The organism is Barnesiella sp. WM24 (assembly GCF_004570975.1).
In the GTDB taxonomy this organism is placed as follows: Bacteria; Bacteroidota; Bacteroidia; order Bacteroidales; family Muribaculaceae; genus Muribaculum.
The window spans coordinates 56,535-110,482 of record NZ_SPPC01000011.1; the positions used below are offsets into that span (position 1 = coordinate 56,535).

Annotated in this window: 75 protein-coding genes (2 of these 75 cut by a window edge); 2 read left to right on the forward strand and 73 right to left on the reverse strand. The window is 45.9% G+C overall.

Going from position 1 to position 53,948, the window contains the following annotated elements; translation table 11 throughout:
* From E4T81_RS12120 to E4T81_RS12450, 66 genes are all read right to left on the reverse strand, one after another.
* A protein-coding gene (locus E4T81_RS12120; protein WP_135044921.1) for a phage holin family protein crosses the window boundary here: on the reverse strand, positions 1 to 230 show its beginning. Its footprint begins 313 nt before the window's first position; only the first 230 of its 543 coding nucleotides appear in the window; the start codon lies at positions 228 to 230; the stop codon falls past the left edge of the window.
* Positions 231 to 242: 12 nt separating this feature from the next.
* Positions 243 to 1,505, reverse strand: a complete 1,263-nt coding sequence (metK, locus tag E4T81_RS12125; RefSeq protein WP_135044923.1) for a methionine adenosyltransferase — start codon at positions 1,503 to 1,505, stop codon at positions 243 to 245.
* A 154-nt stretch (positions 1,506 to 1,659) separates the two neighbouring features.
* On the reverse strand, positions 1,660 to 2,151 hold the full coding sequence (locus tag E4T81_RS12130; RefSeq protein ID WP_167761885.1) for a hypothetical protein: 492 nt from the start codon (positions 2,149 to 2,151) through the stop codon (positions 1,660 to 1,662).
* Positions 2,152 to 2,199: 48 nt separating this feature from the next.
* The gene (locus E4T81_RS12135) at positions 2,200 to 2,841 is read right to left on the reverse strand and encodes a dUTP diphosphatase (RefSeq protein WP_135044927.1); all 642 of its coding nucleotides are present in this window, start codon (positions 2,839 to 2,841) and stop codon (positions 2,200 to 2,202) included.
* Positions 2,842 to 2,893: 52 nt separating this feature from the next.
* Positions 2,894 to 3,382, reverse strand: coding sequence for a hypothetical protein (locus E4T81_RS12140; protein WP_135044930.1), 489 nt, complete (start codon positions 3,380 to 3,382; stop codon positions 2,894 to 2,896).
* Between the two features lie 7 nt (positions 3,383 to 3,389).
* On the reverse strand, positions 3,390 to 3,623 hold the full coding sequence (locus tag E4T81_RS12145) for a hypothetical protein (protein ID WP_135044932.1): 234 nt from the start codon (positions 3,621 to 3,623) through the stop codon (positions 3,390 to 3,392).
* Positions 3,624 to 3,670: 47 nt separating this feature from the next.
* Entirely contained in the window at positions 3,671 to 4,033 is a 363-nt protein-coding gene (locus E4T81_RS12150; RefSeq protein ID WP_135044934.1) for a hypothetical protein, read from the reverse strand.
* An 18-nt stretch (positions 4,034 to 4,051) separates the two neighbouring features.
* Positions 4,052 to 4,390 (reverse strand): hypothetical protein, encoded by a 339-nt coding sequence (locus E4T81_RS12155; protein ID WP_135044936.1) that lies wholly within the window; start codon positions 4,388 to 4,390, stop codon positions 4,052 to 4,054.
* Between the two features lie 254 nt (positions 4,391 to 4,644).
* Positions 4,645 to 5,010 (reverse strand): type II toxin-antitoxin system HigA family antitoxin, encoded by a 366-nt coding sequence (locus E4T81_RS12160; protein ID WP_135044938.1) that lies wholly within the window; start codon positions 5,008 to 5,010, stop codon positions 4,645 to 4,647.
* 10 nt (positions 5,011 to 5,020) lie between these two features.
* On the reverse strand, positions 5,021 to 5,314 hold the full coding sequence (locus E4T81_RS12165; RefSeq protein ID WP_135044940.1) for a type II toxin-antitoxin system HigB family toxin: 294 nt from the start codon (positions 5,312 to 5,314) through the stop codon (positions 5,021 to 5,023).
* Positions 5,315 to 5,464: 150 nt separating this feature from the next.
* On the reverse strand, positions 5,465 to 5,956 hold the full coding sequence (locus tag E4T81_RS12170; protein ID WP_135044943.1) for a hypothetical protein: 492 nt from the start codon (positions 5,954 to 5,956) through the stop codon (positions 5,465 to 5,467).
* Between the two features lie 38 nt (positions 5,957 to 5,994).
* Positions 5,995 to 6,312, reverse strand: a complete 318-nt coding sequence (locus E4T81_RS12175) for a DUF2279 domain-containing protein (RefSeq protein ID WP_135044945.1) — start codon at positions 6,310 to 6,312, stop codon at positions 5,995 to 5,997.
* Positions 6,313 to 6,329: 17 nt separating this feature from the next.
* Positions 6,330 to 6,827, reverse strand: coding sequence for a hypothetical protein (locus E4T81_RS12180; protein ID WP_135044947.1), 498 nt, complete (start codon positions 6,825 to 6,827; stop codon positions 6,330 to 6,332).
* A gap of 10 nt (positions 6,828 to 6,837) precedes the next feature.
* Positions 6,838 to 8,316: a hypothetical protein gene (locus E4T81_RS12185; RefSeq protein WP_135044949.1), complete on the reverse strand. Its 1,479-nt coding sequence runs from the start codon at positions 8,314 to 8,316 to the stop codon at positions 6,838 to 6,840.
* A gap of 396 nt (positions 8,317 to 8,712) precedes the next feature.
* Positions 8,713 to 16,902, reverse strand: coding sequence for a hypothetical protein (locus E4T81_RS12190; protein ID WP_135044950.1), 8,190 nt, complete (start codon positions 16,900 to 16,902; stop codon positions 8,713 to 8,715).
* A gap of 14 nt (positions 16,903 to 16,916) precedes the next feature.
* Entirely contained in the window at positions 16,917 to 17,432 is a 516-nt protein-coding gene (locus tag E4T81_RS12195) for a hypothetical protein (RefSeq protein WP_135044952.1), read from the reverse strand.
* Positions 17,410 to 18,609, reverse strand: a complete 1,200-nt coding sequence (locus E4T81_RS12200) for a hypothetical protein (protein ID WP_135044954.1) — start codon at positions 18,607 to 18,609, stop codon at positions 17,410 to 17,412. Before E4T81_RS12200 ends, E4T81_RS12195 begins: the two co-directional genes overlap by 23 nt.
* Positions 18,610 to 18,615: 6 nt before the next feature.
* On the reverse strand, positions 18,616 to 19,428 hold the full coding sequence (locus tag E4T81_RS12205) for a hypothetical protein (protein WP_135044956.1): 813 nt from the start codon (positions 19,426 to 19,428) through the stop codon (positions 18,616 to 18,618).
* 8 nt (positions 19,429 to 19,436) lie between these two features.
* Positions 19,437 to 20,033 (reverse strand): hypothetical protein, encoded by a 597-nt coding sequence (locus E4T81_RS12210; protein WP_245207076.1) that lies wholly within the window; start codon positions 20,031 to 20,033, stop codon positions 19,437 to 19,439.
* An 11-nt stretch (positions 20,034 to 20,044) separates the two neighbouring features.
* Entirely contained in the window at positions 20,045 to 21,109 is a 1,065-nt protein-coding gene (locus E4T81_RS12215) for a hypothetical protein (protein ID WP_135044958.1), read from the reverse strand.
* 30 nt (positions 21,110 to 21,139) lie between these two features.
* Positions 21,140 to 22,495: an ATP-dependent Clp protease proteolytic subunit gene (locus tag E4T81_RS12220; RefSeq protein ID WP_135044960.1), complete on the reverse strand. Its 1,356-nt coding sequence runs from the start codon at positions 22,493 to 22,495 to the stop codon at positions 21,140 to 21,142.
* 302 nt (positions 22,496 to 22,797) lie between these two features.
* Entirely contained in the window at positions 22,798 to 23,094 is a 297-nt protein-coding gene (locus E4T81_RS12225; RefSeq protein WP_135044962.1) for a hypothetical protein, read from the reverse strand.
* Entirely contained in the window at positions 23,094 to 23,546 is a 453-nt protein-coding gene (locus tag E4T81_RS12230; protein ID WP_135044964.1) for a hypothetical protein, read from the reverse strand. Before E4T81_RS12230 ends, E4T81_RS12225 begins: the two co-directional genes overlap by 1 nt.
* 10 nt (positions 23,547 to 23,556) lie before the next feature.
* Positions 23,557 to 23,994: a hypothetical protein gene (locus E4T81_RS16120; RefSeq protein WP_371683050.1), complete on the reverse strand. Its 438-nt coding sequence runs from the start codon at positions 23,992 to 23,994 to the stop codon at positions 23,557 to 23,559.
* A gap of 1 nt (position 23,995) precedes the next feature.
* Complete coding sequence (locus E4T81_RS12240) at positions 23,996 to 24,454, reverse strand: hypothetical protein (RefSeq protein WP_135044966.1); 459 nt, start codon at positions 24,452 to 24,454, stop codon at positions 23,996 to 23,998.
* Positions 24,451 to 24,735: a DUF6527 family protein gene (locus E4T81_RS12245; RefSeq protein ID WP_135044968.1), complete on the reverse strand. Its 285-nt coding sequence runs from the start codon at positions 24,733 to 24,735 to the stop codon at positions 24,451 to 24,453. The genes E4T81_RS12240 and E4T81_RS12245 overlap by 4 nt, the downstream gene beginning before the upstream one ends.
* Positions 24,722 to 24,910: a hypothetical protein gene (locus E4T81_RS12250; RefSeq protein ID WP_135044970.1), complete on the reverse strand. Its 189-nt coding sequence runs from the start codon at positions 24,908 to 24,910 to the stop codon at positions 24,722 to 24,724. Before E4T81_RS12250 ends, E4T81_RS12245 begins: the two co-directional genes overlap by 14 nt.
* A gap of 3 nt (positions 24,911 to 24,913) precedes the next feature.
* Positions 24,914 to 25,222 (reverse strand): hypothetical protein, encoded by a 309-nt coding sequence (locus E4T81_RS12255; protein ID WP_135044972.1) that lies wholly within the window; start codon positions 25,220 to 25,222, stop codon positions 24,914 to 24,916.
* Entirely contained in the window at positions 25,219 to 25,494 is a 276-nt protein-coding gene (locus E4T81_RS12260) for a hypothetical protein (RefSeq protein ID WP_135044974.1), read from the reverse strand. Before E4T81_RS12260 ends, E4T81_RS12255 begins: the two co-directional genes overlap by 4 nt.
* A 1-nt stretch (position 25,495) precedes the next feature.
* Positions 25,496 to 25,714, reverse strand: coding sequence for a hypothetical protein (locus E4T81_RS12265; protein WP_135044976.1), 219 nt, complete (start codon positions 25,712 to 25,714; stop codon positions 25,496 to 25,498).
* The gene (locus E4T81_RS12270) at positions 25,711 to 26,313 is read right to left on the reverse strand and encodes a hypothetical protein (RefSeq protein ID WP_135044978.1); all 603 of its coding nucleotides are present in this window, start codon (positions 26,311 to 26,313) and stop codon (positions 25,711 to 25,713) included. The genes E4T81_RS12265 and E4T81_RS12270 overlap by 4 nt, the downstream gene beginning before the upstream one ends.
* Positions 26,314 to 26,328: 15 nt before the next feature.
* A complete protein-coding gene (locus E4T81_RS12275; RefSeq protein WP_135044979.1) occupies positions 26,329 to 26,607 on the reverse strand; it encodes a hypothetical protein in 279 nt (92 codons plus the stop codon).
* Entirely contained in the window at positions 26,604 to 26,990 is a 387-nt protein-coding gene (locus E4T81_RS12280; RefSeq protein ID WP_135044980.1) for a hypothetical protein, read from the reverse strand. The genes E4T81_RS12275 and E4T81_RS12280 overlap by 4 nt, the downstream gene beginning before the upstream one ends.
* A 218-nt stretch (positions 26,991 to 27,208) precedes the next feature.
* Positions 27,209 to 27,412 (reverse strand): hypothetical protein, encoded by a 204-nt coding sequence (locus E4T81_RS12285; protein WP_135044982.1) that lies wholly within the window; start codon positions 27,410 to 27,412, stop codon positions 27,209 to 27,211.
* Positions 27,409 to 27,672: a hypothetical protein gene (locus E4T81_RS12290; protein WP_135044984.1), complete on the reverse strand. Its 264-nt coding sequence runs from the start codon at positions 27,670 to 27,672 to the stop codon at positions 27,409 to 27,411. Before E4T81_RS12290 ends, E4T81_RS12285 begins: the two co-directional genes overlap by 4 nt.
* Positions 27,673 to 27,674: 2 nt before the next feature.
* Positions 27,675 to 28,148 carry a hypothetical protein gene (locus E4T81_RS12295; protein ID WP_135044986.1) on the reverse strand — a complete coding sequence of 158 codons (474 nt, stop codon included), beginning with the start codon at positions 28,146 to 28,148 and terminating at the stop codon, positions 27,675 to 27,677.
* A complete protein-coding gene (locus E4T81_RS12300) occupies positions 28,145 to 28,396 on the reverse strand; it encodes a hypothetical protein (RefSeq protein ID WP_135044988.1) in 252 nt (83 codons plus the stop codon). The genes E4T81_RS12295 and E4T81_RS12300 overlap by 4 nt, the downstream gene beginning before the upstream one ends.
* A 2-nt stretch (positions 28,397 to 28,398) precedes the next feature.
* Entirely contained in the window at positions 28,399 to 28,608 is a 210-nt protein-coding gene (locus E4T81_RS12305) for a hypothetical protein (RefSeq protein ID WP_135044990.1), read from the reverse strand.
* 3 nt (positions 28,609 to 28,611) lie between these two features.
* Positions 28,612 to 28,914, reverse strand: a complete 303-nt coding sequence (locus E4T81_RS12310; protein WP_135044992.1) for a hypothetical protein — start codon at positions 28,912 to 28,914, stop codon at positions 28,612 to 28,614.
* Positions 28,907 to 29,242 (reverse strand): hypothetical protein, encoded by a 336-nt coding sequence (locus tag E4T81_RS12315; protein WP_135044994.1) that lies wholly within the window; start codon positions 29,240 to 29,242, stop codon positions 28,907 to 28,909. The genes E4T81_RS12310 and E4T81_RS12315 overlap by 8 nt, the downstream gene beginning before the upstream one ends.
* A 5-nt stretch (positions 29,243 to 29,247) precedes the next feature.
* Positions 29,248 to 29,673, reverse strand: coding sequence for a hypothetical protein (locus E4T81_RS12320; RefSeq protein ID WP_135044997.1), 426 nt, complete (start codon positions 29,671 to 29,673; stop codon positions 29,248 to 29,250).
* A gap of 4 nt (positions 29,674 to 29,677) precedes the next feature.
* Positions 29,678 to 30,022 carry a hypothetical protein gene (locus E4T81_RS12325; protein ID WP_135044999.1) on the reverse strand — a complete coding sequence of 115 codons (345 nt, stop codon included), beginning with the start codon at positions 30,020 to 30,022 and terminating at the stop codon, positions 29,678 to 29,680.
* Positions 30,023 to 30,194: 172 nt separating this feature from the next.
* Entirely contained in the window at positions 30,195 to 30,458 is a 264-nt protein-coding gene (locus tag E4T81_RS12330; protein WP_135045001.1) for a hypothetical protein, read from the reverse strand.
* Positions 30,440 to 30,967, reverse strand: coding sequence for a hypothetical protein (locus tag E4T81_RS12335; RefSeq protein ID WP_135045003.1), 528 nt, complete (start codon positions 30,965 to 30,967; stop codon positions 30,440 to 30,442). Before E4T81_RS12335 ends, E4T81_RS12330 begins: the two co-directional genes overlap by 19 nt.
* Positions 30,968 to 31,102: 135 nt before the next feature.
* Positions 31,103 to 32,947 (reverse strand): ParB/RepB/Spo0J family partition protein, encoded by a 1,845-nt coding sequence (locus E4T81_RS12340; RefSeq protein WP_135045005.1) that lies wholly within the window; start codon positions 32,945 to 32,947, stop codon positions 31,103 to 31,105.
* Between the two features lie 34 nt (positions 32,948 to 32,981).
* Positions 32,982 to 33,611 carry a hypothetical protein gene (locus E4T81_RS12345; RefSeq protein WP_135045007.1) on the reverse strand — a complete coding sequence of 210 codons (630 nt, stop codon included), beginning with the start codon at positions 33,609 to 33,611 and terminating at the stop codon, positions 32,982 to 32,984.
* Positions 33,612 to 33,629: 18 nt separating this feature from the next.
* Positions 33,630 to 33,872, reverse strand: a complete 243-nt coding sequence (locus E4T81_RS12350) for a hypothetical protein (protein ID WP_135045009.1) — start codon at positions 33,870 to 33,872, stop codon at positions 33,630 to 33,632.
* A gap of 73 nt (positions 33,873 to 33,945) precedes the next feature.
* Positions 33,946 to 34,164, reverse strand: coding sequence for a hypothetical protein (locus tag E4T81_RS12355; RefSeq protein ID WP_135045011.1), 219 nt, complete (start codon positions 34,162 to 34,164; stop codon positions 33,946 to 33,948).
* Positions 34,165 to 34,342: 178 nt separating this feature from the next.
* On the reverse strand, positions 34,343 to 34,615 hold the full coding sequence (locus E4T81_RS12360; RefSeq protein ID WP_135045013.1) for a hypothetical protein: 273 nt from the start codon (positions 34,613 to 34,615) through the stop codon (positions 34,343 to 34,345).
* Positions 34,612 to 35,058, reverse strand: coding sequence for a YopX family protein (locus tag E4T81_RS12365; protein WP_135045015.1), 447 nt, complete (start codon positions 35,056 to 35,058; stop codon positions 34,612 to 34,614). The genes E4T81_RS12360 and E4T81_RS12365 overlap by 4 nt, the downstream gene beginning before the upstream one ends.
* Positions 35,045 to 35,521 (reverse strand): hypothetical protein, encoded by a 477-nt coding sequence (locus tag E4T81_RS12370; protein ID WP_135045017.1) that lies wholly within the window; start codon positions 35,519 to 35,521, stop codon positions 35,045 to 35,047. Before E4T81_RS12370 ends, E4T81_RS12365 begins: the two co-directional genes overlap by 14 nt.
* 14 nt (positions 35,522 to 35,535) lie before the next feature.
* Positions 35,536 to 35,895: a hypothetical protein gene (locus E4T81_RS12375; RefSeq protein ID WP_135045019.1), complete on the reverse strand. Its 360-nt coding sequence runs from the start codon at positions 35,893 to 35,895 to the stop codon at positions 35,536 to 35,538.
* Positions 35,892 to 36,293 carry a hypothetical protein gene (locus E4T81_RS12380; protein WP_135045021.1) on the reverse strand — a complete coding sequence of 134 codons (402 nt, stop codon included), beginning with the start codon at positions 36,291 to 36,293 and terminating at the stop codon, positions 35,892 to 35,894. The genes E4T81_RS12375 and E4T81_RS12380 overlap by 4 nt, the downstream gene beginning before the upstream one ends.
* A complete protein-coding gene (locus E4T81_RS12385) occupies positions 36,286 to 36,870 on the reverse strand; it encodes a hypothetical protein (protein ID WP_135045023.1) in 585 nt (194 codons plus the stop codon). The genes E4T81_RS12380 and E4T81_RS12385 overlap by 8 nt, the downstream gene beginning before the upstream one ends.
* Positions 36,871 to 36,872: 2 nt before the next feature.
* Entirely contained in the window at positions 36,873 to 37,388 is a 516-nt protein-coding gene (locus E4T81_RS12390) for a 3'-5' exonuclease (RefSeq protein ID WP_135045025.1), read from the reverse strand.
* Positions 37,385 to 37,600, reverse strand: a complete 216-nt coding sequence (locus E4T81_RS12395; RefSeq protein ID WP_135045027.1) for a hypothetical protein — start codon at positions 37,598 to 37,600, stop codon at positions 37,385 to 37,387. The genes E4T81_RS12390 and E4T81_RS12395 overlap by 4 nt, the downstream gene beginning before the upstream one ends.
* 7 nt (positions 37,601 to 37,607) lie before the next feature.
* Positions 37,608 to 37,907 (reverse strand): hypothetical protein, encoded by a 300-nt coding sequence (locus E4T81_RS12400; protein ID WP_135045029.1) that lies wholly within the window; start codon positions 37,905 to 37,907, stop codon positions 37,608 to 37,610.
* 3 nt (positions 37,908 to 37,910) lie between these two features.
* Positions 37,911 to 38,123, reverse strand: coding sequence for a hypothetical protein (locus tag E4T81_RS12405; protein ID WP_135045031.1), 213 nt, complete (start codon positions 38,121 to 38,123; stop codon positions 37,911 to 37,913).
* A 400-nt stretch (positions 38,124 to 38,523) separates the two neighbouring features.
* Entirely contained in the window at positions 38,524 to 39,315 is a 792-nt protein-coding gene (locus tag E4T81_RS12410) for a hypothetical protein (protein ID WP_135045033.1), read from the reverse strand.
* Between the two features lie 22 nt (positions 39,316 to 39,337).
* Positions 39,338 to 39,784 (reverse strand): hypothetical protein, encoded by a 447-nt coding sequence (locus tag E4T81_RS12415; RefSeq protein WP_135045035.1) that lies wholly within the window; start codon positions 39,782 to 39,784, stop codon positions 39,338 to 39,340.
* 184 nt (positions 39,785 to 39,968) lie between these two features.
* Entirely contained in the window at positions 39,969 to 40,328 is a 360-nt protein-coding gene (locus tag E4T81_RS12425; RefSeq protein ID WP_135045039.1) for a hypothetical protein, read from the reverse strand.
* On the reverse strand, positions 40,325 to 40,720 hold the full coding sequence (locus E4T81_RS12430) for a hypothetical protein (RefSeq protein ID WP_135045041.1): 396 nt from the start codon (positions 40,718 to 40,720) through the stop codon (positions 40,325 to 40,327). Before E4T81_RS12430 ends, E4T81_RS12425 begins: the two co-directional genes overlap by 4 nt.
* A 320-nt stretch (positions 40,721 to 41,040) precedes the next feature.
* Positions 41,041 to 41,334, reverse strand: a complete 294-nt coding sequence (locus tag E4T81_RS12435; protein ID WP_135045043.1) for a hypothetical protein — start codon at positions 41,332 to 41,334, stop codon at positions 41,041 to 41,043.
* Positions 41,335 to 41,436: 102 nt separating this feature from the next.
* Positions 41,437 to 41,703 (reverse strand): hypothetical protein, encoded by a 267-nt coding sequence (locus E4T81_RS12440; protein WP_135045045.1) that lies wholly within the window; start codon positions 41,701 to 41,703, stop codon positions 41,437 to 41,439.
* An 86-nt stretch (positions 41,704 to 41,789) separates the two neighbouring features.
* Positions 41,790 to 42,203: a hypothetical protein gene (locus E4T81_RS12445; protein ID WP_167761889.1), complete on the reverse strand. Its 414-nt coding sequence runs from the start codon at positions 42,201 to 42,203 to the stop codon at positions 41,790 to 41,792.
* Complete coding sequence (locus E4T81_RS12450; protein ID WP_135045049.1) at positions 42,181 to 42,465, reverse strand: hypothetical protein; 285 nt, start codon at positions 42,463 to 42,465, stop codon at positions 42,181 to 42,183. Before E4T81_RS12450 ends, E4T81_RS12445 begins: the two co-directional genes overlap by 23 nt.
* Before the next feature lie 403 nt (positions 42,466 to 42,868).
* Between E4T81_RS12450 and E4T81_RS12455 the strand changes: the two genes are divergently transcribed.
* Complete coding sequence (locus E4T81_RS12455; protein ID WP_135045051.1) at positions 42,869 to 43,354, forward strand: hypothetical protein; 486 nt, start codon at positions 42,869 to 42,871, stop codon at positions 43,352 to 43,354.
* A complete protein-coding gene (locus E4T81_RS12460; protein WP_135045052.1) occupies positions 43,351 to 43,911 on the forward strand; it encodes a hypothetical protein in 561 nt (186 codons plus the stop codon). The genes E4T81_RS12455 and E4T81_RS12460 overlap by 4 nt, the downstream gene beginning before the upstream one ends.
* 277 nt (positions 43,912 to 44,188) lie before the next feature.
* On the opposite strand, the gene E4T81_RS12465 is transcribed toward E4T81_RS12460, so the two are convergent.
* The 7 genes from E4T81_RS12465 to E4T81_RS12495 form a co-directional block, all read right to left on the reverse strand.
* Positions 44,189 to 47,734: a phage tail tape measure protein gene (locus tag E4T81_RS12465; protein WP_135045054.1), complete on the reverse strand. Its 3,546-nt coding sequence runs from the start codon at positions 47,732 to 47,734 to the stop codon at positions 44,189 to 44,191.
* A 1-nt stretch (position 47,735) separates the two neighbouring features.
* A complete protein-coding gene (locus E4T81_RS12470; protein ID WP_135045056.1) occupies positions 47,736 to 49,811 on the reverse strand; it encodes a hypothetical protein in 2,076 nt (691 codons plus the stop codon).
* A gap of 3 nt (positions 49,812 to 49,814) precedes the next feature.
* Positions 49,815 to 51,254: a hypothetical protein gene (locus E4T81_RS12475; RefSeq protein ID WP_135045058.1), complete on the reverse strand. Its 1,440-nt coding sequence runs from the start codon at positions 51,252 to 51,254 to the stop codon at positions 49,815 to 49,817.
* Positions 51,251 to 51,730 (reverse strand): hypothetical protein, encoded by a 480-nt coding sequence (locus E4T81_RS12480; protein WP_135045060.1) that lies wholly within the window; start codon positions 51,728 to 51,730, stop codon positions 51,251 to 51,253. Before E4T81_RS12480 ends, E4T81_RS12475 begins: the two co-directional genes overlap by 4 nt.
* Positions 51,731 to 51,732: 2 nt before the next feature.
* Positions 51,733 to 52,248 carry a hypothetical protein gene (locus E4T81_RS12485; RefSeq protein ID WP_135045062.1) on the reverse strand — a complete coding sequence of 172 codons (516 nt, stop codon included), beginning with the start codon at positions 52,246 to 52,248 and terminating at the stop codon, positions 51,733 to 51,735.
* Complete coding sequence (locus E4T81_RS12490; RefSeq protein WP_167761891.1) at positions 52,245 to 52,736, reverse strand: hypothetical protein; 492 nt, start codon at positions 52,734 to 52,736, stop codon at positions 52,245 to 52,247. Before E4T81_RS12490 ends, E4T81_RS12485 begins: the two co-directional genes overlap by 4 nt.
* Before the next feature lie 176 nt (positions 52,737 to 52,912).
* Positions 52,913 to 53,948, reverse strand: the 3' portion of a protein-coding gene (locus E4T81_RS12495; protein WP_135045066.1) for a phage terminase large subunit. Its footprint extends 326 nt past the window's final position; only the last 1,036 of its 1,362 coding nucleotides appear in the window; its start codon lies off the right edge, out of view — the gene reads right to left on this strand; its stop codon occupies positions 52,913 to 52,915.

Sequence of the window (53,948 nt, forward strand, 5' to 3'; positions counted from 1 at the left end):
ATGAATCCCAAAAGCTGGATTAACCAATACCATGAAATCTTCTCTACGGTCATTCTGAGCTTGCGAGAACGAAGAGGTTCTCCGAGTTTCTTGGCGGTATATATGCCACTAATAAAATCTATAATACATACAGCTACAGTCGAGAGAAACAGAATGAAGCAGACTATTAGGTGGCGGTATAAATGGCCCAAATCGTAGTTGCTGAATGCCATGGAGATTATTTCGTTCATCACTCTGTTTGTTTATTCGAGGTTGAAGACTTTCTTGAGTTCGTCCACGAGGTCAAGTTTCTCCCATGTGAACAGTTCGACTTGCTTATCTCCTACATTTTCGATTGAAGGGATGCGGCCGAAGTGTCCGTAGGAAGCTGTTGCTTCGTAAATGGGGTTGCGGAGTTTGAGTCTCTTGTTGATGCCAGCGGGAGTAAGGTCGACAAGCTGGGAAACGATGTTGGCGATTTCCGAGTCGGCATAAGGAACATGACGGCGGACTGTGCTCACACAAAGACTCACAGGCTGGGCCACGCCTATGGCGTATGCAACCTGCACAAGAACTTGATCCGCCACTCCTGCGGCTACAAGATTCTTGGCGATGTGGCGGGCGGCGTAGGCTGCTGAGCGGTCGACCTTGCTGGGATCTTTACCAGAGAACGCGCCACCACCATGTGCACCATGACCGCCGTAGGTGTCGACAATGATTTTGCGCCCTGTAAGGCCGGTATCTCCGTGGGGGCCGCCGATGACGAACTTGCCGGTGGGATTGACATGAAGAACGAGATTGCTGTCAAACAGAGCTGCGACTTCGGGCTGAAGCTGAGAGATAACTCGCGGGAGCAGAATGTTCTTCACGTCTTCACTGATTCTGTTAAGCATGAGGGTATCGGCTGCAGATTGGGGGAGCCCATGCTCGGCCTTGATGAAGTCGTCGTGCTGTGTTGAGATTACGATGGTGTGGATTCTGTTCGGGCGGTTGCTCTCGTCATCATATTCCACAGTTACCTGGCTCTTGGAGTCTGGGCGCAGATAGGTCATAACCTTGCCTTCGCGACGGATGCAAGAAAGTTCCTGGAGAAGCCTGTGGCTGATATAGAGCGACAGCGGCATATAGGTTTCGGTTTCATTGCAGGCGAAGCCAAACATCATACCCTGGTCGCCGGCACCCTGTGCCTCTTCTGATTCACGCACAACGCCACGGTTAATATCCGGACTCTGACCGTGCATGGCGTTTAGGATGCCGCATGATTCGGCGTCGAACTTGTAGTCGCTCTTGTTATAACCGATTCGGTTGATGACGCGGCGGGCGATGTCTTGAACATCCACTTTTGCGGTTGAACGATATTCGCCGGCGATGATAACCTGGCCGGTAGTAACGAGGGTTTCGCATGCAACTTTTGCGTCGCCGTCCTGTGAAAGATGGGCGTCCACGATGGCGTCTGAAATCTGGTCGGCCACCTTGTCGGGATGTCCCTCTGACACGGACTCCGAAGTAAAAAGGTATTTTCCCATTATTGTGATATTTTTGATTGATTTTCGTTTACTTGCTCAAAGTTAGATATATTACGTGCATCTACTTAATAAAATGCGCCCGACAAACTGCAAGTGGCTATGCAGTCGTGCCGGGCGCGGCGAACCTATTGGGAAAACGGTTGTGGTAGGCTTGTTATCGTTGTGAACGTATGCGGGCAATCTCTTCAATGTTTTTTCTTACCTCAGCCCACAGTTCTGCAGATGTTGTATCGATTGTAGTTTCGTATTCGGTTACATCGAGATTGTCGCTGACTATTTTGACAGAACCGATCAGGTCTATGGGGAACGCGACCATATAATTGAGTTCCATGTCGTATATTACCGGGGAATCGCTGGTGCTTTCCGTAACGAAGCTATTGCTTGTGTAGCATGGGTACCCGTCCAGGCCAAATTCGTATCCGTTGCGGTAGTCGTCGAATTCAACAGTATTATCTACGAGGCGGTATGATTTGGATACTTTGGTTACTGTTCCAATTGGTAATCTATTGCTACCGCAGAAACCGACATTGATAAAGCTGTGTTCCTTTGAATACAGCTGCGTCATCGCGCTCAGCGTCTTTATAACATTTGACGCGCCCACGCCGGTCTTGAATACGGAGTAATTGGTCAAATGCTTCTTTGCCAATTCGTACTCCTCTTTCGTTGCTGTGAGAATATGTATCATACTATTGTGTTAACTATTGAATATTTTACCCATAAGGGTTGCATCTACTTCCTTCCTTTTTTCGGGAGGAAGGCTCGCGTAGTATTCGTGGAACGGAATATCCTTTTTTTCGGTTGGAAGTCCAGAGCCGCTACTGCCGAGTCCACCCCCTCGGCTCTCGCAGGAGAGTTTGTCTACAATTTCAAACTCTGGTGAAAGAACTTTATAGAATGTCATTTGGGCGATGCGAGTACCACGTTTTATGGTGAACTCTTCGTCGTTATTTTTTACAATGACATTGATATTATCAGTGTATCCGGGGTCAATTTTACCGACAAGTACATCACAATCCCAACGATATATACCGGTTGTGTGCTTCCATGGGAAAAAGATATTTGGGATAATACCGAACAGCAAATTTGGCTCCTTACGTGTTCCGTGCCCTTCCATACCATACAGCTCAAAGCCGCTCCTTGGCTCAATCTTTCCCTCGATATTTTTGGGTAAGTTTATAGCAATGTTAAGAGGTATCTTACATCTTGATCGAGCCGGCACAACGGTATCTTCTGGCACGGTTAGATCAAAGCCGATGCTCCCAGGCTTGGCTTTTTGCGGAAGTATATAGTGTGCGCCGAAGTGGGCGACTTCTAACACAATTGAATCTCTTTTCATTTGTCAGTACGGTGGCTGCGCCAACACTTTGCATGCCGACGCAGCCTTTGTTTTATTTTGCGAATGTTACTTTTACGGTTGTGGTCGATGTTTTGGCCGGTGCATAAATGGTCGAAACTTCTCCGGTATCTTCGTCTACGATAGTTTGCTTACCGGGGATTCCTCGGAGGAATGTTTCGCGGGCTTTGAGTTTGGCATCCAGTTCGGCCTTTCGCTTTGCAAGGTCGTTCCACTCCGGGTCGTTGCAGGTGCTGAAGTCGTACTTAACGCCCGCCTCCGCTATGCAAAGATTAGCCCCGTTGTAGTTGGCTCCGTTTTTGCCATACTTTTCGCATGCGCTGATGGTTGCATCGACAACCTCTTTGCTTTTGAGGAAGATAGATAGGCACTCTACCATTGCTTTTATGGTTGAGAATACTGTAATGGGGTCGGCATCGCCACCGACGACTTTCGCGACGAGGTTCTGAGCCGTCGTCTTTTGATTTTCTTTCGTAAAGGGTATCGCCTTTCCGAAGATTTGGACTAAAGCATTTTCGCTCATATTGATATTATTTTGAGTTTGGGGTTTGAACTTTCTTGAAGTCGTTGCGTAAATCTATCCATGCGAGCCGCCACAGGTATATTGATACGGCAAGCATTGCGATTGAAAAGATGGCACCGTATGTATTCATTGTTCCTTTAATGATGTGCGCTACGGGCCACATGATGGCTATGATGAGCATGATTGCTCCATAGACTGCTTGCTGAACCGAGAAGAATCTCGAAATTGAATTTGCTGTCATTTTTTATTTGATATCTTATTTGCATTCAGGTGGGTTAAACCTGGTTCTTAATAGTATATTTCAGGGAATCCTTGGTTTGGGTCGGATTTGGGCGGTTGCCCTCCGCAGTACCATCCCTTTTGCCTTGTCAGCGACGGATGTAATATATTTGGATTGTCGCCTTCGGGATATTTGCTATGTCCATCTGACTCCAAACCAAAGGCAAGATTTATTCCGGCATCGCGATTACTACCCATACCATTCATTTCGGCAAGGAGTTCGTAATAGTCCTTCCCTCCGAATTTCCCATATCCTTCGTAGCAATTCTCTTCGTATGAAGAGCCATGGTTATCGGTCATATAGACTGTTTTATATTCTCCAGCCACAATTCTCTCGCCGGTATCCTGGCAGCACCATGAAAATTGTCCCATACTTTTTATTTATTTGATTTAGTATCCGAGAACTTTCTTTGCGTTGGCCTCGATTTCTGCGAGAGACTGCTCAGGAAATTGCTGGTCGAGGATTTCGCCGGCTCTCTTGATAAAGTATTTGAACCTTAACTCAACTTCAGCTTTCTGTTCCTCATCGTTCATGTTCGCATACTCTTGAGTATTCTCGTTGTCAGGGCAGAATCCACCAAGTTCAAGCGCGCCGGTCATTTCGGGGCCAGTCGCAAACTCGCAATAACAGTGTTCGGCGAATGATAGTCCAGCTTCTTTCGTTTCTTCGTTGTAGAAGTCCCAGAGTTCCTTGACGTATGGTTCGTAGATGTCGAGTTCTTTTTTCATTTCTTTGTGGTAGTTTTGGATTATTTTTATCTTATTTGCATACGCAAAGATAATCAAAAATAATCATTTATGCAAGTTTTAGAGTGATTATTTTAATCATATCTGCAAATTATCGTCATTATGATTAGAAATGACTGTGCGCTGAAATGTATTCTGCACCTCTTTTTGCATATTTGATTAAATGGACTGGCAAAAAATAGACCCCACCATTATATTGGCAGGGTCAGAATTAGTTATATGAAATTACCGGAGTTTTATACTCCAAGTACGATAGACGGAGATATATTCAGTTTCTGGCTGATTGCGCGCGCTTGCCGGAGGGTAGGCTCTTTTTCTCCTGAAAGATATGCACATATTTTCGTTGGAGCTATACCGAGAAGTTTGGATAGGGACGCTTGTGTAAGCCCCATTTCCTGCATTCTTATTTTGATGACATCGACTAACGATGGCTCTCCAATTGAAAAATGTGAATCAGAATAATCCGCCACCAATCCAGACAGCAACTCCAACTCCATGCTGTGCGGGTCTGTCAGAGGCGTGTCGTCTTTTACATACGGCAAGAGTTCCTCTACTCTTTGGAGGGCCCAGCGATATTGAGCTTCATTCTCTATCTTTGTCATATATAAAATATTAGATGGTTGAACAATCTATTTTATCATATTCTGCATGAGTACCGATAAATCGGATGTAAACCCACTTTATTGTAAATTTGATAACAACGACAAGTCGGTGGTGGTTGCCTTTGATGTTGAATACATAGTGCTGGTTTCCCACGTTATCAACGCTATTGAAGTCTCTTTTGACATCGGCGAAATTTTCCCAACGGGCAGCCTTGACAATTTTCAGCCACTCTTGTAATGGTGTCTTGGTGTCAGGGTGCCTGGAGATATATTCTTTCAGAGGCTCTTCCGTGATAACTCTCATATCATTGTAATCATTTGTGTTATGCAAAGTTACAAATAAATAATCATATACGCAAATTAAGGGAGGATTATTTAATCATAACTGCAAGATTTACAAATTAAAAGGAGCGCCATTACTGACGCTCCCGAACATTGAACGCTCTTTCGACGCTCACGCGCCTGAGGAACTGCAAATATGAAGTAGTACAAATAAATTCACATAGATGTCGACGAGAATACCGGCTTCGAGCCAGAAGACAAATTTGCGCCTGAGCACAACCCCGATGATAACACCCAAAATAGTTGCATAGGGTATTCCTGATGCAATTATAATCCAAGTCAGTGCAGACAAACCGAGAATTACGACCGCTCCGGTATGGACTTTTCCTACGAGTTCATCTTTGAACGCTGGGGAGGCGGCTACGAAAACAATGGAGCCACAAATCAGGAAAGCGAGATACTGGATGTTTTCCGGAGTAACTCGTAAGAGTGGCACCCATGCCAATGCCGCGCAGAGTGCAATCACGGCGGGGAAAAGGAATTTCGATTCTGTGTGGTAGTATGTCACGCTGATAGAGGTTGGTAGTCCTCTTGAGATAACATATGCAATCAGGTATATGACGATGATTGCGAAAGAAATAATTGCGAGTATTGTTTCAGTCATAACGATTGGTGTTAAGGCAGCCTGCGGCCGCTGTGATTTTAATAAAGGAGTTTGATGGCAATGTCGTACCAAGTGTAGTAGTTTGCGAGGAACGCAACAACCGATCCGCCGAGACAGCCCACCTGGTCCCATGCAAGGTCCCAAATACAGAAATGGTTTCCCTTCTTCTTGCTATCCTTTATCTCTTTCCAAATACCGAAGGCAAGAGCCACGGCATAGGCGATGCCAGCCGCTATCCATGCTGATGGAAAGTGCATGAATGATACAAGCACACCAATGATGGTGGCGATAACGAATTCACAGAAGACGTGGAGCTTCTTATCGGCACCAGTCTTGTCATTACAAATCTTTGTCATATAGGCGTATTTAGTATTTATTGACTTTCCGAGTATTCCTCCATGCTGCCGAGAGCCTGGATAGCCATCCATTCCTCTTTACTAACTTGCGCACGATGGGCGGCGATACCTGCTGACACCGCTCCGAGTTCTTCAAAACTAGTGAATGAATGTATCTGCGGAGTACCGTCAGGCTTGCTTCCAAGATTTACCTCTACCGGGAACTGCATAATGCCTCCCTGGATAGCAACGAGCATACCAGTTAGGTCTGTTTTCAGAGCTTCGGAGTATTCCACGGTCATGCCGCCCCATTGGTAGCCGTAACGAAGTTTAAAGTCGCTCTCAGCTTTGATCTCTGCTACAATGTCAGCCTTGATTTCGTCAAGTGTCGGCCGATGGTCGTAGGTCTGATACCAATTGTAGCCGGTTTCGTCGTCTTCGGAGTCTTTGCCGAAACCATAGAAAACAGCCCACTTCTTTGTGCCTATTTTCTCCAGGCCATTCTGCGGGCCTGACGCGCCGTATCTTTTTTCCATATTAGAAGTATTATGAGAATGAATAAATTCTTAGTGCGCCGGTGCCCTGCTTCTGCACGATTGTTGTCTCTACCGTACCAGGGAGAAGCCCACGTTCTTTCATCTGGTCGAGTAAAGACTTCATTTCTTCGCTGTCTGTGAAGAATTTATACTCTGTTACATCACCTACAAAGTGGAACAGCACGACATATCGGGATTCTCCCCAACGTGTCTTGATGTCTTTCTCGTAGTCCAGAAGTTCGATAGGTCTGTTGGTTATCAAGCCAAGCGACATGTGCTGGCAATTGAACCGCTTCTTGCCGTCTGCTGGAGTATATTTCAACCCTAATTCGCTGAATTTTGCCATATGTTGTCCTGTTAATTTGAAGTATAGATGTTTGCAATCGGCATGGCAGGCCATGCCCTTGAATGAGCCTATGATCTGCTGTCGCCGCTTTCGGGATTTTACTCGATGTAATGCTCTTGCCGCTTTAACTTTTATTCTTTTTCGGATGAGCGAATAGATTTCTCCAGTTTCTGCATCATAGAATGTTCTATAGCCGAGAAAATCTACCCCCTCTGTAATGGGGCGTATAGCAAAAGAAACTTTAATAGTCAGTTTGAGGTTTTTTGCCTCAGCAACAAGGACTTCATATATTGCCCAGGCTTCTTTCTTATCATGTGCAAAGAATACGATGTCATCGCAATATCTGTAATAATGAAATCGAATAATCTTGTCGCCCTTACCAATTATTAACCCCTCGCCGGAATATACCGGAGCCTCAAGCTCTTCGAGATAATGGCATCTGACAACGCCACACATTTTTTTATCGAGCTTGCTGAGGAATAGATTAGCAAAGCACTGTGATGAGCGTAGCCCTTTAGATAGCCCTTTTGGCATCACGCAAATAAGATTGTCAATCATCGGCAGTACCAGCGGGTCGCTGATATATTCTCTAGCGCACTCCATCATTAAGATTTGGTCTATCGAATCATAGAACCCCTGGAAATCACTCTGTCCGAAGAACATCATATTCTCGATGTCGGCCCGCAGGTCGTTCACCATTACATGATGGAGCCAGTGCATACCACGCCCTTTGATGCTTGCGGCAGTATTGTGGATGAGCGTAGGATATACATGGCTTTCAACGGGCCGCATAATTGCCTGTATCCCTATACGCTTGAATACGGGTGGTGCATGAACAATCCTTGCTTTTGGACCGTCCGTAACCTTCATTTCCCGTAGTTCTTCCCGGTAGATTCTAAAAGACCCATCGCCAAGTTGTTTTTCGAGGAGATTAAGAAACTCTGACTTTTTGGGCCAAAAGTGTTCACGCTGATGTTTGTTTTCAAGATGACTTACTAAGTAATCGAAACTTTCGGACAGATTATTTGGGTCGATAATCTCGCCGATGAGGTTATCGAGAGGGAATACGTCTGAGTTCGCCCCGATTATCTGCCGGGACGGTAACTCCACATCCATGAACGGTATTTCTACAATCTTATCCATTATTAAAGCCTTCAGGACTCCTGTGATGTTTCCGCTTTCCAGACTTTCGTCTGCTGTTGCCGAGGCTCGTATCCCTCGCAGAAATGCAATGACGGACACGCCGCCGAGCAGGGTCTTACGATTCTGTTGACGGTGAGGGAGCACCGTTTTATCCTTAATGTGAGCCGAGAGCTGTTGTTCGTGTTCGAGTTCGAAGAAGCGTTATTCGCGTTCGAGTAGACGAGACCGCCATTCGCGTTCGCATTGTTGTTCGACCGACCGACGCACCGGCTTTGGGATACTCTACCTTTTTTGAAAGTTTCTTTTCCTTGTTATCTCTTGGGGTTATGAGTTTGACAATATGCAATGGGCTTCGGCCTCGGGCTTTGTTGCCCGAAACCGAAGCGACGCTTTTCGTTATGCCGCGCTCTCCGCAGATTCAACTATTTCGAAATTTCCGCTGAAGGCGAGCCGAGAGCTGACGCTCGTGCTCGAGCTCGAAGAAGCGTAATACGCGCTCGAGAAGACGAGACCGCCATTCGCGTTCGCACTGTAGTACGACCGACCGACGCACCGGCCCCTATCATTAGTATAATAGTATCCGTCAGAATAGTTCTTATTCCACTTGCTGTTGTCGGTAGTCACTCGCGAGGCGATTATGTCGCAGTATCTGCCAAATTTAACACGACCGATGCAGTATCCAGAGGTGTTTAAGCCTTGGATAACGCTTTCCTCTTTCGTCTGATAGTTGCGGACAACATGGTACTTTGCATCAAGCGGGTATGATGATGTCGCAATACGCTTGTCTTTCTTGTACTGAGCGAATGAGGGCACATTGGCGGCAATGAAGTCCATGACCTCCCAGTTGCAGCCGACAAAGTTCTGTATACCGAATATAATGTTGCCGATGTTTGAACCGGAATATTTTCTTGTAACCTTTCCATAGCTGTTGAAATTATTCTGTCCGGTAACGTACTGTGAGCCACAACCATATCCAGCGTAAGCCTGAATGTCGCGGGTTCCAGTCAACGCCATCACAAGGTTGGCGATGTCCTTGCTTATCTCATAGCTGATACCGTGGAAACCCTTGCCGCGCATTTCGATAAGATTTAGTATGTCGGCATAGGTATAGTTCATAGTAGAGGTGGGAACAGAAGTATTCGTGATGTTGCCCTCGTTGTCGTACTTCCAATCGGCATTTGTTACCGATGTGCCGGTACCTGTGCGAGTTTTTACGCCACTGATTGAACGAGGTCGCATAAGAGCGTCAACACTCATGCCGTAGATGCCGACGAAACGCATAGGCACCCATACCCAGTCTGGTTCGATGGCCTCGATAGCGGCACTGTCAACTGCAATAGCTTCAAGGTTATCAAAGCCAGTAGGCGATGTGAACACAATCTTCTTGGCACCGCTTGGCACATCGCAGAACACATAATCACCGATTGAGAAATCGAATAGTGAATGACTTACGGCCATATTGAATGTACCTACCACTTTGTCGTTTTCGTCTACGAACACCGCGCCAATTTGTGCGTTGTTGAGCCCGGGCCAGCGAACCTGCTTCATGCCTTCAACTTCGAGTTCATAGACATTCATGTTGGCGTTATCGACTATCTCGTAGTCTTCGCCCTTTGAGAGTGCCGTCCCGTTATTGGATGTATAGACACAAGAGTACGCCTTCACAAGAATATCAGCCAGTTTCTTTCGATTGGTTTTCATTGCCGTGGAGAGTGGCAGAGAGGCGAAACTGCAAGCAAACAGATATTTTTTCTGATTCTTGAAGTCATTAACGCCTTTATACCAATATAGGCCGAAACCGAGCATCACATCAAAGCCCTCGCCTGCTTGGTCTGTCGGATCATACTCGGTGCCGTTTGCCATCAGATTGTAGTTGGTATCCATAATCTGACGTGCGAGCAGCTTGGACTCTCGGGAATCGTAGGTGCATCGGTACGGGTGGGCTGCATCGAATATCTTGACAAAGTGACCGCTTGGCTCATAGTCTTCCTTACTTGTGCCGTTATCGAGATTCGTGATATTCTGACAGTCGTCGTCGGTATCATCGAAACGGACGCACGAATACTGCGAGTTAAAAAGGGTTAATTGCGGGAAGTATGCTGCAAGGCTGTTAGGCTTGGTTTTGTCAAGTTCGGTGTCATCAATGAGGTCTTCCATAATCCAACGACCCGTTACGCCAGAACACTGATTGCTTTCCTCATAGGCACTCCCCGTGGGGTCGAGACCTATAGCACCGCTTGCGCGGAGAGATTTTAGGATAGATGAGGGAGCCGTAATATTCACGTCCGGCAAACGGAGGTAACGGAGGTTAGACGAACCTACGATGCCGCTGATGAGTGTGTACGGGTCAACATTCGGACAGCCGGCTAGCATGAGGCGGTTAACACTTGACATGCCTGCGATTGTCAAACCTCCGGGATATGTGAGATTCGGCAGGTTGATAAAGTTTAACTCCGTCATAGTTGCTGGCAACTCCAAAGTGCTTATCGGAGAGGTTTCGGCAGTGCTGATGTTTGTCAGTTCCGAACCTGATGCAAGCACACTTTCCAGTCGAGGACATTTTGCGGCGTTGATAGATGCCACTTCAGTAGTTCTTACATCGAGGTGAGTGAGGAACGGTAGGTCGCCGAGATTCATGTTGGTGAGGAATCCGGTGTTGCCTGGAGATAGTCTCCAGGACTGACGGTGGTTGGTCGAGCCGATAACGATTTTCTCTGCCAGTTTCATCTGCGAGAACTGGAAGTTCGGGTCCAAGGAGATTTGCGAGAGGTCAATTTCGCTCATCTGGTCGGCCTGATAGATATAGAGAAGAATATTATCGCCGTGCTGGAAGTTGGTGAAAGTGCCCTGCTCGCCGGCCTTGAGGTACATGCCCTGCGTTACGTTGCCACCATCGTTACCAATACCAAAGTAGCCGGACTTGGCGGCACGGAAACGAATTACAGCTCCTGTCTTGGCTCCGATACGACCACCAAGTACGTGGCTTGCATCCTTGAAGTCACCGGTTTGGTAATAACCATCGCGGATGCGCCAACGTTGCTCAATAAATCGGGGGAGCGACTGACGGCCGGAACCATGGAGTGCGTAATAATAGATATCTGTGTATAGCTCAGAATACTTGATGTATTTGCGCTCACAGTCGAACGTACAAACTACCTTGGGCCAGAAAGCAATTCGCTTCTGCACGAAGTAATAGTTCGCGCCTTTAGGCGAGAATGGGCCAGCACCGATACCGTCGACCTCAGGAAGATTACGCATGAGGTCCACAACACCGGGAAGAGTGAGGGTACCGCCCATAGCATTTGCAACCATTTCCTGATTGTCGCAGCGACGGAGATTGTTCCATAAGATAGAGCCACGGCCGGCGTAGCACTTGTCGTCTTCAGCAGGATCGAGCTCAGCAGGAATTGTGTTACCGCCATCGTTATCTTTACCGTTGCATGTATCACAGTCGTAAACCTTATTGAAGTACATGCGTATGGGCTCCATCGCCGATGGGGAATGGTATTCTCCATTCTCCACCCAGCAGCCATCTTCGAGGAAGAACATGGGCTGCATGTTTTTGGCTTGCTGGTCCACAGCGGCGAGATAGTCGGTGAATGTGTAGTAAGCCAGAAGCGACTGAATGCTCATATAACGCCATGCGTTATCCCTCCACAACTGTTTCCATGTTGCAGAGAGTGCGGCCTTGGAATAGTCGCAAGAATCACAGAACTTGAGTACATTGAACAGCTCATATGGAACCTTGCGGCCCATTGCGAGGTCTTCCTGCAGTTGGTCGTCGTCAATCATGCACTCGAAATACTGCGTCCATGCCGGGTATGACTGCTGTCCGAGGCTGAGTTTTGACACCCATGATGACTGCGTTTCGACGGGTGCCATCATATCGTCGATTGATCCGACGCCCATAAACCAGTCCATAGCATCGTATGTGATAAGCTCATAGCCAGACACTGGATTGAGGACATCTCCGATAATCTGCCACTTGCCGTTGACCTGCTTCATAGAGCCGGTACAGCGGGCCCATTCGCCACCGCTGTGGCGCATGAAGATGTAGTCACGTCCACAATACTGCGAAAGCAGATATAGCTTGCTCGTATCAAGTCCTTCGGTGGTTTTGAAACGAGCCATAATCTCCGTGAGTGTTTCCTGGCTTTGGAACTTGCCGGCGGAATTGAAAGTTGCCTTGCCGAAGAATTCAACAAAGTCGCCATAGTTGCGACAGCCTTTGTTGTAGCCTGATGTGTCTTTGAAACCGAGTGCCACCTGCTCACCCTTGTCTTCTTTCCAGTTGCCACGGGCATGGAACCAGGCATCACTAAGTGAATCGTTGGTTGCACGGAAAGCGGCAATTGGGTGGTTGGCAGTCGAGTGATTCATTTGCAAGCCGGTTACAGATATACCGCTCTTACTCCACGTGCCGTCGAAGGCCCTCTGCGCTGGGGTGATATAATCGCTTCCGAGGGCACGGAAAGTGGCATTCATCATATCACACACGCCGCAGTCGTTCGCCATGGATGAATCGGAGTAGTCGACCTTAACTGTGAGGATAGCTACTGGTATAGAGTTCTCGATCACACGCACATATCCGATGCTGAACAGTTCGTACGTCTTGAGTGCATCAGCATTGGTGTAGTCGGGATTGAGTGCGGTAATCTTCCAGTTCTTTTCTTTGCAGAGATAGAAGCGGTCGTTTTTGATAGGACGCTTGGCTGAGGTAGTACCCTGACGACGCCAACGCACGTTTTCTGCCTTGAAGGACCTCCACGGCAAAGTTGGGTGGAAGTAATAAAGCGTACACAAGAAATTTGTCTTGGTGTCGATATCCGAGTCAAAGCTGTCGAATGTAGCTTGGGGGGCTACTACAACGTAGTAAGGGAAACCTTTCTCCTTGAGCAGATCCATCGAGGGGCGGTTCTGATTATCGAGGACATTCTCTGCGTCAAACTCGGCAATCATAGCATTGGTGTCCGTGAGCTTGCAAAGATAGTTTTGGAATGCCTGAGCCCACTCGTAATAGCTATCGTATGCAAGTGTATAGTAGAGGTAAAAGTCTCCGTCTGTGCCGTCGAATGAAATCTGCTTTTGGTTGAGAATCGCGCCGGAATTGGAAACATAGCCAATAGCACCGATTTCTTCACCGTCGACATATAGTTTGATGGTGGAGTAATCAGTGGAGCCACGATTGACGGTTATTGTGGACGGTTCCACAACAATTCCTACTGTAACTTTTTCACTGCATCGGAATGAGCGTGTAATCTGCGAGGGCGTACCGTTCTTGCAGCACACCACAATCTTGTTACCGCAGATATAGAAGCCAGCACCAGAGTTAGGATCGTAGCACTCCATGAGCTTCGCGTCTTCATCCTTAACGTTATTTGTTGCAAAGGCAAACTGGAACGCCATACCATTTGTGCGTTCAGTGGCAGCCGAGCCAAACGGGGCGTAAGGGATACGGGCTTTGACATTTTCGGCAATACGCAGGCAGTTCTCGTTGAGGTAGGTTGCAAAACCATTCGACGACCAGTTAGCCCCAATAACGTCCATAGTATAACCGTTATTGGTAATTGTGTGATCGGCCTCAGAATTCGAACGGCTGGCAAAGTCGTATCCAAAGAGTGCTCCTTCCTTAATGATGGCAGAAATAGCAGATCCTACTACGCGCACCGATATAGGACTGGTTTGGCTGGCTCCGCTCTTCGCATAGAATTGTATTATTGTGGAGCCGTCGGTATCGTAGCCCTGAATCTGCTTGCGTATTGGATAAGTCTGGGAAATGTAGCAATCGTTGGAGATAATTTCCTCTCCGTTCATGTATACTTCTACTGTTGTGGGCTCCTTACCAGGCGTGTATGCTGCAATCTCCAGTTCGAGATTATCATACAGTCGGACAATGCCATTGTTAACATCGTTGTAACGGAGTGCCACAATGGGTACGTTAGACTTTGAGTCAACGCACATTATTGTAGAGTAAATTGTGTTTCCTTTAACGCCCGACGCAACATCCTCGCCGGATATGCGAATTGGATAGGAGCCGTGCTCAAGACGCTCTCCGCCTCCGAGCACATTGCAAGGATCAATCGAGATTGAGTGCGAATAGCTATCTGTGATGGTCGCCTCGCCGAGTTTCTTCCATTCGCCGTCAAGATATATCTCGGTCATGACTTTCACACCTTGCTTCGATACGTTATTGGCGAACTTATACATCAGCAGGTTTTTAGACGAGCCGCCTACTTCTAGTACCGAGCTTGAGGTATAGTTGATAGTCTGCACGGAAGTACAAGTTACATCGACGGCTGTTACCGTAACGGTACGACGCTTCACGTTGCCCTCTGCATCGTAGGCAACGATAGTGAAGTCTCGCTGGGCCGCTTCTGCGAAGTATGGAGTGAAGTCGAACTTGAACGTGTAGTTTGTCGCTGAGGTCGATGAATTCTGATTGACATTCTCGCTCCATAAGGAAAGCCCGGTTGTTGCGTCGATGATTTCGAGACGACGGATGACGCCCAATACCTCTGTATCGCCATCGAATGTAACAGACTTAATGGCAGCATTTGCTATGATGTCAGAACCAAACGCTGCGTATATGGCAGGGTTCTCGAGGTATATAGAGAGCGTGGAGCCACTTGCGGAGCCCGAACCGGTGCTTTTGGGGAGCATGATGGGATCGCCCATTTCGTTGCCTCGCTTGTCAACAGCCTTGATTATATGGTTGTCGGCATCTTGGTCGAGGTCAAGATGGTCGAAAGCTGATTGTTGCATTTCGTAGGCCCCCCCTGTTGAAAATGCGTCTTTGCCACCGTTTTCGGGCTGGTCTGAGGTTTTTACAGCACCGCCGCCGCCAAACTCTTTCCAGAGTTCTTTGTTGGCAAAGTCGGTTACTTCTCCGGTAAATTGGTAGGTTTCCCATTTGTATTCTTCGGCACGAAATGTCAATATAAGACCACTCTTGGCGTAAGTGATGCCGGAAGACTGCTGTGTCGAGAGTATTGCATCAATGGCACTGTCTTTCGTGTAGTAGCCGGTTACGGTTCGGGGGCAGAGATTATCTACATTGATAATAGCCTCTGCGCCGGCGGACATCCCTGCAAGGTCTATCCAATTCTTGGTACTCTTGAACTGGGCCTCGGTCACGTTGGGACCGACATATTGATATGTTTTCCAAGAGCCAGCACTAATGGCGAATGTAATCTGCAAACCGAGCAATGCTTTGTCGGCTGCAAAAACTGCATTGAGGACATTGTGAGTTTGTGTTTCAGCCATTATGTCCGAGTAATACTCTCCGTCTGGGAGGGGTATTTCTACCGTGGCGTTGAACGTATTGCCGACAGCTGCCCCACCTCCGCCAAATGGTTTCCATTGGGTGACGTCATTCCAATCGGCATCTTCGTCGAACACATTCTTCTGCCACTGGTATGCTACCCATTTGTATTTCTCCTCGCCATTACTGCCGAGTTCAGCCATGAGAAAGGTAACTACTGCACCATAGGCTTGGTAAGCTTCATCAACTGAGCTTACTGCACTCTGGAGTGTGTAGAATGGTTCGTCTGTGTCATAGAGCGCATTCAGGTTGAGGAACAGCGTAGCCATGAGCTGGTGGCTATGGTTCGACAACTGATTTCTATTCTCGATTGACTGCTCGTAGGCCTCTTTACCCTTGTCTCCGGGGAAAGCAGTGTTTGCGGTCTCTCCGAGCGCGAGGTCATTTCCGATTATTACGAGTTCACTACTACTCCAACGAAAGGTCTTGTTGTCAGAGGTGCTGATATAAACTTTGCCAGACTCTGGGGTAACACCATCTGCTGTAACTACCCCAAAATTTTCCTTATCGGCCCAGTCAGAATAATACTTGAACACCGCCATGTTGAGTTCGAGGTGTCCTTCTTTATCAGTCCAGTAATCACTGAGTCCGGGACGGAGTATGCCACCAGGAATCGTAGGCGTTGACATTTCGACATCATCTGCCTGCACCGACGGAATGTCTGCCACCGTAGTTCCTCGGAGGGGACGCAGAACGCCGCCCCAGTCTATAACAGAATCTTGAGCATAAATCGTACTTACTGCAAGTATGAACTTGTTTGTTTCCTTGTTATACACAAGCATTGCACCGGGCGTGGTTGACTTTGCGCCTGTCGGAGAGTCTTGGATTGTGATACCTTCGACCATAGCGTGAAACTCAACAACATCGTCAACGAAACCAGGAAGGTATGCTGCCGGCACTTTTGCGTTGGCATCGAGAGGAGCAATGCCGCTTGGCATACCTTTGGAATCGGTAACTTTCTTAGCTGCTTCGGCTGTACTTTTAGCTGTGTCGGCAGTAGACTGGGCCGCTGTTGCTTTTGTTTTTGCATCTTTGGCCTCATTGTATGCAGTAGTAGCCGTGTTTGATGCTACTGTTACAGCCTGTTGAAGCGTGTTGTCTTTAGATGCTCGTTCACTCGTTTCTGTGGAAAGCGATTGGTCGACGTTCTCGATGATGTCAACAAGGACTTTTCCGACTCGCTCTGCCGTGTTTTTGCCCTCACCGTCCTCATATCTGATAAGGTCGGCTTGGTTTTTGAGATTGGTTTTATTATTCAGACCCATAGTAAGATTGTTTTTTAACTTCCTATTTTGCGAATGGTGCAGCCACCAGCGGAGATCACTCGACGGTTACGTCCTGATTGGAAAAGATTTTGAGATTTACAAAAGGCAACACACTCGTTGAGATAGTGGTGTGCTACTTCAAGAGCGTTGTTGTAGCAATCTGACCGCTCTTTACTCGAAATTTCACGAGAGTAGTCGCCTTGCTTTACGACAGTGCCGAAGCGGGTACTTTGGAAGTCTCCTGTCATTACATTCTGCGCATACACATAGTATGAGAGTGCGACTTTGAGACCCATAAAAGACCGCATTTCTCCATTACAGTCATTGTATGTGCCGCCATTAAGCAGGAGCTTGTATATGTCGTTACTGTCGCCTTCGGCGAGGATTTTTAAGAACAACGCGTCTCCGAGTGCCGGCTTAATATTCATTTGCTCAGCTTCGGTGATGTATGCGAGTAATTTTGAATCTTCGACCTTACCGATGGGTCGGCCAAGTGTTACTACTTCTTCAGGGCTTATTATGTGCTCCATCGCTTTCGTTTGATTGGTTGCTCACATAGACCAAAGGCTGAATCGAGTAGTCACCGTTTGGGTTGACTTCTTCATACCAGTGGTCGAATATCTTTTTCAGTGCTCGAGATATGGCACGTCTCTCTTTGGCGACATACGAGTTGTAATACTCGTAGGCTTCTTTGACTGCCGTTCCACTCCAACCAGTCTTGCCAGTGCGTATGAGATACCATGGCTCTTGGCCGAAAGCTGAATAGATTCGCTCGGTCGTACTTTTTTCCGTAGAGTCGAACTTATCATCAAAGTTGGTGGATTCAAACGGAACAAATTCCGGCTTATCTTCTTCAGAATTATAGGTTACATCTATGATGGAACAGGCATTTACATCGCCTTGGAATGCATCAAGGCTCTTAACGAAGTCTATGTCGTCAAGAGTCGATTCATTCCTTGTATCTCCATTATCATCAAGGCCGGTCGCCACCCCCTTTTTGTGCATGAGCATACCTGACATCAGGAAGTTATTTCGGGTGTTGCGATATTTGACGTTATCCAGTCCTTCGTCTGTCGAAAGATTGGTCACCACTTTGTCGTAAATCGGTTTAGGATACTCGAAACGACCATCCATGGAGTACCAAAGAATTTGGCCCTTATATTTGTCAATACCGCCGGATTTGACGATTTGAGCAAGGATTACTTCTTTAATGGGATTGAACGTGTATATTTTATCCACATGTCCCTTATCCACAAGGATTTTATTACCCTTACGCGTCTTATGGCCAGTCCAGTCCGGATGTATATTTATGTAAGTTACCGATCCGCTTTCGGTTTCTTCCTCAAGACGACAGTTTTGGAACGGTATATGGTTAAGTTCTACGATTTCGCAAGCAAGATTGTAATTGACATGAAGTGCGAAACCATGATATAATGCCATATCCTGAGCTATAAGTCCCAATATATCGTCGACTGTATCTCCGGCTCTATTTACGACATATTCTGAAAAGTTGGTGTCGTTTAATCCGTTACCTTCTATGAATGTCTGATAGCGGTCACAACATCCTCCCCCTGTCGGACTATTCAATATCAAGTCTAGCATACGCTGAGGATATAGGTTATCCTTTCCGTATGCCTGGATATTGAGAGTACTCCAGTAGGCGGTTGTGAGACGCTTGGGAGAACGTTTGACGCTATTTATATTCATCGAGTATTACTCGGTGTCCTTGGCACCGTTGTTTTTGAGCCGGGTGTTGGCTGCTTTGAGTGCGCGGTTGTCGGTTTTGAGGGTTGCGATTTCTTCGTTGGCTGCATCGAGATCGGCTTTTGCTGTTTCCAGTTCCATGCGAAGCAGAGCCACATCTTCGGACTCTACACCTTCTCCGTCCGAAGCCGTTTGATTGCCGGTTTTGGCATTGAGTTCTTCGATGCGCTTTTCGAGGTTGGTATTTTCCTCCTCGAGTTCTCTGACTTTGTTTTCAGCCTCTGTGCGCAATAATTCAGCTTTTGCGGCTGCTTCCTGCGCTTCTGTAAGTTGGACTTTAAGGTTTTCAATCTCTTCGGAATTATCTGCTGCCGGAGTAACTTTCTCTACTTCCTCATGAGTCTTTTTTGCTTCGATTTCCGCAACTTTCCGTTTTGCGAAAGCGGCGGCGCGTGCTTCCCAATCGTCAGGATAATGGGCATACTTGTTGATTTCATCGGGGAAATTGCTTAGGTGTTCCTCAGCCACTTCGTCGGATATGGGATTTGTATAAAATTTTGATGTGCCGAATGGGTGGATTAAGGCTCCGCCTTTGAGCACATAGTTTGGCGTCTTGGGCATGGTCTTTGTTTTTTTAAGATGGTTGACAATGATGACGTAAGCGTCACGGTAACAATCGCTACAGCCGGTTTTGGTAATGTCCTTACCGAACAGCTTCCTGTGTAGCGAGTCAAGTAGCAACCTGTCTGAAGAAGAGAAGCCGCTCTGGAAACGGCTTCTCATTTCAGACAATCGCTGCATAGTATCTTCGTAACTACTCATATGGCAGACTATGAGCCGCTGACGAGAGATTCAAGGGCTGTGCGGGTTGCTGCAAGGCTTTCGGCATAGAGGAAAATGCCTGATGTGGGAGCATTCTCTTCCTGGAGTGTGGCAAGCCAACCGCCTTCGGTATCGTCAGAATACTTGTCGTCATCTAGGGCTGTAGCCGTGAGACCGGCTTCAAGTCCATAGATTTCAAAAGTATTCTTGTTGTCGGAGCCTGGGAATTTATTCTCCAGTACGACAACGAACGTACCATTGGCAAGCTGGTCTATGATGTTGTGGGACACATCAGGACCATTGTCCAGGATGACGATTGATACGTCTTTGTTGAATCGGTTTCGATATGTTCCGGCTGACAGAGTTTTCTTCGTGCCAGTGTAGGGACTCTTGCCGGGAACATACATTTTGTAGGCCTTTTTACCAGTCTTCAAAATGAGTGACTTCACGATGTTGGGATTCTGAGCGTCACGGGCGGCGGCCTCAAAATCGATGTCGTTGTAGTTCATGATGAAACCATACGACTTGATACCTTTTACCGGCTTTACGGCACAGCTGGCCACCAGGTCGGCGGCCAACTGGTAATCACAACTTTCTGTAGCCATATCTCCGAGATTTAGATTGCAACCTGGACGAGCGCGTCTTCACCTACGAGAGTACCGATCTTAGATGCGGCGTAGATGTAGTTCTTGCGGTCCACGTCGTTGAATGTGACACTGAGGTTTGCGATTTTGTCCTTGTCGTTCGTACCCACGAAGAGATTCTCAGGGGAGCAGACGATAGCACGGTGCGGGCAGTTCAGGGCTGTACCGGTGTCCTCGTACTTGGCAATCATGCGGTCCCAGATGTCAATAGCATAGATGGGACGACCGTCATACTGCGAGAGGGTGATGCCGGCACCTACGTTCTCGAACGGCATTGTAGTTCGACCATAGCGTTCCACGATGTCGGTGCGGAGGGCCTTGAACAGCGACGAAGTGCAGAATATAGCGGACTTATCGTCATCAAAGATGCGGGAATCTGCGTCAGCCAAAAGATTGTCGAAAATTTTGATTGCGGTGCCCGCTGAGAGAATTCCGTCTTTCTGTTTTGCATAGGTGGCCTCAGCGTTGGCTGCAATTTCTGTTTGCTGCTTGCTGTTTGCTGCGATAATCGCCTGAAGACGCTTCCACAGACCGTCACACATATTGAAGAGGGTGGGATCCACTCCGGCTTTGAGAACACCTCCGCCGGCAATATTCTTGGCATCCTTGTCTCCGAACCACACGATACGCCAGAACATTTCGCGAATAGCTCTCTGGAGAAGTGGCATGAGCAAAACATCCCAATAGGGAGTGTCCTGAAGATAAGCACGTTCTGTGCCAGTGTTGAGGGAAGATTCTGCGATGGTATCCTCAAGGTCCTGATAGCAGATTTCCTTGGGGATTTCCCAGTCGCCGAGTTCCCATTCCTTCTGAATGCCGGTGATGTTGACTTTGGAGTAGGTCGGGTCGCAACCGCCACCTTTCTGGCCAACGTCGCCGAGGTCGTTGATGTAGCCGAGCTTTTCACCGTTCTTTACACCAGTTTTGGTGGTTACAGTCAGGTCGATGTCGGGATCATCAAACACCGTGAGGAAGAGCAATTCGCGAAGGTCCGTGATTGCCCCGTTGTCTACGGTAAATTGACTCCAGTTTATCATAATTTCTGGTTAAATGGTTACACGATTGGTTTACTTTTTACCACGTTTCTCGCGTTTTGCGGTGGTAGCCTCGCGGCGTTCACGGATAGCCTTCTGAGTCTTTGACTCAGTGGGTGTCGCTTGGCCTCCACCGGCGGGTGCTCCATGAGAAACGAAGCGGCGGTTGGTAGGGGTGAAAGATGAGCGCATGCCGATGGTTGCGTCAAGCCATGCCATGCCTCCGGCCTTGTTGACTTTAGCAACGATGGGACGGGCACTCTTGAGCTCTGTTTCCTGCTTTTCAATGGTCGCCTGCAGCTCTTCGACAGTCGCCTGCAGCTCTTCCACCTGTGGTGCATTCTCTTCGGGAGAGGCGTCCGGGTCGATTTCTTTGAGGCGTCCGGTGAGTTCAGCGATGATGGCGCGAATCTCGTCAGGGTCGTCCATAGAGTCGATGGGGTCGGGTTCGTCGTCATTCTGCTCGGGATCGATGATGTCGGTGATGATTTCACCTTCGACTACGACCTTTACGCCGTCGTCGAGAACATAGGTACCGTCAGGATAGGCAACGTCGCCAATCTGCGGATCGCCGTCTTCACGTTCTACCGTGAACTCATTGCCGTCGGCTGCAGTCACAACCTGGGCTTTCGCACGAGCGATGCCGGCTTTGGCAAGAAAGCGAGCGAAAGCAGAGGGCTTCTTTTCAGCAGGGCTACCTGCTTGGGGTTTGGGTTTAGCCATAGTTTTGTTATTGGTTTGAGATTTGATATTTCGTTTCCTAAGTCTGTGAGCGGTCGTGGGTACGAGAATGTGGCTGATAAAACCAAGTTCTTGGGCGCGGTCTGCGTCGATGAACGTGTTCTTATCCATGAGAGCTTGTAATGCTTTGCGATTGGCTCCAGTACGTTCCACATAGAGATCCAAAATGCGGTCTTGCTCTTCACGCAGTGCTTTTGACTGCACTTCGAGCTCAGTAATAAGAGCATCGAGCTTATCAGGTGTGTAGCGGAGAGGCAGGTCTGTCATCAGATACTCGTATGCTGGATTGTGCAAGCACATACGCATATTCTTGTTTGCGTACCGCCGTTCAGCAGGTGCTGCAAGAAGTATTACTGAGGCGATGGAGGAACATTCGCCCTCAACCGTTGCAGATACGGTCTTACCCGACCGGCGGAGAGCATCGTAGATAGCCCAACCCTCACCACAGTCGCCGCCGCAGCAATGAATTCGCACGTCGATGACGTTGTCATCTTCCGGTATAGCGTCGATGAACTCCTGCACGTCTTTGTAGCAAACCCCCTCGGGGCCGCCCATAGACACCGTGAAGGTCTTCTGTTCCTCGTCCACTATGTCGCTGTAGATTTTGAGTTTTGCCATTGCAGGATTGGTGTTGTTAGTATAATTCAATGTCAAAGTTAAGCATGGATTATGAGCTATAAATCAAGGTCTTATGAGAATGAGGTGCAATGATTGATGCAGTGCTTTTAGGGGCGATTATCGGACGCCAAATATTTATGTATCAAACACTTCGCAAGAATGGCAAATGTGTCGTAAGAATATCACCGGTGAGAGGCGGGCAGTCCTCGTCGAAACCACTATTTTCAGGTTATGGTGTGTTTCCAAAACAAAATGAAACAAAAAAGGCCCGGCGATATGCCGAGCCTTGTCAGTGAAATAACAGTTTCACTCGTTTATGTATTTTGTTGAGTTTATTCCTCTCCCGCTGGTGTGAATTTAAGTTCGCAATCGAACATTCCGATATAGTCGGCCTGATCAATTATTTCTATATCTCCGGTAATGGCATATCTGCCTTCGGATGTTCTTTCCACATCAAAGTATAATTGGTAATCCATTTCGTCAATGGCTACTGATAGAATTGAACCGTCCGCAGATGCAATTCGAGCACAGTAAACAGCTATTATTTCTTGGAGGGATCTCGTGGAAATATCTTTTTTGATTTCTACGAGCCTAACAGTCGCTGATTTTATGATACTATCGATGTCCATTAGAAAGTTGGGAATTGGTAATTGGCGAAGAGTGATACCCGCTTTGTCATGATGTCTTTCAATATGGGGATGAACTCGTTTAACTGTACCGCGATAATCTGAAGCCTTTCACAATCATCCTTATCGAGCATGCTTAGAGCGGGGTTGGACGCAATGTCGCATAGCCCGTTTCTGATGGCGGACAAATGGAGCAAAGATGTTGCCAAACACATTCTGCCTTGAGGCTCTTCGGGACTCATGCAGTTCGTAAGACCTTCGGCAAGTTTCTTTTGAGCTTGGTGCGCGGATATCCGTGTTATACCTTTACCCTCGCCGGGCCACCTATGAGCGTGTTGCTCGACGATATACGTTGTGCCGTCAGAAACAAGGTGTTTAGCTCCTACGATGGTCTTTTTGCGTGGAGCCCGGCGTGTAACTTCGGTGGTTACAATAGTTGTTGTAGTTTCTTTCATATGTTCGGATTTACATGTGCTTACGCTGAAAATGCAATGGGAATTCTAGCTTCGAGAGAATGTGCTGATACGCCCGGACTTCTCCGAGGGCAATGGCTCTGCGTTCGCTCTGGGTGCGTCCGAGGTCGATATCTCCGTTTTTAAAGCTCTCGGTGGATCTCGCATCCCAGATCTGCCTGTCTTTCTCGCTCTTATGGAGCATTTGTTTGATATAATCAAGCAAAGGGGCGTCAGCCTCTTTGCCATTTTGGTAAAGATAGATTTTCATGGTTTCACTGCACATCCATTGGCAATTGGATAAGTTGAAGCCATACTTTTCTTCGAGCGTAATGAGAAAATCTTCAAACGACTCATACTTTTGTGATTCTTCCACTTCTTCGGATGTGAGGTGGATGATATTAAGGATTCCTTGTGTGAAATCAAAAATGTAAACATAGTTCGTTTCCATATTATTCGTGATTATGATCTTCTGTATTTATCAGCTCCAATGCAGATTTTATGCCTTCACTCAACGCTTGCTCATATTTTGACATTAGAACGTTGCCTATGGGGCCGGGAGTCATAATGCCGATTTTGCTGATACGAATTATAGAATAGTTCCATCCTGTATGTCGGTAAGTTCTCTCTGTCTTTAAAAATTCACCTTCTGGACACAAGGCTACATCATAGCCTTTCTTCTCTCTCAACCACTTCTGAGCCTGCGCCAAAGTTGGAGCTGAAGCGCCAACTTCAATGTAACCACTTTTATTATAGTCAAAATAGGCGGTACAATCACAGTCTGCATTTTCATGCATTCCCTCTTCCCAAAGCTTACCATTTTTATCATATACATGATTTACTTCTAAATCAAACCCCGCCTTCTTCAGCGCAAGGGCGAGGGGGTAGGAAACGTAGTCTTCGGTGTTCATAGCCATTCAACTTTATTATCGGTGATGTAATAATGCGACTTGCAGGGGAGATTGAAACTGCCGACAGAGGGGCGCATGGTAACGCCTGACAGCCTTTCGGTCAGCGTCCAAAACATTCCATCACGGCGACCATATGGCAATACTACTACATTGCCACACCCGCAGGCGCAAAGATGCGCAGTGGTAAGATATACTCGGCTGATATACAGCACACCCTCTTTCATTTCTGATTTTGAGGGCATAGTGCCGACATATTCGGGCTTTAATTTATTTATTCTCATTATCTTTCTTCTTTTTGGGTTCGTAGTCGGGGCAGATACCTAGGCAGGGTTCACATATAAAATCGGGAGTAGCCCTGCGCGGACGATAGACAGCCTTGATTGCTATTGCGCATCTTCCTCTGCGCCAATGCACACACTGCTTTGGTTTCTGCGGTCGGTCAGTCGGGTTTTTCATATCTTAACTTTTTTCTGTAAATTCATCATAAAGCCAAATCTCGACATCGCCATTGCGATAATCGAATGACCGTATCACGCCTGCAAGCAGTGCCTTATCCCCGGCATCGAAATTATACAGTTTCTGCGGCAGCGTGTATTCGCCTTTTTGTATGGGACAATACGGAGAACCGTCTGTCGAACCATAGGAAAAGCCATGTTCGTGAAGCCATCCCTGCGCGTCCCACATCGCTCTGAATGTTTCGTCACAGCCGTTGAATACCTTTTTGAACTTAGGCACTTGTGGACGGTACTGTTTATTTCGTTTCCTCATTCCACACCTCCTTCCTTATGGCACGGGCAGTACCATTCAGGCTTCGGGAATCTGCTTGAAAAGGTTATTTCCTTAACGTCTTCCACAAAGTCGAAATCCTCCACCTCCGGCCATAGGCTTCTTATCTCATCTTCGCTTTCGGCATAAGCTATGAGAATAAAACTATCGGCATTTTCGCCAGAACACCAGTATGGGTATCTAATAGGCCATACGACCGGGCGATAATCATAGCCGCAAGCCTCTTTATCTAAATAGAATCTAAAACGTTTCATATTATTGGTTATTTGATTGTTTGTTATGGCAGGGGCAGTCGGGGTCGTGGGTGATGCCTGTTGAGCCGTTGGCATGAACCAGCACATAGCTGTGACCGCGATAATCAGCCTTACTGATATAATCTTGATTGTTGCTGATTGCGTAGTAGATGTTTAATCCTGCACCGACAAACCCGGCTATGATAATGACGGCTGCGAGGATGGTTGTAAGGTGTTTCATTTTATCAATTCAAATTCGTAAACAAATACATAGGGGTTGCTCTCAAATGTTCCTTTGCCGGATATGCGGTCTATCAAGGCGGCGTAGGCTTCGCGGGGAGTTCTCGGCATATCTCTCCATTCAAACATTTCAAAACCGTCTGCCATGTCATATTTGAATAGTTCTCTATCTTTAGTCCACTTGCAGACACCCTCGGCGATACAATCCTCATCGGAAATATCCTGCAAACGCTCCACACGAACGTTGGCGATGCGGATTTGGTGGGGCATGAGGTCGGCTCGGACAAATAGCTTATTAAACCACCCCATGTCAGCAGGAATGGATATAGGGTTGAGGATAAAGTCTCTATATCTTTGCGCCACGGCTACGACCTCGCCAACTCTGTAGGGCAGCTTGCCAATCTCCTCTACAAAGAAGTAATGTTGTAAAACATCTTTATCGTTTGCAAATACATCAAATGTTTCGTTGAAGTACGCTATCGCAAACTCACATGCCTTATCTAAGTCTTTTTGAGGAACTATCCGCCTCGTCTGCGTCTTCCGACCGCTCAACACGGCTTCGGTGAGTCCGAATTTATCTGAGAACATTATCTTTTTCATTGCTTCTTCTTCGGTTTAATGTTTTGGATCTTTCCCGCAGGTTGCGCACATATACCCGTCAGGATTAAGCTCTCCGCAATGCATACATTCCACTTTATTTAGCGCCCAATTAGAGAAATAGCGTCTGTATTTGCACAACTGCTCATATTCTTCACGGTCAATGGTCACTTCCTTCGCTTTCTCCACCTTGAAGTCAAGCTCGTAGGGGTGATAATGAGCGTTATCGCTGCTGTAGCCGAATATGCCAGGCGTAACCTCAATCACCTTGCCGTCTGATTTTCTTATTGCTTTCATATCTCTCTTATTTTACCATATTTGTGTTGCTCAAAATAAGGGCATTTCTCTTTGGGAGTCGGCATAGCTTCCCATTCTTCTTCTGTGAGTGCAATGTATGTGTCCTCGCTCACATGAATGTTTGCGAACAGTCTGCAATCCTTATCGGGGTGTGTGCATTTATTGGGATAGAATTGCTTTGTATAGCATTGTTCTCCAAAATAGGAATCAACCCATATTTTCACCTCCTCTCTATCGTCTGCGTTTTGATAAAATTTGCAGTCATAGCACAGCGGACGTACAAGTGGATTCTTAGTGCATTGAGGCTCATGCTTGCGGCAGTTGTAGTCACGCATGAACAGTTTGCCGCAGTGCTGACATCTGTATGCTGTCACTTGTTTCATACTCCTGTCATTTATCGGTTTCGTTAATGGTGTCAGGATCTCCTTTTAGAAGTCGTGAATTAGTCTAACGTAAACTCATCTTCGTAGACCCAAATATGCTTGCCGGAGCCACAGATTTCTACTTCCCACTTATACATCGTGGGCCAATACTCAATTAGCACTATATTTCGGTAGCCGAGGTACGGAACCTTGAGGGTTGCTGATTTTCCTTCCATATATTAGTTCTGGTTTGTGGTGTCTGCTGTCTGTTCCGATGATTGTGCCGTCAGCTCATCGGGCTTGAATGACGTTATGATGTCGATAATATTGTGAATCCTCGCCAACTCAGGAATATCTACGCGAGGACTGTCAGCTAACTCGGAGCAGATTTTGAACACTGGTACAGCTAGCGATTCGTACTGCTCAACTGTTAATTTCTTCATTCGTTGATAATGTCTATGAATGGTTTGTAATATTCTATTCCTTCGATGAGCACGACCTTTCCGGCCGGGGCTCGTTCGTCGCAGCCGTGGAAGAATCCAGCGAGGAATCCTTTCTGCTCTTCTTCGCTGTCGAAATCCATTGATTCTACTGATAGGTAGCTCTCTTCTGCAATATAATTGCGAAATCCGTCCACATCATTATCGTTGATAAGTTCTTCGGCTCTGCTGTCTTTGATAATGTAGATTGTATTCTTTCCCATAGTCAATAGTGGGGGTCTATGTAATGGTCCTGGTAGTGTAACAGAAGTCTTATCCCGTCTTTAGAATGCTGTCCTTCGAGAATCCACTTGCCGTTGGTTCGTTTCGTGAATATATGCTCTCCGCCCTCTAATTCGGGGAGTATTTCATAGTCGCCGGCATAGTATTCTATACATCTAACCTGGTTATATCTGACAGCAACTTTTTTAGGACTGATGACTTCAACTACAGTTGCAGCTCTACGGTCTGAGTGGAAGTACATGGTACAGGGAAGCCCAACGCGTGGAATAAGAGCTGATATAGCTTCGTTTTCCCTGCGGGTTTTGTTCTCTCGCCATACTGTATAACGATGTCCGATTTCAGCTCTCACTTCGGGATCATCATGGAAAGCTTTCCATTCCGCATTATCGCGGTCGTGAAATGGATATTCCTCTGCCTTTATTGCTTCGTAACGAGCAAAGCTTTCCTCGCTGGTCATATATTGTCTTCTACGAATTTGATAATCTCTGCCTCAGGCTTTTCTGCAACATCATCCGGTATGTAGAAGAATATCGACTCGTCAATATGTTCAGCCTCGGTATCTCGCCAATCCCAATCTGGCAAAAGCTCGGACTGCAGAGATTCAACGCTGATATTTACATTCTCCTTTTCTCCCTCGACTATTATGTCAAGGGAGAATACCGGGTACTTCTTTCCTCGGTATCCTATTGTATTTGTCGGTTCCATAATCACATTCTATAATACATTAAGCGGAAGTCGGATGCAGTCTCAGAGCAGAAGTCCGGTACGGTATCAAGGTCTTTTCCGTAATTAGAGCCTTCTTGATAGTAGAACTCTGCGTATTCTTTTTCCCATGGATCGAGTTTGTATCCAACTGCATTCTCGATTGCCTTGAAATTAACCTTTCCACTTTCGGGATTATAATATTTATTTGCCATTGCTCAGTTATTTTTTATGTTACATTCTGCGACCGAAAACAAGTCGGATTCAGTCTTTAGGATGGTGAATACTTTGAACACCTGGTGTTTCCAGAATTCATAATCTCTTTGGAACTCTTCAGGTTCTTCTACCCTGAATGATGTTCCGTTCTTGCGGTAGAACCATTGCGCAGTCTGTCCGACTTTCATTTTGTCTATAAGTTCAAAGTCGTCATAGATGTCGCTGAAGAATCCTTCCATTTTCGGACATGCCTCGTTCAGCATAGCCTTTTTCAAATCTTCGGTGGTGTATTCCTGGTCAATCATTTCCTTCGAAGTCTTTTGCGTAGTTATCTATATAATCGCCGGTCCATTTGATGTCCGAGAATTTGAGGCGGGCTATCGGGTTGAACGGTATTTCGGGATGGTCGAACTCAAAGAGATAGTCCCACCGGCCATCATCGCCTAATACGTTGCCGGTGATTCTGTGGCAGCCTGTGATGTTTTTCCCAGGCGCAAACTCGGTATCTTCTTGGAAGAATTTATTCGCTTCGTCCCAATCCTGGTCTTCGGGTACTATGAGACATAGGACTACGACGGTGTTGCTGATATCCATATTGCGGAGGTCAGCGAATGAAATTGGGGTTGTGTTCATTGTCTTTATAAATTTTGAGCAAGCCACTCTAAATCGTGGTTGTTGAGAGAGTAGCCGAATTTTATTTTGCGACGGATGACTTCTTTATCGCCAATTATCTCGGCTGCTTTTTCGTAAATTTGCTTCTTAGTCGATGAGTCAGATGAAGTGCTGGCTTGGTCAATGAGGAAATCAACCATCGTATCCTTCTGTTGTCGTAAATCCTCGACTTCATTTTCTCTTTCATCGAGCAAACCCTTTAAAATTCGGACCTCGGATCGAGCCTTGGTGGCTTCGTGGCAGTTCTCGAAAATGTTGACATCGCAGTCTATGGGGAAGTCCTTGCGGATATTCTCGCACATCGCGTCAATGGTTTCAGGCTTGAATACCTGCGCGAAATATGTATCACCTTTGAGAGACTGGAGCAGTTCGATTTCTTGTGTGGCAGTCATATCTTCATCGGGCGGCTATATTCAACAATTCTTCTTCCATTTCAGAAAGGAATACCTTACGCTCTGTTTCGCTAATGAATCGGTTTACCATGTAGGTCGCTCTACTGAAGACATCTAGCAGTTCCTTGATTACTTTATGCGAAGCCACTGCTATAACCGTTGAGGGATTAAGACCGTTTGCGGTCCATACTTTGTCGCAAGGTTTCCATCCGTGGCACTGGTGGCGAATCCCGAATCCGCCCTCTGTCGTTTTGAATATTATCACATTCTTACCTTCGAGCTCGTAGTTTGCCATGTCGAGCCAATCTTTCATTTCTCGGTAGTAAAGTGTTACTTTCTTGAGTTTCATTGTCGTTTCAGTTTTGATTAAAACATCTTATTTGCATATACAAAGATAGTCAAAAATAATCATATATGCAACTATTTGGGAGATTATTTTAATCAAATTTGCAATTTTAATCGGGCGAATGATTATTAAAAGCGAAAGGACGAGCCGCAGTAATATGACTCGCCCTTCGCAATTAAATATCAGTTTCATCGAAAGCCGGATTTAGCGGCTCTTTGGTGACAAGCAACGCTCCATTTTTAATGTCACATTGTCTACCGAAGCCATAATAGCCCGTAAGACTTTTGTAGCCCCAATCGGATACCACGCCTTTCTCAAGTAATTTGTCGGCAAACTCCGTGAATTTATCCTCGTCTGAAAAGATGCCGACAATTCTAAGGCTATCATTTGTGAGCCAAGGATCTCCGGATTGGAGAATGATTACTTCTTTTTGGTCCATATCTTGAAATATTCGTACTTGCCCTTCGGAGTCATTTTATCCCATTTGGTATCAGCTTCGAGGGGAGTTTTTGCGTCCATAATTTTGAGGTGCTCCTGCATGGTATGTTCCAAATACCAGTCGTTGGCCTGTTCTTCCTTGACAGCCCACTGATATTCCTTGAAATCATTTTGGAGCTTGTCGAAGTCAATGGTGCTCAGAACCTGAGCTATCTCCTCTATTGTCGGAGCTGATATCCACTGGTAGGTGGTATAAAGCTCGCTGAACTGTGCCTCGCCGTCGAGAACGAGGGCAATAGGCATATATCGGCTTCCTATCTCGCCGAATACTGCGAGGTGCCGGAAGTTTAGGACGCAAACTATGACATCGATTTGAACCGGGTCAATATCAGCGTGCTCCCAGGTTGTAAAGGTTGTTTCACCGACTGCGCGAATACGGAATAGACCGGTAAGAACAATCTTGTCATTACCTTCGAAGAGATTGGAGATAAAATCTTTGGCGGCCGACATTGGCGACATGGGGCCGGACAAAGCAATCTGGTACACTTCATTGTGGTGCCACTTTGAAAGTGGAATAAGTTCTAATTTCATACATGAAATATTAATGGGCGCGAGAACACTCTTACTGCTCCCGCGCCCGTGATATTATTCTTCGGATTTTTCCTGCTCCTTTTCTTCAGGAGCTTCTTCAGTAGCCGGCGCCTCTGCTTCGGGATTGCCTACGGCATCGGTTGAGTCAGATGCTCCTTCGTCGGCCGAATCAGGCTGTTCGTCGGTCTGAGGTGCGTTTGCGTCTGGCTCATCAGGAGCAGGAGCCTGTGGCGTGATTGACGCCTGAGCTTGAATTTCTTTCTCGTTCTCCTCGCGAAGCTCGTCAATCTTAGCCTGAATACCGGCCTTTGATTGATTGTAGCGGGCGTCGAGTTGCTTGGCGATTTCGTCCGCATTGTGGGCGTAGCGGTCTTCCATGATAGCCGAAAGCATGTTAGCCAGTTCGGGCGAGAAGTTCACACTCTTCTCAGAGAGAATCGAACGTATGAACTCGCGAACAATGGAGTTGAAGTTCTTTTCGAGTGCCTTACCGATGGACCGATAATCTCCGCCCTGCGTTTCGTCGCAACCTATAGACTCTTTGAATGCAACGGGGAGTCGCTTGAGGATGAGGGCACGGAACACGTCTGTTTCTACCGATGAAAGATCGGTGTTGAGGGTGGAATACTCGCAGGACTCCATAAACGCTCTCTGACGCTCTACGAAATCCTCCTGGCGGTGGTCGTTGGCCTCGCGCAGTTTGACCTTGAGTTCAGAGATTCTACGATTGTTGTCTGCGAGCTTGTTGCCGGCAAACGGCTCTTCATCGCTATCAGGTGTGTAGTAGACATACTTTGTCTCGCCACTGAGATGACCGCTGTAGCAGATTTCGTATATCGGGGTGACCGTGCCGTCCTTGATGTTATCATCGAACACAGCGCGGACCTTGTCGTAGTTGGCCTTTCGTGTGGCATAGGTCTCTTCGTCCTTATACTGGGCGCGGTCTGGAGCAACGGGCTCAGGAACATATTGGCGATTACCGAGACCAGACACATCAAGCCCGTACTCTTCGGCCGCCTGAAGAATAATCTCGTTCTCAGCGTACTCGCCGGCAAAGATGAGCTTGATTCCGTTCTTGGCTGCTTCCTTTGCCTCGCGGAAGATGGTCTCTCGCGCTTTAGCGAGGAAACATTCGCGCTTCATACAGCGTGGGGTGCTGACATCGCGGGCGTTGTCTGGATTGTTGGCGGTGTTGAGCGGACATTTCTCGCAGGCACACGCACCGGCCAGAGTGTCGTCGGAGAGGCTGAAACGCGCGGTCGGCAGTTGGTTCATAACATGTTCGTCAATCATTTCGTGCAGTTGAGGCATGTTGGGGAACTTGTAGGTCCATCGGGCTCTGCTTGCTTCGGTAAAGCAGGAGTCGAAAAGGGTCTGCTGTTGCTCGGCTGGGAGCTTGCAGATATCGAGAAGATGAGTCAGCACGAGAATACCCTCACGCATAAGTTGGACGAACGGCTCGATTGTGTGATGGAGCTGGATGCGACCAGACACGAAGCTGTTACTCTTACCGAGCATTTTTGCCATTTCTGCGACGGTCATTGATCCGTCATTGTAGAGGCGATTGAGGGCGGCGGCTTCTTCCATCGGGTCGATATCCTTGCGTTGAAGATTCTCGATTATCATACAAGCGAAAGCCTGCTTGTCGTTGAGTTCCTTTACGACAGCCTGGATATCTTTCGCACCGATGAGTTGACTTGCGCGGAAGCGACGCTCTCCACACACGATTTCATACTTGGCATCTTTCTTGTTGCCGATTTTGCGGAGAGTGATAGGCTGGATAAGCCCATTCTCCTTGATACTTTGGGCGAGCTCTTCAAGCTCTTCCTGGTTGAATGTCTTTCTGGGATTAAGTTCACTAGGTACAATCTCGGAAAGGGGGATGTTTCTTACTTGCATTTCTATTGATATTTAATTGTGAGTTTGTTGGGATTTAGAGCCAGGACATGGGGTCCTCAACGGTTTTAGGCTTCCACCCCTCGAATACGAACTGATTGATTAGGTTTTCGAGAGTCAGGCATATGGCGCAGTCGTCCGCACGAGGTGCGTCTATCTGCGTTTCGTCGACTGTCATTGGCATTAGGAGTGCCGATATGCTCTTTGATTTTATAACAGCCGGATTGCCTTCTGGTGTCTGGAACATTTCAGCGGACTTGATTTCAGGGGTTAGAGCGAAGAGATTGAGAAGCGTTGCGAGATACTTGATGGAGAGGCCTTTTCCTCGGATTACCACCATGTCTTTGTCCGTGAATCCGGGCTGACGTGTGAACCATGCGCAGGCTTTCTGCAACTGCACAAGGTCAATGCGAGGGCGATAGTGCGTCAGGCGCTCCTTTGACGGGAACACACGTTTGTAGTTTGGATAGGTACCGGGGATTTCCTCTCCGTTTACGTTGAGGATTTTCCCCGCGTGTTTGGGATTGGCGTGATTGAACACTACGAGCACATGTGTGTCGGTTGCGACACAACACTTCTCGTCAAAGAACACCCCCATCATTTGTGGATGGACGGTGTCCTTGCTCGCGATGGTTGAGTACATCGCTTTGATAATCTTTTTTTCCATGTTCGGATGATTATGTTGTTAATAAATTGGGTGAGTTTCGTAGTTCTCAGGATTATTATAAAACTCTTTGTTGCGAAGATAGTGGTCGGCATTGCGATATCGCCAATATTCTTCTTTGAATTGCTCGTTAGAAATTGGGAAAACTTGTTCAATCATGAATATCTCGTCATCGATATGATCTGTAGCGTCGGGGATATTTACTCTGTTGAGAAATTCCCTCACGCAGCGGAAATATTTTTCCTTTTCTGAGGTAGCATTCATTGTTTTTCTTAGCTTAGGGGTATATAGCATTCGGTCCCGCCGAAGCAGGACCTATATTGTGGATTTATATTGGTTAGAATTCGTTGTCGATTTCTGAGACAACCATGGTTGCTAACTCGGACTCCCTCATTCCGTGGTTTTTGCAGAAGTTGTAGAATTTCTCGGGATTGTGCGTATCGAGGATGTAGAATGTGCCGTAGTCGTAAGCGAATTTCACATTCATCGCCATGAGTAGGTTCGCCATACTCATCTTGGCTTTCTCGACTTTGAGGATTTTGTCTTTTTCTACCATTGTCGTTTCAGTTTTGATTAAAACATCTTATTTGCATATACAAAGATAGTCAAAAATAATCATATATGCAACTATTTGGGAGATTGTTTTAATCGCATCTGCAAGATTTTTAGTCAATTACGCGCAACAAAGCGCAAGCCAGCCTCCCGACAAACTTGCGCAACAGTAGCTGACATATTTACATATTCTCGCTTTCCTTATGAGTGCGTTGTTTTTCTATATATCGTTTGTAAGCCTCAGCGTGAATTTCTTTATCTATCTCGCTGCAGTCGCTTTCGTAGATTGTATGCGCCCTGAATAAGAAGATGATACCAGCCGGATGATTGCGGCCAAGCCACTTGTTAAATTCGGTTTCTTGCTCGTCGAGGTCTTCCCAAGTGGCACCAATGAAAGTTTGCACTTCATCTGAGTGATAGGGATCAATGGCCTCGTACCATACTTTGCGTATCATGATTTATCTTTTGGCTTATTCCGATTTTCTTGCACCCATTTAGAAAGTATTTCGGGGTTATCGTGAATGTTTCCGGCGACTTTCATGAATGGGTAATGCCGGAGCATATCGCCTAACGGACAAGTTCCCAATAATGGGCCTTCGGTGTGGGTGTGCTCGATGAGGCAGAATGCGCATTGCTCCTCGTTGTACCTCACTTCGAGAGGAATTGTGGCTACGGTGGGTTCAATGAGAATGTCGCCTTCGTAGATGTCAGTCTTGTCGAGTTGTCCGGCGATTTGACCTAATGTGGCGGGATTTACCTCGTGCCAATCCATCATATAGACTGGATTGTCGGGGGCGGTTGGAATGCCAATGAACAGTTTGCCGTGGGTTTCAGCGAGTGAGCCATACACCCACTCACCATTATCAAGGCGTTTGCCTCTGAATTTATATTTCCTCATAGCCGTCGGGATTTTCGGGACGCTTTACATAGATCGACGCTTCAATCGTATTTACATACGTGGCTCCGTCGTTGATTGTAAATAGTATGGTTCTACGCTCCAGAAGCTCGTACGCCAATAGTTGTGCCATTCGGCATCGAATGCGATTAAAGTTTAAGTATTGTGCATTCTTTGGATATTGGTAGCCCAGTTTCAACAGTTGGAGGTCTCCTACTTTTAAGGACAGCGGCGGCAGTTGCACAGCCTCCGTTGGGAACAGCCTATCGGCCCATCTGCGAAGAGTCTTCGCTATCGTCTTTTTTATTTTCATACTGCTTATTTTACTCTTGTGGTAGTCGTAGGCAACATGGTTAATAAATGTGCATACGACAAAGAATATCGCCCATCCATAATTACGGTGATAGATGTCATTGATTGCCAACCATGCGCCGAGCGATACGAACACAAGGTTGTAATACTTCATGAAGATGTGATATTTTATTTGATGTTGATTGTTACTTCACATTCTATCGGCTCTGACCGCCATGTGATTTGTGGGTAGGCTATGCGCTTCAACTCCCGAAACTGCTTTCCATGCCAATAACCGTGTCCTGGAAGTTGCCCAGTGCACCGTATCGGTTTTTCTGAGAACGCAATCAAATTTCCATCTTCTTCGCGGGCTATCCATATAGTGCCTACTTTATATTCGGCTTCAGGTATTGGGACACCTCCATTGCGAAAATCGAGTTCATTCGGGTAGTACCACAGACCCTGCTCGTCGACGTAGCCGTCATGCCCGCTTTGTCTCGCAGGATAGAAAACCTTGATTTCTCCGGTTGCAATTATTCTCGCTTTCATTCGTCTAATAATTTCATTGTCTTAATTAATCCCGCTATAAATGCGTCTTCAGGAGTATTGTAGAATTTCTCACTGGAGTATAATACCTCAAACTCCTCGATTTGTGCGTCGCTTAGTTCCCGGACTACCGGCACGTTGACCTCATCATCTATGGCGAAGTACTCACAATAACCGTAACTGTCCATTTGGCTGGCTACATCGCGGGCTTCTACGGCCCATATTAGCCGGTCTTCCTTTTCAGAGAGTGGGGTTAACAGATAGGGCCTGGGTACTATCCATGCGCTATACTTGTCGAGAGCCCATCGTTGCGCTTCGTGATAGCCTATTGGCATTTCTCCTTTGTAACCACGTGTTCGCATCATGACGGCGACGCTGGCCGGAATATGTTGTTTACTCATACGATTTTGAATTATTGAGTCTCTGTTCTACTTGTCGGTTGTCGGCTACGAAATCGTAGCAATCCTTGTCAGTTTCTCCGAATGTATCGTAGAAACAGTTTACGGAGTTCCAATTAATCCCGATAGAATGAATCTCCGGCATGCGTTGTATCAGAGATTCTATTGTCGCTATCAGATCCGTAAAGGCTTTCGTCACGCCCTCTCCGCCGTTTTTTCCTACCACATACTCTTCCCACGCATTTCGCACACTTGGAAAATCTGCAGCAAGGAAATAAGCCTTATCCATCATTGATTGCATGGTTAAACGTTCAGCCGGTGTCACTTTCTTTGAGAGTTGGAGATCCCATATCTCTTGCATAGGCATATCTCCTTCTCCATTCCAGAACATGGTTGCAGTGAAGCGAGAATTATACTCCTTAAGCGAATATGCTGAAGGGTACGACGGAAGATATTTGCGCTCCATATAGTGCATGAAACACATCCACGTTGCAATTGAACCCCTGCAAGGACGGTTAGCATCATACCACTTTCGGGGAGATTTATCCGTTGTTTTTGTATAGTATATCTCTATTGCCATGTTTATTGATTCAACGTTGTTTTAATTGATGCAAGAATCCTGATTAATTGGTCTGTCTGAAATTCAGCGTCTTCAATTGCTCTGTGAGTTTGCGGAGCTACATTGTCCCCGGCTAAATCTAGAATAGTCCTTAAATCACGGGGTTGCCAAAACTCCCACGGAAGAGGGATATTGATGGTTTCGTAGAGATCTTTAAGTACCTCTATATCCATATGTCCTTTGCTCCAAATATAACCGTCAATGGTTAAATGAGAGGAAACGAACTCATTTACATGTGAAATAAGCTCCGAGTATGAATGGCAGTTGAAGTCTGTGTCTATGTTCGGATTGGCTAAAAGCCAAATAACCGTTTCCCCTGAGAATGTCCTGCCGCAAGTGTTCCATACGTCTGGGGCTACTGATAGTTGTCTTTTGGATATAATAGTACCGTCAGAGTTAAATGCGACCAATCCAACCTCTCTTATAGCGGCATCATTTCGCCTGCCAAGAGTTTCTATATCAATCATTATGCTGCTCATAGTTTTTGGATTTCTGAGTTGTAGTAATTGAGAGCTCGTTCGATTGCTTCTCTGAAGATGCTTTTTACTGCTGTCGGTATCGGCATTTTATTTTCGTTGACGAGGAATGACCATTCGCGTTTTTCCCCCTCGATTGCCTTTTGCCTCATGTCGATGATTATGTCTCTCTCCGACATAAGCTCTGTGCATTTCAATGCTTTTAATAAGTCCATGTCGTTTTTATTTAGAATTGTTATCTAATATTTCTTTTCCGAATATTCTCTTGAGAGCATCCGAATAACCACGGCTATACTCTGTTGTACCTCCTTCTGCAGCATAGAAAAGTTTCTGTATCTCACCCTTTTCTGGCCCAGTGATCCTTTGAGCGAGAGATTGTGATAAAATATAGTTGACGGCAGCGTCAAAGCCGGCCTTAAAGTGGAGATAGCGGGCACTCCGGAATCCGTAGATTACAGTATTCCGATTCTTCTCGCAATAGTCTACGTAAATTTTCTTTCGAGTTTCTTCTGTGATTTCCATCTTCTATTTTACTTCCAGTTCGTCCAGGATTTTCAGCACTTCCTGATATCTTGTCAGACCTTGCCAATTCTCTTGTATGTCGTCATTCTCTCGGTCGTAATGTTCATCGAGGATGTATTCGTTAATGGTCTCTCCGAAAGCCTCATCTGATAGACCATAGTCCGGGTCGCAATCGTCATACATTCCGAGTTTCCGGGCAACAGCTTGGCATTCCACATGACAAATCCAGTCTCCGACTATTCCATCACAGATATTTGTCTGTCTCAAATATTTCTGACCTTTGTGGATAGTTCCATAGCAGAACATACATTTGTGCTCTTTGCGGGCCACCGGCGTTATTTCTTTGAGTATCGTCATATTACTACCTTGTCTTTTTATGTGATATACGATAGACAGCAATTGCACTCGCCGCATTCAATAAAGCTAGCACGACAAATATAGTGCACCAATAGTAACGATGAACCATTGCATTGGCGACTAAACAAGATATTGATAACATAACGCTCGCACAATTAAATATGATACAAAAAGTATTCATTGCTTCTTCTTCGATTTTATAGGTGATAGTTTGAGGATCTTATTTGCAAGCTCTACCTTTAGTACAACTCGTAACACATCACTCGTACAATACTTTCTGCTTTGATGCTGGCACGTAAGTTACATCATCCCATCGTTTATGGTCAGATGATGGAAAAAGCATACAAGCAGAAGTATAGTCGTTTTCTGATGTCGCTGTGCCATTATGGTCAAAACTTACTTCAATACCATCATAATTTTCAATAATAATGTTTCCATTTTCAATGCGTACAAATTTGACTTCTTTTGCTTCGCGGAGTCGACCCTTGTACCATCGTTCGTACCATAAAATAGTACCGGACTCGGCGGTTTTCAGCTTAGAAAGAATAGGATTCTCTGTCTGTTTATAGATATCCTGAAGTTGTTTGAGTTCCTGCTCCTTGCTGTATATTTCACATCTCAACTTGTAGTGGAGGTATGGTTTTATCTCACGGATGCGATAATCAAGATAGTCAGGATTAAACATCCTGAATGTTACTGAAATGGAAGCAGGTAATCCGATGTTTACACCCTCTTCAGTCAGCCCATACAATATGATTTCGTCATCAAATACATGGTGTTGATACGCTGGGCTATGAATGTCGATTTGAGTATAACAAGAGCACCCATTCTCATATTTCTCCAAGTCACTTTCTACGGGTCCCCATTGTTTTAGTAAATTTCCAACCGCTGGCAAGTGATATTCCAGATACAATTTTCGGGCATATTGATAGCCTAAAAACCACACCTCCCAAGTCTTCTGTCGTATAAGATTAAACAAAGCGCTTTTTCGGGATATTGAATCGGTGGTTTGATGTTCTTTTACGGTGTCTAAAATTTCTTCTGGTGTCATGCTTCTAATGGTTGTTGTGATGTTAATAACTAGATCCAAAGGCATCTTGCCCGGCAATCTCTCCGTCTTCCGAACAATTTTCAAAAGGCAAATAAATTCTACCTTTGTTCGGTACTTTCTTTAATGTTTCGGCTAACTTATCTCTAAGGCAGTTGTCAAGATCGAACCATTCAACATTATCTAACGCCCATTTAACGTAATTGGGATCGCTCTCGATAACATCAGAAACAAACTTGCCTTTGTGTTTCCCGAAAGTGAATTTATCTTCACGCATTATAAAGACTGGCATTTCTCTAAACACAGTATTATCTATCCCGAAACAGGCACAAGGTTGTTTATTGTCACTTTGCCAAGATTGCCAGCATTCCTTTGCCAAATCACAAAATTTACATGAATTGTGAGGACTATCCACTAACGCGTATAGTTTGCCATTCATTATTATGGCATTGTCTGGAAATACACTGCTCATTTCTTCTTTTGGTGTTTAAGGCGTGTTATAGCGTCCTTTTTAGAGTACGCCATAACCTTATGCCCTTTGATTGAAAATTCGCGTAACTGTCTGCTATCAACCGCTTTTATGGGTCTGTCGGAGAACTTAACTTTCGTTCTCGGAAGTCGCTCCATGAACAAAGCGTCAATGTCATATCCAAACATTATGTGTTACCTCCTTTCAGCGGCGGGATGGGGAGCCATGCTTTCACAGATATTTGTTTAAAATATACAGACATTGCATATCCTCCTTGGTACTTTCCATCTATCCACGGAGCAACTTCAACGATTAGCCGATCATTTCCATGTTCAAGCAATGTAAGATGACTCCCATCCTCCGGCAGCTCCACCTTCGGGTCTTTCCACTGCGAGGCGAGGGCTTCGGCGGCTCCGGCAAGGTAGGCTTGCTGAATATCTTTGGAGTCAAAATAAGGGGCAAGGTGGTCGAGGGGGTGAGCTGGTCTACTTATAGCGCGGACAAGTTCTTTCTCGGCATACGCTTTCGCTTTTTCTTCGTTTGTCATAGCCTGTTGAGTTTATAGTTGTTGGCGTTCAGCCATTCGATTGCCTGAACGCATACTTCGATGATGTCGGTGGAGTATATGCACATCAAGTTGTGGCATTCATCATATATGCAGTACTGATAGTCTATTTGCCAACCACTCATGAAGGGATAGATTAGCAGTCCATATTTTTGCACCTCATCATAAGGGCTTTCATCTACTTTTATCTCTTTCGGAAGAAGTCCGAGCAACGCCGATAAAGACCACACAAGCGTCTCTTTTGTCTCGTCAACTGGGAAATCTTGCGTCCTATTCAAAAGATTTCCCAAACGTGTTTCAATCATATCCGCCGTCTCGGGGTCAACTCCGCATTCAAGCAGCCGGCGGGACTGCGAGCAACAGGTTGCTATCATGGTTTATTTGAGTTGTTGTTTATTGTTATCGATGGATATGTATGTTTTGTTAATGACAATATCGTTATTGCGCTTTTACACCGTTCTATATTGCCCTCAAAATATCGTGTTGCAAGAATTGTGTATGCAATTTCAAAAATGTTCTTTTTTCTCCAAGGGAATGTATATACGTAATCTCGCCCATTTTTTTGAGACTCATGTGTAAACATATAGTACTTCTGATTTCGGGCATAGTTGATAGTACAACCGTACGTCCTCAGATTTAACTTTATTCTCTTAGATTTTTTCATTTCACTTGGGCTTAGACACACATTGTTAATTTAGAATGTTATTACTGCTAAAACTGGAGCCGAAGAGAGTCGATATCCACGAGAGGCTGCTTCGCACGCCATCGTCTCGTTATCTGTGACTTTGAGGTTTATGAGGATTTCCCGACGTTCATCGTTGGTAAATTCGGGCGTGCAGAAGATGTCCGACACGTCGTTGAATGTGCTTTCGTTGTTCACCATAACGATGCTGTTGAAAGGTGTCTCATAGAGGAAAGCCACGATTTTCACTGTTGTCTTTTGGACACGCTCTGCGTACTGGATTGCGGCTCTGACAAAGCGTTTCATTAGATAGTATTTCTTCTCTCGCGCATTGGTATGAACACACCCAGGAGCCAGACCAATTTCCATAAGTTCTGCTGTTGCTGACATTTTATTTTGAGTTGAGGGTTACCATTGGTGATTGCCAAGTTCTCTGGTGACAATGAACTTATTCGGCTTGTCTTCTGACATAGGGTTAGTGCTCATTTCTACGAGCGATACACAACCATGAGCGTCCATTACGCGCTGGTCGTATTTCCACGTTTCATAATCGTGTCGGGCCTCTTCGTAATCGTCGTAGAGTTCCTCTTCGTCGATGTCTGCGTGTATTGCCAGCACTTTCAGTCGATAAATTTTGTTGGGAGCATACTCAAAGTGTCCTAAATCTCTTGCCATATTGTGGTGATTATTTTTGATTGGGAATATCTTATTTGCGTGATTAGTGATCCGTTTCAGGGTGTCTATAGGTTTCTTATGTATAGTCATAACTTCAGGAATCTCTCAAAGCGAGTACCTACTTCTGTCATAACCATCGGCCACCCGTATAGAGCCACTAGCAGTATCTTCATGCCGACTTGAGGGATATAACCATCTGCACCCCCAACTTCTGCGTAGATGTTGGGGTACATTTTGGCATACTCAAAAGCTGCCTTTAACAATTTGTCTTTGCTTAACTGTAAGACTCTCCCGTTCTCAATGTCGGTAAAGAATAAATCCCTGCCGTCAAATAGACCTTCGGCTGTTGCTTCGTAGTAAGGGTCGGCCTCTATGGGATTCCCTATAGCCAACATTTGGCCGAGGTCGAACTGATAACCATAGTCCAAAGCACTCGTAATGAGAGATTGTAACTCCTGACAGTCTATTACCGGCATGTCAGTCAACTGTTCCGTTGCCATAGTACATATCGAATCGTTTCATTTCAGAAAGAGAGCGATACCACTCGTCGTATTCTGCCTTGACAGCATTGTCAGCAAACTTGAAATAGCAGCCGTTGCAGTATCGGTACGTTCTATTTGCGTTGTAGAAGTTCTCGAACAGCTCCTCTTTTGTGGAGGCTTCCATCGTGATTTCCTCCTCTATGGCAAAATCCCAATATTTGAGGACTTTCGCCTTGTAAGCTCTGGATGTCCCTACGGGAGTTCCGGTTGTTTTCTCCATTCAGCGGTTGGTTTTTTGATTATTTTTATCCTATTTGCATACGCAAAGATAATCAAAAATAATCATTTATGCAAGTTTTAGAGGGTTTATTTTAATCATATCTGCAATTTTTCAATGACATTTAGGCCGTTTCGGATATTATTTGTATCTTTGCACCTAAGTTGATAACTTGACAAGAGAGTCAGTAATACAACAGACATACAATAGCCTAATCGTCGTCGAACTACCACCTTGATAACTCCAGGCTATCGAAAGTTTACCCACTGGGCATTGTGGCTCTGTGTGCATATACGCGCAGGACACGACCTATTGGGTAAACGGCTGTGGTAGGCCGGACGACGTTAGGCTGCTGTCCTGCGTCTTTTTGTGGGTAGTTGCCAATAATGAGCAAATATGAAGTACAATGGTAACTATCAAGCATAACATCGACGAAATTCAATTCAAATATCTTTGGGCTAAGTATGTAAAGGGTTCCAATCTCGATCGACACTGCGCCCAATGCGTTCCGGGCAAGTTCAGCAAGAAGTTCTCCGGAGCCTGGAACAGCAATCTTCTTCAGCAGCCGGTTTTGAAAATGGATGAGGTCGCTGACGGAGAGTATCAGGCAATATATTTTTGCGGAGTATTTAAAAAAGGGTTCTCCACCAAGAAAAACTATCCTCATAACTTACACCTTGCGGTCATTCCTGAAGAGGGCCGAAGTGACGTCTTTGATTTCGAGAATTGGCATATTGAGATTGAAGGCGGATATATTTCACGCATCCCTGCTGAAGAGGAACTTGACGATAGATTCTTCAATGCTCCATACGACTATCACTATTACACCTGTCGAATATTCAGGTGGATGGTGGGCTTCTTTTACCCCGAACTTCTAAAACCTACTATATGAAACAAATTATCTTTACGCTCTTGTGTATGATTATCACGACTTCGGCGTATGCGCAGAAGATATTGAGCGATGACACAACCAATGGCACACGTTCGATTATTACGAGCAAAGAAAATGTAAAGTCCGGCAACGACCGCATTGTAGTTTATGCCGGCGTAAACCTCATGCAGTCCGGCGACACTCCGACGTACTTTCTGTCTCTCAAGCTGTCCGCGATGAAACATATGGTTATCAGCAAAGACGGGCGTATAATGCTCAAAGATTCCGAGGGCAATGTTGTTACGCTCACTACATCCCAAGGCAGCTACGGGTCGGATATGAAGAACGTAGGCGGTTTCAACTTATACGAAATCAATGTTGACTATCCAATCTCCTACGAACAGTTGCAACAGCTCGCTAAGGGAGTTGCCAAGATTCGTATTGAACTTGATAACGATGAGCCATTCAACAAAGAGTACAAGAAAGACAAGATTGGCAAGGTTCTCACGACCGATTTAAGCCTTATTGCCGGCGCGCTCGGCACTGACAAAAAGGCTTCTTTCTCGGAAGGGTTCTGAGAGTAATTGGGTCGACGGTTATATACCGCCGGCCCTAACTATATGCTGACGGTTGTGCGAAAATGGTCGACAATATTATATATGGTCCGCTGGGACTTTGCATACTTGTCTGCAAGGACGCATACACAATAGACCGTCTTGTGGTTCTGTTTTTTCATGGCGCAAAACTCTTCATAAATCTGGAGATTGTCGATGTCGTTCACACTAATCTGATTGTTTTTCAAGATTTGTAGAAGGCTTTCGTTGCTTTTGATTAGTTCGTAGCAGTTCATATCTATCAGAAATTATCTAAGTTTTCAATCATATCCACTCTTTCCTGGGCCTCGGTGATTTCTACCACCGATACCACGGGTTTAATCTCTCTGGCGGCTCTCTCGAAGGAGTCGGTCATCATTTCAGCACTGTCGACACTCTCGTAAGAGTTGGCTACCTGAATGGGAACGCCGGCACCTATGCTATTCATAGCAGCTAGCAGTGGCTCGAACATTCTCGTAGCGCGCGCTGTCATTACATACTCCCCATTGGAGAGCATTGCAGGTATGCTGTCGCTCGTTCCGGAGCCCGGTCCATTAACCTTACCACCGGTTGCAAACTTCGCGCTTTTGACAGTCGAAATCGCAGTTGCGACATTCGCGAGCACCGTGGCTACAGTGGTGGCTATTGCCGCAAGGTTCGCAGGGAACGGTAGGGCCGATGCGCTTGCGATACCTGAAGATATGGCTCGGCCGGTGTCGATAGCGATTTGAGCAAGGGTGATAACCTTTGCCATCTTAGCAAATGCTGAGTTTTCTTCGCCGAGGGTTTCGAGGAGACCTACAAGCCCATTAGTGACGGCTCGTACGGCCTGCTGTTTGGCTTGCTCGTTCTTAACATACGCATCATTGATGGCGACCTGCTTGTTTAACCATTCCTGCTTGGCGGCGTTTTGCTCGGCAAGCCATTCCGCGTCAGTCTGAGTCGATAGTTGACCGCGCTCGATCAGGGCTTCGTAAGCTTTTTGCGCACTTTCCTCTTCAAGCCGGAGTTTTTCAGCTTCAAAACCACCGATGGATTCAAGCTTACGTTGCCGATCAGCTTCCATTTCTGTGTCAGTCATCACACGGATGCCTTCACGATGTAGTTGCTTTTCTGTTTCGGCAATATCGAGCTGTGCTATTTCGTTCTGTAAAACTTGCTTTTGCCTTTCTATATTGAGGGTTCTGTATTCCTCATCAGCAGCTTCTCGCTCTTTACGGTACTTATCGCGAATTGCAGCTAAGGCTTCCTGCCTCTCGGTCTCATTCTCGTAGTCCTTTTCAGCTTGGGCGAGGTCGAGTTTTTCTTTCTGGTCTATGGAAGCAAGTTTCAGCTCGAGTTCCTGCTTGGTGCCTTCTTCAACAGCAGATAATTTCAGTTCGATTAGCTTGCTGTCGTGCTCGACTTGTTTTTTGATTTCTTCGGCATCAAATTCAGCAAGAGCATTAGCTTTCTGCTTCTCGATTGAAGATATAATGCTGAGTATGGCTTCCCGGCTTTTCTCTGTAAGAGTTTTATCTTCGGCAAGTTTCTTCTTGTAATCTTCAATCTGTCGGTCATATGACAACACCAACTGTTTACGGCGAGTTGCGGCTGCTTGAACGGTTATTTTAAGAAGCTCATCTTCTGCTTTTCGTAACAGTTCTGCCTCAGTCTTCGCCGGATCTGTGGTTGCAGATTTCGACGATGTCGACTTGGGCGTATTTTTTTTAGGTGTATTTCCGCTTTCTCCGGATTGAGAGTCTGTTACCGAAGCAGCCGCAGTAGATGTTTTAATCTCAACTTTTTCTAATTTCTTATCCATTTGCGCCCATGCCTCTTTAGTATTCTCAACTGTTTCATTGGCGATAGCACTAACTGCTTTTCGAGTAGCACTGCGGAATTGATCCCAACCGGCACTTACATCGTCCCAATTTAAGGTTAATGCCCCTTTTATGATTTTCGCGAGACCCATAATTTCATCGGCGATAAGACCGCATATGTTCTTAATTACAGACCATGCGGTTTTGAACTGGAGCGTGATTGATGCCACCCCAGCTCGAACGACGATAGAATTATTATATAGGTCGATGAACCAATTTACAACTTCTATTAGCCCCTTGACAATCGCAGTTATTCCTTGTGTGACAAATAATTTAGCATTGGCTGTCATTGTTTCAAAGGTACCTCCAGTTGTATCGAATAGAGCAGAAAGCGCGGCGTTCAATTCCGTCTGAGCCTGCACCTGCTCTTCCTGAATCTGTGCAACAATGCCTTGTTTTTCCACACATTCGTCGAGGTTGGTGTTGAGGTCGGCAATCGTTCCAATCATTTTAGCCCCGGCCTCTACGCCCTGCTGTCCAAATACATTCTTCAGCGTCTCGCCAACTACCTGTGAATCGGCGGGCATGTCTTTGAGTTTTCCGGCAACTTCCTGAAGCACGTCGAATGTAGTCTTAGAGCCGTCTGATATATCTTTCTGCACCTGCTTAGCGTTGATACCAATGGCTTTCAAAGAATCTGCGGTAGCCGTCGACATTTCACGAATGCGCTCGTTACCTTCTTTGAGAGATTCCAAACCTTTATCGCCCCAAAGACCAGTAGAAGTCTGCGAGACAATTGCCATATATTGCTTAGCCGACATTCCCATTTCGTTGAATGCGGCGGGCATCTTCTGAAGTTTGTCAAGCATGTCACCACCGATGTTTCCACCGGCTTCATAGCCTTCTTTTATAGTATCAAGTGCTTCCTGCCACGATATGCCAAACTGCGCCACCAGAACGTCTGCGGTAGCCAGGACGTCTTGAAAATCGTCTCCGAATACGTCGCATATAGCTGTCACTTGGTCTCGATAAGCCCTCATGTCATCACCTGCCAGCCCTGTGAACTGTTTTGTTAGTCGACTGGCTTCCTCAAGTCCTTTGTTGTAGTCATACCACGCCTTTGCAAGCATGACAGTACCGGCAAGACCTAAAAAGGCTAAAACATACGGATTGGAGAGCAGACCGAGTAGGGTTTTCCATAAGGCTTTGGCCTTTACATTTAGACCTTCCATTACGGACCCCGCTGAGTTTCTAGAAAGAGCCTCAAGGGAACTGCCAAATTTTGTATTTATTCCTACAAGTTCTCCGAGGGAATCAACAAGACCGGTACTCTGGTCCTCATGTTCTTGTATGACGGCATTGTTTTCTTCAATCTTCTTGTTGAGGGTTTCGATTGCGTCGGCCGCGCCTTCCGCAGACGGGTCTATGCTAGCGAGGGCGCGGCGGAGAACTTCGTTAGCATCCTCGGCTTCCTCTGCGGTCTTACACTCTTTCGACAGTGCTTCTATCAGTCCGTTGGTGGCATTAGCGGCCTGGCCCATGGCGTTAGGGTAGTTGCCTACATTGCGGAAGAAACGCTGCGTGCCCTGCTCGGCTTCCTTGAGTTTGGTGGTAAGTTCATTTATCTGGGCTTTCAGGTTCTCTCCGACTTCACCGGTTCGGTCCGCTTCACTCAGACGGTCATACTCTGCAGTCAGGTTCGACAGTTCTGCTCGCCATTGCACAAGAGAGCCGAGGTTCTCCTGCTGGGCTTTCTCCTGATTATTGATTTGCCGCGTGAGGGTATTTATGGCCGCGTTCTGCTGGTTTATGAATATGCGGGTTGTTTCTACCTGCCGGGCATATTCTTCCTGGCTGATATTACCCTCGTCAAGCTCCTTTTTGAGTTCCTTTTGACGAGCCATAGCATCAGCCACCTCTTTGCGGTACTTGGCAATCTGATCCAGGGCATCTTTATATCGCACCTGAATGTCCAATATTTTCGTTTTTACGTCGTTGTTAGCCATATTATTCTTCCTCCGGGAGTTTTAGCAGTTCGCATTTACATATACCCTTGCTGTCGCGAGTAATTGTCACTATGGCAAAAAAAGCACAGTATTTCGACAAGTACACTGGCGTAGAGTAGTCTAATATCCTCAAATCATGTTCATTTAAGCGCAGATTTTCTGAGATGATTACGGGGTTCTCCATTATTTTTGACAGGTATGAATACGATGAGTCGTTATTTATCCTCGGAAAATCATTCCATACCTCCATACCCATCCATATTATACCGGTCGGTGTTCCCGGTGAAGAGTATTGGATGAATGGTTTAATCATGCCAAAACAAGGTTTCGCCTCTTTGGTCTTCACTTCGTCATTTTCGACATACCAAAATTTCATGGTATCACCTGTCTGCCGTTTGGGATCTTTCTTGTTTTTTATATAAGGAGCGTAAAACGGAAGTTGAATGATGGTTTTGTTTTTTTCGATTACTTCATTTTGAACACGAATTATACCGATTCCACTTTCGTAGACATCTGTTTCGTCTTCGTCGGCGTCACTATCTACATTGTCGTTCTTCATAATGTAATAGTTATTTTGACCAAAACCATTTACGCTATAAGTTGTTTTACTTGGTAACGTTGCATACTCAGACGTAATCTTACTGCTCCAATCTAAGGAGTTGCCCGCAAGGAGTTTTCCTCTTATGTCAGTATAGAAGACCGGAATTATCTCATTGGCATTATTAATAGTAGGAAATGCTCCCATCATAAAGAATAGGGACTTCATTAGCGTCAAGCAGCTAATGTCGGGAAGATTACTCATTAGGTCCATTGGCATTGAGCCAGCTTCACTTTCAGTTTCATTCCATTTGATACTATCTATGGAATAGGTTGAATAAAGTCGAGTATATGAGTTTTCTAAAATTCCTGAAACGCTGAATCTATTAAGTCCACAAGTGAAAGCCATGAATACAGTGGCCCCCGACGGGAGTGTAAAGGTCAAGCGGTCTTTGCCATTCTTTTGGGAGAAATCAAAGACCCAGCAAAGAATTCCGCTAGAAGATACTCCATATTTCCCCTCTATTCCTGCGACCTCATTTGTGTCGATAAAAAATGAAAGTTTGGGAGAACTGCCTGCCGATTCGTTGAGCGTCACATCCCAGTCATATCGGTCAGGACGCCACATAAAATTGGCACAGAATTGGCTGTCGGCATCTATTTCTAGTGCAGATTTACTTATATTGGTAATGCTTATCACGCTTCCTGCGTCATTCTTATTTACTCGCAGGAAATTAGCATCAACAGTCCCGAAGGCATTTGTCGGGCTAACAATTACATTGCCAATACCATTTATCGACTGGCCGTTTACGAAGCCCATTAAGAGCGATGCTATTTCTTTTTCTTCTTCATCTGAAACATTTATTGCAGGAATTACCCCCATTTTGATAATGTCGTGAGTATCGGCCTCTTCGCCATAGACATAAGCTTTACCGAGATTGAATTTAGTTCCAAACTGAGTGTTTATCAATTCAATAAGTCGATAAACAGGAATGGCCGGTAGAGGGAAAAAGGAGTAGGTGTTATAGATATTTTTATTGCCGCCTTCGCTGATATAGGGTAGTCCTGCATTATATAGTGGTTGGACGTAGTTCAGGGTATTTTTGTAATCTCCAATCTTAGCATTACATGGGCCAAAAATTGGTTTGGCTTCTAAAGGCAACTCACGAATAGATATGTCATTATCTTTCAATGCTTGAAAGCCGTCAATAACCCCCCAAGTCATTACAGCATTAAAACATGTTTCGGTGCTGTCGATATACAGATTCGCATTTGAAAATAGAGGTATGCCATTCTGCATGTACTCTGCTTTCAGTCTCCTGCGGATTTTAGAAGAAATACAGCGAATATCATCCGCGTTATTGAGGATACGCCGGTTGTTCGCAGTCATTGGCAGCCTGAAAGTGTATGTGCGAGAGCAGGTGATCTTTGACAAATCACCAAAGATATTGCTCGCGAAATTTAAGGTTATTCCGCTCGGCATGGAAAGGTCTACTTTAAACCTTTGCCCGTTGTCTATGATATATAATTCTTCGTACATAGTCTATAATGACTGAGCGTTAATATCTGGTTGCGCGAAACTAAATTCCAGATCGTTCAAGACGTTGCCATTTTTGTATGATACAGTTCCATCTTGAATCTGTATGGGCTGCCAGATGGCGTCTCCGTTATTATCAACTCCTATATAGAGGTCAACTATCGGTGCCGTTAGAATTGTAACAACATATTCGTATATTTCATCAGGTAAGCTTACGGCGCAACACTTATGTGTAACGGAACATTCAATACTCCTACTTCGGTTGTGATTGGCAAAATACATACCGCCTATTGGATTGTCATTCACCACAACATCAGAGCTGAGCTTGTTTTTGTATGCAATCTGCCCCTTGCGGAATAAGAAGTATTGGAGATTTCCCTGCCGGTCAATCCATCGTAGATAGTAACCGTCGGTATCATTGCAAATCTGCATTTTTATCAACACGAGGTTTTCCCCGGTTTGGAAGAAAGTATAGTCGAATGTATTATCGAATACAGACATGAGTCTTGCTTCCTCTGATACACGGTATTTGATTGTAGCGTTGCGCTGGGCAGTCGGGAATACTTGATTCAAAGGAATATCCTCGAAACCTAAATCCGAGAACATACCACAATAAACAAGTTCGTCACTGATAAATCTATATCTCGCGTATCCGGTCGGAGTCTCAAGCAGATAAGTTACATTAGATAATGGCTTGTTGTCATTGGCACTGTTACAATAGTCCGATGTATTGCCAAAGAACTCATTTTCATCGCCGGTCCAGTTCGCATAGAATTTACCATCCTTTTTTACAACGAAACGTTTCTTCTGCGCGTAATAGACAACTTCAAAAGGCAAAGATACTGTACCAGATGTTAGGGAGGGAATATCAGGAGCCAACTTTTCCAGTTTCTCGAAGAAGCATACTTTTGTATCTTGGCATATTGGTTCGTTGCTATATACTCCGCCGTCGAACTTCCCGAAGAATTGTACCTCACGATTATACCTGAAAAGAGATACAGTGAACGGGAACTTCTTAAACCATATTAGATTCCTTTCGTAATAAGGCTTGTTAGCGGATCTGTTGAACACTCCGATGTTGCCGAACCGCTCGCCAAGAGCCAAATTTCCCCAAATTACCAAGGTCGAGAATGTGAACAGATTGAGGGAAGCCACTTTGACGGTCACTGAAACTTCTATGCATCGCTGATTTTGAGGGTCGTCAAACATCAACTCAAAGAGCCGACTGAGATATATCTTAGCTCGGCCCATATACATCGAAACCTTGATAGTTTGCTCGTCAACGGCAGAAGAGCCACTTATTTTTTGCACAACCACAGTCAAGACTCCGGCGGGCCATGCGGATTCTATCTCTATGAAATTGGGATTGAAAGCAAAGCAGACCTCATCGGGGTACTTAGCCACCGAGTCAGCTATGTTTACAAATTTGAATGTTTCGGTTCTCATTGCGTACTGTCATTTATGGTCGACACTTGGTCGAGCAGATTAATAGCCATAGCCTCGCTCATCTTATCAAGCTCTTCATTTAGCACTGTTGTGAAAATGTCATCATACTGTTTGGTGCGATGCAATTTGGTTCCTTTCTTCATGATATTAAAAGCTACCGCGCCGGCAAAAGAGCGCATAACAGATTCCTGGTTCGCATTCTGTCCGTACTTAGCCTTAGCAGATATACCTTTTGCCTGTGCCCACGCCATAATAATTTCAACGAAGTTCATCGGAACGGCACCAGGTCCTCGACCACGTTCCATAGCAAGAAACGCCTTAGAACCCCACAGAATAGCATGTCCGTCGCCTACCTCAACTTTGAGAGAAGCGACTGTACGACCACTGGCGTTACGCTTATTCATTGCCATGCGCTCCGCAATCTTGGTCTTGATATTGTTCAGGTGTTCCCTGAGAATTTCGTTGGTATCTGCCATAATCATTCAGTCTTGTCTGGAGATTCTTTGGGAGTCTCGTACTCGTCCTCACAAAGAGATACGCCCTCTTCCTCTTCGAGTATCGGTGTGATGACTATTCCGGTCACATTCTCATCAAGGTGGTCGTATAAAACCTGGTATGGAAGTTTGCCCTCAAGCTCCGAGAAATATCCACTATCGTTTATAGCTTTGATGAAACGATAGCACAGCCGCTTCATCTGCTCAATTAGCGCGTCGTTCTCTTCGCTCTCAAAATCAAATTCGGTCGAGCACAAGAACGCAATCTGCGCTTCGGGAAAATCTCGTATCTCTTGCCGGTTAGCATCAATGTAGAAATCGCCTGACGGGGGAAGAACATACACAATCGTAGGCTTCCTGATAGTATCCATTTCCACATTGAGTGTAGCCCAGTTATAGAAACGATACTCAACATCTGCTCCCATCTTCTCCACAATGCTGCGCACTTTGCCCTCTACCGTTCCGAGAGCCTTGTCGTTATCGAATGCCGGGTTCTTCATCTTCTCTTGGCTTGGTTCATATATTGTTTGTGGAGCCGTCGCTCGTAGTTGTTCTGCTCAGTATCATTCTTCATACAGTTGTAGATACGCACCCAGGCCACATCGCGGACCTCATTCTGATTCGTGATACCCATTCTGCGGGCATACCAGTCGAGGACGCCGAATGGCCCAAACTGCAAATCTTTCACACCGGCCGCAAGTTCGTCGGAAGAATAGTTTACTTTGAGCGACGAGAACAATTCGTTGATTTTCTCTATCTGCCTTCTGCAGAAATGCATGAAGCCAAACACGTCAAAAACATTCAACGAATAAGCCTCTTTTGGCGAAATGTCAAGCAATATTCGCAGGCACTCCACAGCGGGGTCGTCGGCACTGGCAGCGTTACGGAGCTCGTCAAGCTTGCCATAGCTGATGGCAAAGAGGTCTTTGGGGACTTCCTTGCCACAAAGGAAACCTGGGCATTTAGCCTTATCGAGCGTCGCTATCAATTCGTCTTGGTGCGTCTTTCTGCAACAAGGGAATAGTACGAGGAATTCTCCGTATGTATATCGGCGTTCTGTTCTCGTCCTTCGTTTTTTATATTTTCGGCTCTTTTTCATACACTCAAAGTTACTTACATTTGTTTGGTGGTATTAAGTTGATTGACATTACTAACTGCACGTTTCTATTCAGTGCTGTACGACTTTACATTCATCTTCGCTCCATTTGTCGGCTTAGTCCGGCGGAAGAACATATTCATCATAAGAGCGTCCATATAGTCAGGCGAGCGTCCGATGATGATTTTCATTGTTTCCTTAGGGATAATGCCCTTGCGACGAACATCATTGTCTATGTATGCCTGCTTGAGCGCTCCCAGCTCTTCCATCAACCTTTCTCTCTGATCCGGATTGCATATCACTCGGATTTTGCGCTCGTTGATAAGCTCAGCAAGTTTGAAATAGCACTCTGCTCGCAGGTTCTCGTACTTCTCACGATTGTTCGGGCTTCCGCCACCATGGAATTCTTTGATGCCAGGCAAGAAGCTCTCGAGATAGCTGCCTACGCCGTCTGCATCGACTATGGTGTAGGAGCGAGGAACTTTCTCTTGCTTCAGTACGTCGCGCAGGGTTTCGTAGACCTGCTTGCCGGGAGAATAAACCTCATCAACTACAATGCGGCATACATTCCCTTCCCAAACCGTTACGATGAATCGGTCGTGTCCTTTTAATGCAATGTCGGCCGAGCAGGACCGAGCAGGTTTCGGAAGAACATGCTCATTCGTAAAAAGGTCATTGATGGCATCGAAATCACACAGCGTCGCCGGGTCATCATCATACTCGAAGTTCCCAAAGTACAAGCGTTGAACTGTAACCTTATCTGCTTTGAGCAAGTTGTCGATGTAAGCCTGATCTACGTGAGGATTATCAAGAGGCAGAGACTTTATGAAACGGCGGTGGGGCGCAAGTGTACCCATCTTGGCTGGTTTCACAAAGTCCGTATAAATCCAATTGCGGCGAGGGTTACAAGTGTATAGTGCTTTCGGCATTGTGCGCCACTTCGTACCATCGGGATTCTTGCCATTCAGCACGGAGAAGCGACCTTTGAGTACGGAAATGGCTTTAGCGCATATCTGCTGAGCCTCGTCGATGAAACAATCAGTAATACCATAAGAACCGAGGCGGTCATACTCTGGGTCCGATGGCATCAATTTCAAGTCACGA

Bases quoted from the DNA above. Each gene is read 5' to 3' on its own strand.
- E4T81_RS12135 (WP_135044927.1), bottom strand. From the start codon at position 2,841: ATGAAAAGAGATTCAATTGTGTTAGAAGTCGCCCACTTCGGCGCACAC.
- E4T81_RS12410 (WP_135045033.1), bottom strand. From the start codon at position 39,315: ATGACACCAGAAGAAATTTTAGACACCGTAAAAGAACATCAAACCACC.
- E4T81_RS12165 (WP_135044940.1), bottom strand. From the start codon at position 5,314: ATGAGAGTTATCACGGAAGAGCCTCTGAAAGAATATATCTCCAGGCAC.
- E4T81_RS12480 (WP_135045060.1), bottom strand. From the start codon at position 51,730: ATGGCAGATACCAACGAAATTCTCAGGGAACACCTGAACAATATCAAG.
- E4T81_RS16120 (WP_371683050.1), bottom strand. From the start codon at position 23,994: ATGGAAACGAACTATGTTTACATTTTTGATTTCACACAAGGAATCCTT.
- E4T81_RS12435 (WP_135045043.1), bottom strand. From the start codon at position 41,334: ATGAAACGCTTTGTCAGAGCCGCAATCCAGTACGCAGAGCGTGTCCAA.
- E4T81_RS12245 (WP_135044968.1), bottom strand. From the start codon at position 24,735: ATGAGAATAAATAAATTAAAGCCCGAATATGTCGGCACTATGCCCTCA.
- E4T81_RS12465 (WP_135045054.1), bottom strand. From the start codon at position 47,734: ATGGCTAACAACGACGTAAAAACGAAAATATTGGACATTCAGGTGCGA.
- E4T81_RS12240 (WP_135044966.1), bottom strand. From the start codon at position 24,454: ATGAACACCGAAGACTACGTTTCCTACCCCCTCGCCCTTGCGCTGAAG.
- E4T81_RS12230 (WP_135044964.1), bottom strand. From the start codon at position 23,546: ATGAAAGAAACTACAACAACTATTGTAACCACCGAAGTTACACGCCGG.
- E4T81_RS12325 (WP_135044999.1), bottom strand. From the start codon at position 30,022: ATGAAACTCAAGAAAGTAACACTTTACTACCGAGAAATGAAAGATTGG.
- E4T81_RS12200 (WP_135044954.1), bottom strand. From the start codon at position 18,609: ATGAATATAAATAGCGTCAAACGTTCTCCCAAGCGTCTCACAACCGCC.
- E4T81_RS12265 (WP_135044976.1), bottom strand. From the start codon at position 25,714: ATGAAACACCTTACAACCATCCTCGCAGCCGTCATTATCATAGCCGGG.
- E4T81_RS12340 (WP_135045005.1), bottom strand. From the start codon at position 32,947: ATGCAAGTAAGAAACATCCCCCTTTCCGAGATTGTACCTAGTGAACTT.
- E4T81_RS12210 (WP_245207076.1), bottom strand. From the start codon at position 20,033: ATGGCTACAGAAAGTTGTGATTACCAGTTGGCCGCCGACCTGGTGGCC.
- metK (WP_135044923.1), bottom strand. From the start codon at position 1,505: ATGGGAAAATACCTTTTTACTTCGGAGTCCGTGTCAGAGGGACATCCC.
- E4T81_RS12280 (WP_135044980.1), bottom strand. From the start codon at position 26,990: ATGAAACAAGTGACAGCATACAGATGTCAGCACTGCGGCAAACTGTTC.
- E4T81_RS12450 (WP_135045049.1), bottom strand. From the start codon at position 42,465: ATGGAGAAAACAACCGGAACTCCCGTAGGGACATCCAGAGCTTACAAG.
- E4T81_RS12485 (WP_135045062.1), bottom strand. From the start codon at position 52,248: ATGAAGAACCCGGCATTCGATAACGACAAGGCTCTCGGAACGGTAGAG.
- E4T81_RS12300 (WP_135044988.1), bottom strand. From the start codon at position 28,396: ATGGAACCGACAAATACAATAGGATACCGAGGAAAGAAGTACCCGGTA.
- E4T81_RS12190 (WP_135044950.1), bottom strand. From the start codon at position 16,902: ATGGGTCTGAATAATAAAACCAATCTCAAAAACCAAGCCGACCTTATC.
- E4T81_RS12375 (WP_135045019.1), bottom strand. From the start codon at position 35,895: ATGAAAGCGAGAATAATTGCAACCGGAGAAATCAAGGTTTTCTATCCT.
- E4T81_RS12370 (WP_135045017.1), bottom strand. From the start codon at position 35,521: ATGAAGTATTACAACCTTGTGTTCGTATCGCTCGGCGCATGGTTGGCA.
- E4T81_RS12140 (WP_135044930.1), bottom strand. From the start codon at position 3,382: ATGAGCGAAAATGCTTTAGTCCAAATCTTCGGAAAGGCGATACCCTTT.
- E4T81_RS12475 (WP_135045058.1), bottom strand. From the start codon at position 51,254: ATGAGAACCGAAACATTCAAATTTGTAAACATAGCTGACTCGGTGGCT.
- E4T81_RS12470 (WP_135045056.1), bottom strand. From the start codon at position 49,811: ATGTACGAAGAATTATATATCATAGACAACGGGCAAAGGTTTAAAGTA.
- E4T81_RS12430 (WP_135045041.1), bottom strand. From the start codon at position 40,720: ATGATAGCAACCTGTTGCTCGCAGTCCCGCCGGCTGCTTGAATGCGGA.
- E4T81_RS12205 (WP_135044956.1), bottom strand. From the start codon at position 19,428: ATGAGTAGTTACGAAGATACTATGCAGCGATTGTCTGAAATGAGAAGC.
- E4T81_RS12330 (WP_135045001.1), bottom strand. From the start codon at position 30,458: ATGGACCAAAAAGAAGTAATCATTCTCCAATCCGGAGATCCTTGGCTC.
- E4T81_RS12380 (WP_135045021.1), bottom strand. From the start codon at position 36,293: ATGAGTAAACAACATATTCCGGCCAGCGTCGCCGTCATGATGCGAACA.
- E4T81_RS12175 (WP_135044945.1), bottom strand. From the start codon at position 6,312: ATGACAAAGATTTGTAATGACAAGACTGGTGCCGATAAGAAGCTCCAC.
- E4T81_RS12445 (WP_167761889.1), bottom strand. From the start codon at position 42,203: ATGGCAACGGAACAGTTGACTGACATGCCGGTAATAGACTGTCAGGAG.
- E4T81_RS12460 (WP_135045052.1), top strand. From the start codon at position 43,351: ATGAAACAAATTATCTTTACGCTCTTGTGTATGATTATCACGACTTCG.
- E4T81_RS12345 (WP_135045007.1), bottom strand. From the start codon at position 33,611: ATGGAAAAAAAGATTATCAAAGCGATGTACTCAACCATCGCGAGCAAG.
- E4T81_RS12285 (WP_135044982.1), bottom strand. From the start codon at position 27,412: ATGAAGAAATTAACAGTTGAGCAGTACGAATCGCTAGCTGTACCAGTG.
- E4T81_RS12150 (WP_135044934.1), bottom strand. From the start codon at position 4,033: ATGGGACAATTTTCATGGTGCTGCCAGGATACCGGCGAGAGAATTGTG.
- E4T81_RS12225 (WP_135044962.1), bottom strand. From the start codon at position 23,094: ATGGACATCGATAGTATCATAAAATCAGCGACTGTTAGGCTCGTAGAA.
- E4T81_RS12315 (WP_135044994.1), bottom strand. From the start codon at position 29,242: ATGAACACAACCCCAATTTCATTCGCTGACCTCCGCAATATGGATATC.
- E4T81_RS12400 (WP_135045029.1), bottom strand. From the start codon at position 37,907: ATGGAAATCACAGAAGAAACTCGAAAGAAAATTTACGTAGACTATTGC.
- E4T81_RS12355 (WP_135045011.1), bottom strand. From the start codon at position 34,164: ATGGTAGAAAAAGACAAAATCCTCAAAGTCGAGAAAGCCAAGATGAGT.
- E4T81_RS12260 (WP_135044974.1), bottom strand. From the start codon at position 25,494: ATGAAACGTTTTAGATTCTATTTAGATAAAGAGGCTTGCGGCTATGAT.
- E4T81_RS12310 (WP_135044992.1), bottom strand. From the start codon at position 28,914: ATGATTGACCAGGAATACACCACCGAAGATTTGAAAAAGGCTATGCTG.
- E4T81_RS12170 (WP_135044943.1), bottom strand. From the start codon at position 5,956: ATGACTGAAACAATACTCGCAATTATTTCTTTCGCAATCATCGTCATA.
- E4T81_RS12335 (WP_135045003.1), bottom strand. From the start codon at position 30,967: ATGTCGGCCGCCAAAGATTTTATCTCCAATCTCTTCGAAGGTAATGAC.
- E4T81_RS12290 (WP_135044984.1), bottom strand. From the start codon at position 27,672: ATGGGAAAGAATACAATCTACATTATCAAAGACAGCAGAGCCGAAGAA.
- E4T81_RS12180 (WP_135044947.1), bottom strand. From the start codon at position 6,827: ATGGAAAAAAGATACGGCGCGTCAGGCCCGCAGAATGGCCTGGAGAAA.
- E4T81_RS12255 (WP_135044972.1), bottom strand. From the start codon at position 25,222: ATGAGGAAACGAAATAAACAGTACCGTCCACAAGTGCCTAAGTTCAAA.
- E4T81_RS12425 (WP_135045039.1), bottom strand. From the start codon at position 40,328: ATGACAAACGAAGAAAAAGCGAAAGCGTATGCCGAGAAAGAACTTGTC.
- E4T81_RS12270 (WP_135044978.1), bottom strand. From the start codon at position 26,313: ATGAAAAAGATAATGTTCTCAGATAAATTCGGACTCACCGAAGCCGTG.
- E4T81_RS12145 (WP_135044932.1), bottom strand. From the start codon at position 3,623: ATGACAGCAAATTCAATTTCGAGATTCTTCTCGGTTCAGCAAGCAGTC.
- E4T81_RS12320 (WP_135044997.1), bottom strand. From the start codon at position 29,673: ATGACTGCCACACAAGAAATCGAACTGCTCCAGTCTCTCAAAGGTGAT.
- E4T81_RS12360 (WP_135045013.1), bottom strand. From the start codon at position 34,615: ATGATACGCAAAGTATGGTACGAGGCCATTGATCCCTATCACTCAGAT.
- E4T81_RS12160 (WP_135044938.1), bottom strand. From the start codon at position 5,010: ATGACAAAGATAGAGAATGAAGCTCAATATCGCTGGGCCCTCCAAAGA.
- E4T81_RS12185 (WP_135044949.1), bottom strand. From the start codon at position 8,316: ATGGATAAGATTGTAGAAATACCGTTCATGGATGTGGAGTTACCGTCC.
- E4T81_RS12155 (WP_135044936.1), bottom strand. From the start codon at position 4,390: ATGAAAAAAGAACTCGACATCTACGAACCATACGTCAAGGAACTCTGG.
- E4T81_RS12395 (WP_135045027.1), bottom strand. From the start codon at position 37,600: ATGGACTTATTAAAAGCATTGAAATGCACAGAGCTTATGTCGGAGAGA.
- E4T81_RS12455 (WP_135045051.1), top strand. From the start codon at position 42,869: ATGGTAACTATCAAGCATAACATCGACGAAATTCAATTCAAATATCTT.
- E4T81_RS12440 (WP_135045045.1), bottom strand. From the start codon at position 41,703: ATGGCAAGAGATTTAGGACACTTTGAGTATGCTCCCAACAAAATTTAT.
- E4T81_RS12275 (WP_135044979.1), bottom strand. From the start codon at position 26,607: ATGAAAGCAATAAGAAAATCAGACGGCAAGGTGATTGAGGTTACGCCT.
- E4T81_RS12390 (WP_135045025.1), bottom strand. From the start codon at position 37,388: ATGAGCAGCATAATGATTGATATAGAAACTCTTGGCAGGCGAAATGAT.
- E4T81_RS12250 (WP_135044970.1), bottom strand. From the start codon at position 24,910: ATGAAAAACCCGACTGACCGACCGCAGAAACCAAAGCAGTGTGTGCAT.
- E4T81_RS12195 (WP_135044952.1), bottom strand. From the start codon at position 17,432: ATGGAGCACATAATAAGCCCTGAAGAAGTAGTAACACTTGGCCGACCC.
- E4T81_RS12295 (WP_135044986.1), bottom strand. From the start codon at position 28,148: ATGACCAGCGAGGAAAGCTTTGCTCGTTACGAAGCAATAAAGGCAGAG.
- E4T81_RS12415 (WP_135045035.1), bottom strand. From the start codon at position 39,784: ATGAGCAGTGTATTTCCAGACAATGCCATAATAATGAATGGCAAACTA.
- E4T81_RS12350 (WP_135045009.1), bottom strand. From the start codon at position 33,872: ATGAATGCTACCTCAGAAAAGGAAAAATATTTCCGCTGCGTGAGGGAA.
- E4T81_RS12385 (WP_135045023.1), bottom strand. From the start codon at position 36,870: ATGGCAATAGAGATATACTATACAAAAACAACGGATAAATCTCCCCGA.
- E4T81_RS12305 (WP_135044990.1), bottom strand. From the start codon at position 28,608: ATGGCAAATAAATATTATAATCCCGAAAGTGGAAAGGTTAATTTCAAG.
- E4T81_RS12215 (WP_135044958.1), bottom strand. From the start codon at position 21,109: ATGATAAACTGGAGTCAATTTACCGTAGACAACGGGGCAATCACGGAC.
- E4T81_RS12365 (WP_135045015.1), bottom strand. From the start codon at position 35,058: ATGAGGAAATATAAATTCAGAGGCAAACGCCTTGATAATGGTGAGTGG.